At 59.8% G+C, this 57,671-nt stretch carries 46 protein-coding genes, 1 tRNA gene, 2 rRNA genes and 4 pseudogenes (2 of these 53 only partly in view); 29 read left to right on the plus strand and 24 right to left on the minus strand.

What is annotated here, in order from left to right; translation table 11 throughout:
* The 4 genes from CAF53_RS16615 to CAF53_RS16630 form a co-directional block, all read left to right on the plus strand.
* Window positions 1-1,688 (plus strand): 23S ribosomal RNA (locus tag CAF53_RS16615) (it extends 1,121 nt beyond the left edge of the window).
* Window positions 1,689-1,820: 132 nt separating this feature from the next.
* Window positions 1,821-1,935, plus strand: a 5S ribosomal RNA gene (gene rrf, locus CAF53_RS16620).
* Between the two features lie 152 nt (window positions 1,936-2,087).
* Window positions 2,088-2,164: transfer RNA gene (locus CAF53_RS16625), tRNA-Met, on the plus strand.
* A 197-nt stretch (window positions 2,165-2,361) separates the two neighbouring features.
* A complete protein-coding gene (locus tag CAF53_RS16630) occupies window positions 2,362-2,931 on the plus strand; it encodes an integrase arm-type DNA-binding domain-containing protein (RefSeq protein ID WP_100238906.1) in 570 nt (189 codons plus the stop codon).
* Here CAF53_RS16630 and istB read toward each other — a convergent pair.
* The gene (istB, locus tag CAF53_RS16635) at window positions 2,858-3,703 is read right to left on the minus strand and encodes an IS21-like element helper ATPase IstB (RefSeq protein WP_100238907.1); all 846 of its coding nucleotides are present in this window, start codon (window positions 3,701-3,703) and stop codon (window positions 2,858-2,860) included. The genes CAF53_RS16630 and istB overlap by 74 nt on opposite strands.
* Window positions 3,700-4,941, minus strand: coding sequence for an IS21 family transposase (gene istA, locus CAF53_RS16640; protein ID WP_100238908.1), 1,242 nt, complete (start codon window positions 4,939-4,941; stop codon window positions 3,700-3,702). Before istA ends, istB begins: the two co-directional genes overlap by 4 nt.
* 162 nt (window positions 4,942-5,103) lie before the next feature.
* On the opposite strand from istA, the gene CAF53_RS16645 reads away from it, so the two are divergent.
* Window positions 5,104-5,958, plus strand: coding sequence for a site-specific integrase (locus CAF53_RS16645; RefSeq protein ID WP_100238909.1), 855 nt, complete (start codon window positions 5,104-5,106; stop codon window positions 5,956-5,958).
* Here CAF53_RS16645 and CAF53_RS16650 read toward each other — a convergent pair.
* Window positions 5,943-6,140 carry an AlpA family phage regulatory protein gene (locus tag CAF53_RS16650; protein WP_066563399.1) on the minus strand — a complete coding sequence of 66 codons (198 nt, stop codon included), beginning with the start codon at window positions 6,138-6,140 and terminating at the stop codon, window positions 5,943-5,945. The genes CAF53_RS16645 and CAF53_RS16650 overlap by 16 nt on opposite strands.
* 234 nt (window positions 6,141-6,374) lie before the next feature.
* Here CAF53_RS16650 and CAF53_RS16655 point away from each other — a divergent pair, with 234 nt between their 5' ends.
* Window positions 6,375-7,142, plus strand: a complete 768-nt coding sequence (locus CAF53_RS16655; RefSeq protein ID WP_197707463.1) for a fructosamine kinase family protein — start codon at window positions 6,375-6,377, stop codon at window positions 7,140-7,142.
* 15 nt (window positions 7,143-7,157) lie between these two features.
* On the opposite strand, the gene CAF53_RS16660 is transcribed toward CAF53_RS16655, so the two are convergent.
* The 5 genes from CAF53_RS16660 to CAF53_RS16680 form a co-directional block, all read right to left on the minus strand.
* Window positions 7,158-7,379 (minus strand): hypothetical protein, encoded by a 222-nt coding sequence (locus CAF53_RS16660; RefSeq protein ID WP_100238911.1) that lies wholly within the window; start codon window positions 7,377-7,379, stop codon window positions 7,158-7,160.
* Window positions 7,380-7,733: 354 nt separating this feature from the next.
* Window positions 7,734-8,069 carry a DUF6481 family protein gene (locus tag CAF53_RS16665; RefSeq protein ID WP_100238912.1) on the minus strand — a complete coding sequence of 112 codons (336 nt, stop codon included), beginning with the start codon at window positions 8,067-8,069 and terminating at the stop codon, window positions 7,734-7,736.
* A gap of 59 nt (window positions 8,070-8,128) precedes the next feature.
* On the minus strand, window positions 8,129-8,335 hold the full coding sequence (locus CAF53_RS16670) for a cold-shock protein (protein WP_100238913.1): 207 nt from the start codon (window positions 8,333-8,335) through the stop codon (window positions 8,129-8,131).
* Window positions 8,336-8,616: 281 nt separating this feature from the next.
* Window positions 8,617-8,844: a hypothetical protein gene (locus CAF53_RS27115; protein WP_157801271.1), complete on the minus strand. Its 228-nt coding sequence runs from the start codon at window positions 8,842-8,844 to the stop codon at window positions 8,617-8,619.
* Window positions 8,845-9,087: 243 nt separating this feature from the next.
* On the minus strand, window positions 9,088-9,306 hold the full coding sequence (locus CAF53_RS16680; RefSeq protein WP_100238915.1) for a hypothetical protein: 219 nt from the start codon (window positions 9,304-9,306) through the stop codon (window positions 9,088-9,090).
* Between the two features lie 392 nt (window positions 9,307-9,698).
* Here CAF53_RS16680 and groL (CAF53_RS16685) point away from each other — a divergent pair, with 392 nt between their 5' ends.
* The 4 genes from groL (CAF53_RS16685) to CAF53_RS16710 all read left to right on the plus strand — a co-directional run bounded on the left by groL (CAF53_RS16685) (window position 9,699) and on the right by CAF53_RS16710 (window position 14,028).
* Window positions 9,699-11,324: a chaperonin GroEL gene (gene groL / locus CAF53_RS16685; protein ID WP_100238916.1), complete on the plus strand. Its 1,626-nt coding sequence runs from the start codon at window positions 9,699-9,701 to the stop codon at window positions 11,322-11,324.
* 587 nt (window positions 11,325-11,911) lie between these two features.
* A complete protein-coding gene (locus CAF53_RS16695; protein WP_157801272.1) occupies window positions 11,912-12,190 on the plus strand; it encodes a hypothetical protein in 279 nt (92 codons plus the stop codon).
* A 345-nt stretch (window positions 12,191-12,535) separates the two neighbouring features.
* On the plus strand, window positions 12,536-12,664 hold the full coding sequence (locus CAF53_RS29080; protein ID WP_255326542.1) for a hypothetical protein: 129 nt from the start codon (window positions 12,536-12,538) through the stop codon (window positions 12,662-12,664).
* 1,172 nt (window positions 12,665-13,836) lie between these two features.
* Entirely contained in the window at window positions 13,837-14,028 is a 192-nt protein-coding gene (locus tag CAF53_RS16710; RefSeq protein WP_100238919.1) for a hypothetical protein, read from the plus strand.
* A 63-nt stretch (window positions 14,029-14,091) separates the two neighbouring features.
* Here the strand turns inward: CAF53_RS16710 and CAF53_RS16715 are convergent.
* The 3 genes and pseudogenes from CAF53_RS16715 to CAF53_RS16725 form a co-directional block, all read right to left on the minus strand.
* Window positions 14,092-14,559: pseudogene (locus CAF53_RS16715) on the minus strand (tyrosine-type recombinase/integrase); the annotation flags it as partial.
* 323 nt (window positions 14,560-14,882) lie between these two features.
* A pseudogene (locus CAF53_RS16720) lies at window positions 14,883-16,053 on the minus strand (IS3 family transposase).
* A 225-nt stretch (window positions 16,054-16,278) separates the two neighbouring features.
* The gene (locus CAF53_RS16725; protein WP_100238921.1) at window positions 16,279-18,219 is read right to left on the minus strand and encodes a tetratricopeptide repeat protein; all 1,941 of its coding nucleotides are present in this window, start codon (window positions 18,217-18,219) and stop codon (window positions 16,279-16,281) included.
* Between the two features lie 445 nt (window positions 18,220-18,664).
* Between CAF53_RS16725 and CAF53_RS16730 the strand changes: the two genes are divergently transcribed.
* Window positions 18,665-22,630, plus strand: coding sequence for a hypothetical protein (locus tag CAF53_RS16730; protein ID WP_100238922.1), 3,966 nt, complete (start codon window positions 18,665-18,667; stop codon window positions 22,628-22,630).
* A gap of 212 nt (window positions 22,631-22,842) precedes the next feature.
* Here the strand turns inward: CAF53_RS16730 and CAF53_RS16735 are convergent, their stop codons facing one another.
* Complete coding sequence (locus CAF53_RS16735) at window positions 22,843-29,220, minus strand: IPT/TIG domain-containing protein (RefSeq protein WP_157801273.1); 6,378 nt, start codon at window positions 29,218-29,220, stop codon at window positions 22,843-22,845.
* Window positions 29,221-29,937: 717 nt separating this feature from the next.
* Here CAF53_RS16735 and CAF53_RS16740 point away from each other — a divergent pair.
* The 3 genes and pseudogenes from CAF53_RS16740 (at window position 29,938) to CAF53_RS16750 (ending at window position 33,849) form a co-directional block, all read left to right on the plus strand.
* On the plus strand, window positions 29,938-30,843 hold the full coding sequence (locus CAF53_RS16740) for a site-specific integrase (RefSeq protein WP_100238924.1): 906 nt from the start codon (window positions 29,938-29,940) through the stop codon (window positions 30,841-30,843).
* A 31-nt stretch (window positions 30,844-30,874) separates the two neighbouring features.
* Window positions 30,875-32,041: pseudogene (locus CAF53_RS16745) on the plus strand (IS91 family transposase).
* 701 nt (window positions 32,042-32,742) lie between these two features.
* The gene (locus tag CAF53_RS16750) at window positions 32,743-33,849 is read left to right on the plus strand and encodes a Fic family protein (protein WP_100238925.1); all 1,107 of its coding nucleotides are present in this window, start codon (window positions 32,743-32,745) and stop codon (window positions 33,847-33,849) included.
* A gap of 102 nt (window positions 33,850-33,951) precedes the next feature.
* On the opposite strand, the gene CAF53_RS28245 is transcribed toward CAF53_RS16750, so the two are convergent.
* From CAF53_RS28245 to CAF53_RS16780, 6 genes are all read right to left on the minus strand, one after another.
* The gene (locus tag CAF53_RS28245; RefSeq protein ID WP_242443491.1) at window positions 33,952-34,254 is read right to left on the minus strand and encodes a LysR substrate-binding domain-containing protein; all 303 of its coding nucleotides are present in this window, start codon (window positions 34,252-34,254) and stop codon (window positions 33,952-33,954) included.
* A complete protein-coding gene (locus tag CAF53_RS28250) occupies window positions 34,221-34,466 on the minus strand; it encodes a hypothetical protein (protein WP_242443492.1) in 246 nt (81 codons plus the stop codon). Before CAF53_RS28250 ends, CAF53_RS28245 begins: the two co-directional genes overlap by 34 nt.
* 300 nt (window positions 34,467-34,766) lie before the next feature.
* Window positions 34,767-37,193, minus strand: coding sequence for a TonB-dependent receptor (locus CAF53_RS16760; protein ID WP_100238926.1), 2,427 nt, complete (start codon window positions 37,191-37,193; stop codon window positions 34,767-34,769).
* A 407-nt stretch (window positions 37,194-37,600) separates the two neighbouring features.
* Complete coding sequence (locus CAF53_RS16770; RefSeq protein ID WP_100238928.1) at window positions 37,601-38,506, minus strand: LysR family transcriptional regulator; 906 nt, start codon at window positions 38,504-38,506, stop codon at window positions 37,601-37,603.
* 527 nt (window positions 38,507-39,033) lie between these two features.
* Window positions 39,034-39,495, minus strand: coding sequence for a hypothetical protein (locus CAF53_RS28255; RefSeq protein WP_347337865.1), 462 nt, complete (start codon window positions 39,493-39,495; stop codon window positions 39,034-39,036).
* Window positions 39,404-39,802, minus strand: coding sequence for a hypothetical protein (locus tag CAF53_RS16780; RefSeq protein WP_157801274.1), 399 nt, complete (start codon window positions 39,800-39,802; stop codon window positions 39,404-39,406). Before CAF53_RS16780 ends, CAF53_RS28255 begins: the two co-directional genes overlap by 92 nt.
* A 26-nt stretch (window positions 39,803-39,828) precedes the next feature.
* On the opposite strand from CAF53_RS16780, the gene CAF53_RS27120 reads away from it, so the two are divergent.
* Window positions 39,829-40,245: a hypothetical protein gene (locus tag CAF53_RS27120; RefSeq protein WP_157801275.1), complete on the plus strand. Its 417-nt coding sequence runs from the start codon at window positions 39,829-39,831 to the stop codon at window positions 40,243-40,245.
* Between the two features lie 332 nt (window positions 40,246-40,577).
* Window positions 40,578-40,808 (plus strand): hypothetical protein, encoded by a 231-nt coding sequence (locus tag CAF53_RS27580; RefSeq protein WP_197707525.1) that lies wholly within the window; start codon window positions 40,578-40,580, stop codon window positions 40,806-40,808.
* Here CAF53_RS27580 and CAF53_RS16790 read toward each other — a convergent pair.
* Both CAF53_RS16790 and CAF53_RS16795 read right to left on the minus strand, forming a co-directional pair.
* Complete coding sequence (locus tag CAF53_RS16790; protein ID WP_347337866.1) at window positions 40,763-41,605, minus strand: thermonuclease family protein; 843 nt, start codon at window positions 41,603-41,605, stop codon at window positions 40,763-40,765. The two genes, CAF53_RS27580 and CAF53_RS16790, sit on opposite strands and share 46 nt — an antisense overlap.
* A gap of 31 nt (window positions 41,606-41,636) precedes the next feature.
* Window positions 41,637-42,527, minus strand: coding sequence for a helix-turn-helix domain-containing GNAT family N-acetyltransferase (locus CAF53_RS16795; RefSeq protein WP_242443494.1), 891 nt, complete (start codon window positions 42,525-42,527; stop codon window positions 41,637-41,639).
* A gap of 277 nt (window positions 42,528-42,804) precedes the next feature.
* Here CAF53_RS16795 and CAF53_RS16800 point away from each other — a divergent pair, with 277 nt between their 5' ends.
* Together CAF53_RS16800 and CAF53_RS16805 are read left to right on the plus strand one after the other, a co-directional pair.
* The gene (locus CAF53_RS16800) at window positions 42,805-43,053 is read left to right on the plus strand and encodes a type II toxin-antitoxin system ParD family antitoxin (protein ID WP_100238934.1); all 249 of its coding nucleotides are present in this window, start codon (window positions 42,805-42,807) and stop codon (window positions 43,051-43,053) included.
* Complete coding sequence (locus CAF53_RS16805; protein ID WP_100238935.1) at window positions 43,050-43,355, plus strand: type II toxin-antitoxin system RelE/ParE family toxin; 306 nt, start codon at window positions 43,050-43,052, stop codon at window positions 43,353-43,355. Before CAF53_RS16800 ends, CAF53_RS16805 begins: the two co-directional genes overlap by 4 nt.
* Before the next feature lie 538 nt (window positions 43,356-43,893).
* On the opposite strand, the pseudogene CAF53_RS16810 reads toward CAF53_RS16805, so the two are convergent.
* Together CAF53_RS16810 and CAF53_RS27125 are read right to left on the minus strand one after the other, a co-directional pair.
* Window positions 43,894-44,664 (minus strand): annotated as a pseudogene (locus tag CAF53_RS16810) (IS5-like element ISSsp126 family transposase); the annotation flags it as partial.
* Between the two features lie 760 nt (window positions 44,665-45,424).
* Window positions 45,425-45,640 carry a hypothetical protein gene (locus CAF53_RS27125; RefSeq protein WP_157801276.1) on the minus strand — a complete coding sequence of 72 codons (216 nt, stop codon included), beginning with the start codon at window positions 45,638-45,640 and terminating at the stop codon, window positions 45,425-45,427.
* 339 nt (window positions 45,641-45,979) lie between these two features.
* Between CAF53_RS27125 and CAF53_RS16815 the strand changes: the two genes are divergently transcribed.
* From CAF53_RS16815 to CAF53_RS16840, 8 genes are all read left to right on the plus strand, one after another.
* A complete protein-coding gene (locus CAF53_RS16815) occupies window positions 45,980-46,801 on the plus strand; it encodes an IS5 family transposase (RefSeq protein ID WP_100237067.1) in 822 nt (273 codons plus the stop codon).
* 629 nt (window positions 46,802-47,430) lie between these two features.
* Window positions 47,431-49,038, plus strand: coding sequence for a chaperonin GroEL (gene groL / locus CAF53_RS16820; protein WP_100238936.1), 1,608 nt, complete (start codon window positions 47,431-47,433; stop codon window positions 49,036-49,038).
* Window positions 49,039-49,204: 166 nt separating this feature from the next.
* A complete protein-coding gene (locus CAF53_RS27585; RefSeq protein ID WP_197707526.1) occupies window positions 49,205-49,510 on the plus strand; it encodes a hypothetical protein in 306 nt (101 codons plus the stop codon).
* Between the two features lie 80 nt (window positions 49,511-49,590).
* On the plus strand, window positions 49,591-50,133 hold the full coding sequence (locus CAF53_RS16825; protein ID WP_242443495.1) for a transglutaminase-like domain-containing protein: 543 nt from the start codon (window positions 49,591-49,593) through the stop codon (window positions 50,131-50,133).
* A 19-nt stretch (window positions 50,134-50,152) separates the two neighbouring features.
* On the plus strand, window positions 50,153-51,427 hold the full coding sequence (locus tag CAF53_RS16830) for a cation:proton antiporter (protein WP_100238938.1): 1,275 nt from the start codon (window positions 50,153-50,155) through the stop codon (window positions 51,425-51,427).
* 171 nt (window positions 51,428-51,598) lie between these two features.
* Window positions 51,599-51,952, plus strand: a complete 354-nt coding sequence (locus tag CAF53_RS27590) for a hypothetical protein (RefSeq protein WP_197707464.1) — start codon at window positions 51,599-51,601, stop codon at window positions 51,950-51,952.
* A gap of 46 nt (window positions 51,953-51,998) precedes the next feature.
* Window positions 51,999-52,211 carry a hypothetical protein gene (locus CAF53_RS16835; RefSeq protein ID WP_100238939.1) on the plus strand — a complete coding sequence of 71 codons (213 nt, stop codon included), beginning with the start codon at window positions 51,999-52,001 and terminating at the stop codon, window positions 52,209-52,211.
* Window positions 52,212-52,448: 237 nt separating this feature from the next.
* A complete protein-coding gene (locus CAF53_RS16840) occupies window positions 52,449-52,778 on the plus strand; it encodes a hypothetical protein (protein ID WP_100238940.1) in 330 nt (109 codons plus the stop codon).
* A 522-nt stretch (window positions 52,779-53,300) separates the two neighbouring features.
* Here the strand turns inward: CAF53_RS16840 and CAF53_RS16850 are convergent.
* Window positions 53,301-53,543 carry a hypothetical protein gene (locus CAF53_RS16850; protein ID WP_100238941.1) on the minus strand — a complete coding sequence of 81 codons (243 nt, stop codon included), beginning with the start codon at window positions 53,541-53,543 and terminating at the stop codon, window positions 53,301-53,303.
* A gap of 1,054 nt (window positions 53,544-54,597) precedes the next feature.
* Between CAF53_RS16850 and CAF53_RS16855 the strand changes: the two genes are divergently transcribed.
* From CAF53_RS16855 to CAF53_RS27135, 3 genes are all read left to right on the plus strand, one after another.
* On the plus strand, window positions 54,598-55,353 hold the full coding sequence (locus CAF53_RS16855) for a cysteine peptidase family C39 domain-containing protein (RefSeq protein WP_100238942.1): 756 nt from the start codon (window positions 54,598-54,600) through the stop codon (window positions 55,351-55,353).
* Complete coding sequence (locus CAF53_RS16860; RefSeq protein ID WP_242443556.1) at window positions 55,266-55,736, plus strand: ABC transporter transmembrane domain-containing protein; 471 nt, start codon at window positions 55,266-55,268, stop codon at window positions 55,734-55,736. Before CAF53_RS16855 ends, CAF53_RS16860 begins: the two co-directional genes overlap by 88 nt.
* A gap of 72 nt (window positions 55,737-55,808) precedes the next feature.
* Window positions 55,809-57,032 carry a hypothetical protein gene (locus CAF53_RS27135; protein ID WP_157801279.1) on the plus strand — a complete coding sequence of 408 codons (1,224 nt, stop codon included), beginning with the start codon at window positions 55,809-55,811 and terminating at the stop codon, window positions 57,030-57,032.
* Between the two features lie 92 nt (window positions 57,033-57,124).
* Here the strand turns inward: CAF53_RS27135 and CAF53_RS16870 are convergent, their stop codons facing one another.
* Window positions 57,125-57,671, minus strand: the 3' portion of a protein-coding gene (locus tag CAF53_RS16870; protein WP_100238210.1) for an IS5-like element ISSsp126 family transposase. The gene runs 536 nt beyond the window's last position; only the last 547 of its 1,083 coding nucleotides appear in the window; its start codon lies beyond the right edge, outside the window; the stop codon is at window positions 57,125-57,127.

Below are 57,671 nucleotides of genomic sequence, written 5' to 3' on the forward strand. Positions count from 1 at the left end.
ATCCTTTAAAGAAAGCGTAACAGCTCACTGGTCTAAATAAGAGATCCTGCGGCGAAGATGTAACGGGGCTCAAGACGTGCACCGAAGCTTAGGGTTCAGCACTTGTGCTGAGCGGTAGCGGAGCGTTCCGTAGGCCGTTGAAGCGATCTGGTAATGGGTCGTGGAGGTATCGGAAGTGCGAATGCAGACATGAGTAGCGATTAACAGTGTGAGATGCACTGTCGCCGAAATTCCAAGGGTTCCTGCTTAAAGCTAATCTGAGCAGGGTAAGCCGGCCCCTAAGACGAGCCCGAAGGGGGTAGTCGATGGGAACCACGTTAATATTCGTGGGCCTGGAGGTGTGTGACGGATGGCGTAAATTGTTCGGCCTTATTGGATTGGTCCGGGCAGTGAAGTTGTCCCAGGAAATAGCCCCTCCGTATAGACCGTACCCTAAACCGACACAGGTGGAATGGTAGAGTATACCAAGGCGTTTGAGAGAAGTATCCTGAAGGAACTCGGCAAATTGCCTCCGTACCTTCGGAAGAAGGAGGCCCCACATTAAGGCAACTTTTTGTGGGGGGCACAGGCCAGGGGGTAGCGACTGTTTAGCAAAAACACAGGGCTCTGCTAAGTCGGCTTCAAGACGACGTATAGGGCCTGACGCCTGCCCGGTGCCTGAAGGTTAAGAGGAGGAGTGCAAGCTCTGAATTGAAGCCCAGGTAAACGGCGGCCGTAACTATAACGGTCCTAAGGTAGCGAAATTCCTTGTCGGGTAAGTTCCGACCTGCACGAATGGCGTAACGACTTCCCCACTGTCTCCAGGATATGCTCAGCGAAATTGAATTCTCCGTGAAGATGCGGAGTACCCGCGGTTAGACGGAAAGACCCCGTGCACCTTTACTGCAGCTTCAGAGTGGCATTAGGAAAGAACTGTGTAGCATAGGTGGGAGGCTTTGAAGCGATGACGCCAGTTGTCGTGGAGCCATAGGTGAAATACCACCCTGTTGTTTTCTGATGTCTAACCTCGCACCGTTATCCGGTGCAGGGACCCTCTGTGGCGGGTAGTTTGACTGGGGCGGTCGCCTCCTAAAGAGTAACGGAGGCGCGCGATGGTGGGCTCAGGACGGTTGGAAACCGTCTGTTAGAGTGCAATGGCATAAGCCCGCCTGACTGCGAGACTGACAAGTCGAGCAGAGACGAAAGTCGGTCATAGTGATCCGGTGGTCCCTCGTGGAAGGGCCATCGCTCAACGGATAAAAGGTACGCCGGGGATAACAGGCTGATGATTCCCAAGAGCTCATATCGACGGAATCGTTTGGCACCTCGATGTCGGCTCATCACATCCTGGGGCTGGAGCAGGTCCCAAGGGTTTGGCTGTTCGCCAATTAAAGTGGTACGTGAGCTGGGTTCAGAACGTCGCGAGACAGTTTGGTCCCTATCTGCCGTGGGCGTCGAAATTTGAGAGGAGTTGACCCTAGTACGAGAGGACCGGGTTGAACATACCTCTGGTGTACCTGTCGTCCTGCCAAGGGCGCAGCAGGGTAGCTATGTATGGACGGGATAACCGCTGAAAGCATCTAAGCGGGAAGCCTCCCTCAAGATAAGATTTCTTCGAGCGGTCGTAGACCACGACCTTGATAGGCCGGATGTAGAAGTGTGGTAACATATGGAGCTAACCGGTCCTAATTGCTCTGATCGCGCCTGAGAGTCCCACCATCAATGACAACACTGGACACAAACCAGCGTCAGCCATTGAATGTGGTGATCAACCTCATGCCAGATATATCTACCGTAAAATGCACGGCATTCGATTAAAACCCAAAGCGCAAGCTCTATTGCTTGGTGACCATAGCGTCTGTGACCCACCCGATCCCATCCCGAACTCGGCCGTGAAACCAGTCTGCGCCGATGGTACTGTGGCTCAAGCCCCGGAAGAGTAGGGCGTCGCCAGGCATTACAGCTCGCGCTTTGATAAACCCATTCACCCCCCTTCTGGCCCAGGACATCGGGCCAAAGGCCCCAAAGGCCAACCGGCCGCCCGAGCTTATGCGAGGATAGCCAAGGATGCCGATGCATCCGCCGGCCCGTGAGGCAAACATAAGTGTCGCGGGATGGAGCAGCCCGGTAGCTCGTCAGGCTCATAACCTGAAGGTCGCAGGTTCAAATCCTGCTCCCGCAACCAAACTTTGGTCCAAATGGACCAACAAAGTTTCAAGAGGTCGCCAAAAAAACTGCTGTTTTCAAGCAGTTATCCCATGTAACATGGTCTCCTATGGGATCATGACCGCTCAGGTGGTTTGCATGGGATTTGTTGGTCTTTTTGTTGGTCTTTGGAACAGGATTTCAAATCCCACGCACCGTTTTCAGGAGTCCTGACCGGTGCTGACCAACAGTCTCATTCAATCGATTTTACCCTCCGAGCGCCCCATCAAGAAAGCCGATGGCGGCGGCTTGCACATCTGCGTCCTGCCCAACGGCAAGGCGCAGTGGCGCCTCTCCTATCGCTTCGACTACAGGCAGAAGACGCTGAAGGGCGGCACCTATCCCGAGGTCAGCATCGACCGCGCGCGGGTATGGCGTGAGGAGATGAAAGCGCATCTCGCCGAGGGGAAGGACCCGGCCCATATCCGCCTGCTCCAGAAATATGAGATCAAGGCCGAGAATACGACCTTCCAGCAACTGGCCGAGGAATGGCTCGCCGTGAAACGGGAAGGGTGGTCTGCCCGTTATGCCGGCGTCATCGAGCGGCGGCTTCAGGCGGATATCTTCCCTGTCATCGGCAAGAAGAAGGTCCGCGCGGTCATCCCGTGTCAACGCCGACCGAAGATTCCCCAGAAGTGCCGATGTAAAATTCCCCAGTCCAGGCTTTCGGTGATCAACCGTATCGGTGATCGAGGGGGCGCTCCTTTGGTGGCCTTCCGCGCCGGCGTGGCGGGGGTGGCGGTGTGATGGTGGCGATGGTCCTGGTGTGTTCAGGGATGAGATCGGTGTGGGCGCGCAGCCGGTAACTGGCGCCCTCGATCTGGATGACGATGGCGTGGTGCAGCAGGCGATCCAGCAGGGCGGTGGCGACGACAGGATCGCCGAAGACCTCACCCCATTCGGCAAAGCCGCGGTTGGAGGTGAGGATCATGGCACCTTTTTCGTAGCGCGAGTTGACGAGCTGGAAGAAGAGGTTGGCCCCGCCCGGGGTGACTGGCAGGTATCCGATCTCATCAACGATCAGAAGGCTGTTGCGATTGAAGAAGCGTAGCCGCTCGGGGAGCCTGCCATCACGTTCGGCGCGTACCAGCATGTCGATCACTTCGGCCAGGCTGGCCCTGTAGACCCGCTTGCCGGCACGGACAGCTTCTACGCCGAGGGCCGTTGCCAGATGGGATTTGCCGGTTCCGGGCGGCCCCAGCAGGTGGACGACCTCGCCGCGTTCAATGAAGTCGAGCTGGGCGAGCGCGATGATCCGGCTGCGATCAAGCGATGGCTGGAACGAGAAGTCGAAGCCCTCGATGGTTTTCATGGGGACGAGGCGGGAGGTCTTGACGCCCATGGTGAAGCGCCGGCTCTCGCGGTTGCCATGCTCGTGGGAGAGCAGGATGTCGATGGCCTCGAGCGCGGTCATCTCGCCCCGCTCGAGGCAGCGCATGGTATGATCCAGGGCTTCGAGGGCGCGAGGCATCCTGAGGCCGACCAGGCTGGCGCGGATGCTGTCGATGATTTCGCTCACGGCCGCACCTCCACACCGGCTAGGCGCCTGCCGACGGCTTCGTAGATGCTGAGTGAGCGACGCCCGATCTCACGGCCCGTGGCAGGAGGCGGCGCTTCCTGCCGGATCTGGGCGAGCTTGCGGTGAACGGGATCGACACGGCGTTGATTGCGCCCATCGAGCACGGGATGCACCGCGATCAGCCTGCGGTCCTCGAAGATCCTGATCTCGCGCGGATGGTTCTGGACTTCGACAACACGCTTTCTCGTCGCATCGGGCACCGAGTAAAGGTTGCCGCCGACCGATACCATGCCTTCATGGCTGACCCGCCGTTCAACGGTAAGGACGGCATTGTAGGCCGCGGCAGGCAAGGCCGTCAGCGCGATCCCTTCCTCGGCGAAGTGCTCGGCAACGATGCGTCCCGTCGTTGCGTGACGACGCACGTTGGCAACCGTGTCGAGCCAGTTGCGGAACTGGCCATTGAGATCCTCGGCATTTTGGAAGGTGCGACCCAGGAAGAAGTCCTGGCGGATATAGCGGAAGGGACGCTCGACCTTGCCCTTCGTCTTGGCGCGATAGGGTCTGCAGGCGCGCGGCAAGGCACCGTAGTGGTCGAGCAGCGCCACCAGCGACCGGTTGTAAATCACGACGCCTTCGGCATCCTCGTCAATGACTGCGGTCTTCATCCGGTCGTAGAGGACTTCGCGCGGAGCGCCGCCTATCGCATCGAAGGCATCGATGTGACATCGCATGACCGTCTGCAGGTCTTGGGTCGGGCAGAACCTGCCCCATAGCCACCGGCTATGGCCAAGCACCATCGAGAACAGCCAGAACACCTTCACGGCTCCAGGCTCGTCGGTGAACTCGACGCGGAACTGGGCAAAATCGACCTGGGCCTGCCGGCCGGCAGTGGTCTCGAACCGGCGTTCGAATGGCTTGATGCGGGCAGGCCGTTTGGCGCGCAGGTAGTCGGTCACGGCACTGTAGCCGCCGCTATACCCCATTGCCCTGATCTCGCGCAGGAGCCGTTTTCCCGACAAGTCCGGGTAGAGCGTGATCCGCTCCAGAAGGTAGGGTTCGAAGGCGGCGAGTTGTCGCGGACGTTCGGGCCGCGGCTTGTATGTCGGCGGCTTGATACCCTCAGCCAAGTGCTTGCGCACCGTCTTGCGATCGAGACCGGTCTTGCGGGCGATCGCGGACACCGACAGGCCCTGCCGGTGCAGATCATGGATCATTACAACTTCCTCAAGTCTGACCACCCAGCCACTCCCGCCAAATCCGCGGGGGCATCGAGTAGCATGTGAAGATCGATGCCAATTCGCTCCGGGGTTAACCCCGGAGCGAATTGGCGCTGACCTCAAACTGGGGAATTTTCATTCGGCACTTTTGGGGAGAATACATCCGGCACCGACATCCCGCAAATGATGCTTGAAGCCTTGCAGCAGATTCAGGATCGCGGCGCGCTCGAAATGGCGCACCGGGTGCGGGGCTATTGCAGCGAAATCTTCCGGTACGGCATTCCGAGTGGTCGCGTTATGTCCGACCCGTGCAGCGATCTGGGTTCCGTGATGCGCAAGCGGGCGAGGGTGAAGCATCGCTCCAAGGTTCCGATCACCGAACTGCCGCGCTTCTTTGCCGCGCTCAATGCCGACACGGGCTCACGGCTCAGCCATCTTGCCCTGCGGTGGACGATCCTCACCATGGTGCGGACCCAGGAAACCCGTCATGCCCAATGGAGCGAATTCGAGGGCCTGGGCGGACCCAAGCCGTTGTGGCGCATTCCCGCGGCGCGGATGAAGATGCAATTGGAGCATCTGGTGCCGCTGCCGCCGCAGGCCGTCGAACTGCTCCGCGAGCTCAAGGAACTCAATGTCTACGGAAAGTTCGGCAACGAGCGGTTCGGGCAATATCTTTTCCCGGTCATCGGCAACAATGATGACACGATCAGTTCGAGCCGCATGCTGGTCCTGCTGCGGCGTCTGGGCGTCGGGGACAAGGCGACCGTCCATGGCTTCCGTTCGGTTGCCAGCACGATCTTGAATGAATCCGGTCGTTTCAACGCCGACTGGATCGAGATGCAGCTTGCCCATGTCCCGCAAGGGGTCCGAAGCGTTTACAATGCCGCGCTCTATCTCGATCCCCGCCGCAAGATGATGAAATGGTGGGCGGACTATCTCGACGATGCCGAGCGCGCCTCGAAGGCTATCGTCATCGAGGAGGTGGCCCCGAAGAAGAAGCCGGTCGAAGCGCTGGGCTGGTTTCAGTCGTCCTGGTAATTGGCCGGAGACCGCATCCAACGCATGATCCGCGACAGGCGCCAGGCCACCGCTCTGGCGCCGATCTTTTCGGGCGCGGGAAACGTGCCCAGATGGATGTCGCGATAGATGGAAGCCTTGGGCTTCCCGGTTTTCTGGATCACCGCCCTGAGGCGCAGAAATTGCTCACTCATATCGTCCATTGCAAACCAAGCTCCTGTCCCGGTCTGCCCGCGCCCATATTGTGCCGCTTTTACAATGGCCGATCAAGGGCATGTCGGCGCTTGGGAGAGGCGTCCTGGCACGGTTTGGGCCGTCCGTCGTCGCTATGCCTGGCAGCGGAAACCGCCTATCACTGACAGGAGATAATAAGGGATCGCTGTGTGAGGTCGATATTTGTGCGCGCGGGCCATTTGTTGGGGGCTCGCGTCGAAAGCGTGACGCAAATTTCCGGCGGCAGCCTTTCGTCGGTCAGCCGGCTTGGTTTGGTCGGTGGTGGGACTGCGATCGCGAAGACCGGTTCGCTGGTGGCCATGGAGGCCACGATGCTGGAGGCGGTCCGCGGCAGAGGCGTGCCGACGCCGACTATCTTGGCGATGGAAGCCGAATTGCTGATCCTGGAGGATCTGCCCGCTGCGGGGCAGCTTGCACGGGCATGGGCGCAGCTCGCGGATGTACTCGATCATCTGCACATGCCAACTGGCAACCCCTATGGTTGGGATGGTGATTATGCCTTCGGCAACGTGGCCATTCCGAACGGTCGGAAAAGCAGTTGGGTCGAATTTTGGGGCGACAATCGGCTGCGGTGTCATCTTCCCCATGTTGATCGCCATCTGGGCGATCGCCTTGAGGAACTGGTCCGGCGGTTGGGCGACTTCCTGCCGGATCATCCCCCGGCCGTCCTGCTTCATGGCGATCTGTGGGGTGGCAACATCCTGGTCAACGACGTCAGCATATCCGGCTTGATCGATCCGGCAGCCTATTACGGCCACCGGGAAGTCGATCTGGCGATGCTCAGCCTGTTCGACCATCCCCCGGTGGCATTCTTCGAAGCCTGTGGTCTCGAAGAGGGATGGCGTGAGCGGCAACCCATATATCGCTTAATCGTCTCCTCGACGCCACAGGAGCAATTCACCTCCGTCGGGAAGTTGTGCGGTGTCAACCAGCTCTACCGGGATTGCCGTCCGGTCATCCTGTGGCGCTAGCATGGTCATTCCGCGTTACGACCGCGACTTCGTCTGATCATATTGGCCAGGTTCGGCCTTGAACACGTCGCGAGCGAAGGTACGGACCGCGGCCGCGGATTTGAAGGTCTCCTCCTGCATATGCGATGTGACCAGCGGATAGCCCTGGGAATTGTAGCGGGTCTCGCGCACCGTGAGCCGGAAATTTCCATCATCATCCTTGGAGATTAGATAGGGGCGGATTGCTTCTCGGCTCATGGAGATTCCTCACTGTAACTCGGATGATCGCAGGGCGAATATTCTGCCGGGGATGAAGTCAGCCCACCATCGCTATGACAACGCGCTTCAATTCACTGCTCGACAGGGTCGTCGGGCGGCCGAGCGCAGGGAGGCCCGCCTCCGGCCTGCGCAAGGACGAGGAGCGGGATGCGCGTTTATCGGGTTTGGAAAATATATTCATAGATGGTCCTCGCGGCGTGAGCCGCATTTTCATATCAGTTCCTCGCTGCACGGCGCGGCCTTTGATCAGGCGCTTGCGACGATGGCGGCGACGGACATGGGGTTATATCTGCAAGGGTGCCGCACCGGCCAAAAGGCTTTGCAGCATCCCCCTCAAGACGATAGCCGGTTCTTGCGGGCGAGATATCGCGCATCGCGGGCTGACTTGCGTTCAGCCTCAGTGAGTTCGGGCTTTTGCTTGGCCGCCTTCGCCGCAGCCATTGCATCGGCCTGGGCACGTTTGGCAGCTTTTTGCTTTTTTGCCACGAGCAGGGCCTCCTGGCGCTTTTCCCGCGCCGCAGCTTCCTTTGCCAGACGGCGTTCTGCTTGGTCGGGGGTAACGGCCCGAACCACGGGCACTTTCGTCCACAGTCGCTCGAGAACCTCCGTCCGGGCGCTCGCCGCAGCGACTATGCGCTCCTGGAAATGGGGTTCCTTATATCTTTTCATTAAGAGGAAAGTCCTGTTTCAAATTCGCGTGGGGGCGGCCGAAGCCGCCCGCCCCTCCTTCAGGCAGGCTGAAGGTTGGTTGCCGATGCCTTGCCGCGCTGATCCGTTTCGAGCGTGTAAGAAACGCGCTGATCCTTCTCGAGCGTGCGCATGCCCGCGCGTTCAACCGCGGTTATGTGCACGAAGGCGTCGTCGCCGCCGCTTTCCGGCGCGATGAAGCCATAGCCTTTGTCGGCATTGAAGAATTTGACTGTTCCGATGATCATATTGGAGCTCCTTGTCCAAGTTTCATAGGCGCCCGCGACAATGCGGGCATCCCGGCTTTAAGAGGCAAATGTGGGACAAGGGAGAGCCGAAGCGGCCCGATATCCGTCGAAGCGCGACGTTCAGCGAAGCGTTGATAGCACAAAACGACGGAAATACAAAACGAGGACCCAAACCGATCGAGCAACCGCTTTTTCATCTGCCGGGAACTACGTCCTGAGTTCTCGTCAATTTCATTATTGTGATCGCACCCGCGGCATGATCCGATGCCGCAGCGCGCTGCTCACTTCGAGCGCGCCGCCTCATCGCGCCTGGCTTGAGCAAGCGCATCGTTCAAGGTCGAATATCGCCAGTCACGATAATGGTAGCGAAATGCAGGCACCTTGACGATGCCATAGCGAGCCATGAGTTCCGTTTCGTCTGCCGGGACAACTGTCATTTTCTGTCCAATCATGGTGAGCACGGGTTGACGAGCAAGATTACTGCCGCCGGCCGGCTGCGGGTCGGGCAAGCAGCTGGACCGCATTTTCCACCCTTGAATACCCCTCTGGATCGGCGATCGCCAAATCGAGGGGCCGGGCGCCCAACGAGGCATTGTGGATGTTTAGAAAGCGGATTGCCTCCTCCTGCCCCAGAAGGACGAATGCAAGATGGGTGATCAACCCCTGCCGCCTCGCCTGGTCAGCAGAAATCCGCGGATCGCGGCTAATGAACGCTCGCCTTCGCGGGCGAGCCGGTGTGATCGCGTCCACGGTCATGCCGACCCAACCAAGTGCGCGGCTAGGCGAGGCTGATCGATCCACGGCAGCCAACCCACCGACGCACCTGCGTTTTTCGAGGAAAGCAAGTCGAAGATCTGACCGCCGACAATGCCCGCTGCGGACAGATGCTTGCGGCGTGCCGGCTCACTGATCGCGTCGGCGGCGTTCATGAGCAAAATCTGATGCTCGAAATAAAGCTGATTGAGATCCATGTGTAACTCCCTTGGTAAGCGGGAGCGCGATGGTCTCTCAGTCAAGAGCGCCTACATTGCTATGCACTTGATGAATTCCATATAGGCTTAATCGACAATCATACAACATTGCCGTGCCCCCAAAAATTCGAGAGAAGAATATCCTCACCTGACATTCCACCTGCGACACGACATTTCTGCTCATGGCTTGTAATGGAGTCGCCCGTTTTAAGGGAGCGCTGATCGGCACCGACATATTGCGTCCAGCTTGTCTTTGTCTGCCGCAGGGCGCATATCAGGTTCATCGGCGGTCCGCATTTAGGTCTGCCAGTTCGCAATTTGGCAGCGCTGGCTTCCGCTTGTGAAAGCGACATTCCGTCGCGGACCAGCGCCAGGAAAGTCGGACCCAAATCATGACTGTCAAGGATCTGAAATTCGCGCACGCGGCCCGCGAAAGCATTGCGCGTGGTGTGGATATTCTCGCCAATGCCGTGCGCGTGACCTTGGGTCCCAAGGGGCGCAACGTCCTCATCGACAGGAGCTTCGGAGCGCCCCGGATCACCAAGGACGGCGTCACGGTCGCCAAGGAAATGGAATTCAAGGACAAGTTCGAGAATATGGGGGCGCAGATGATCCGCGCCGTCGCATTCAGGGCGCATGATCATGCCGGAGACGGCACCACGACGGCGACCGTCCTTGCGCAGGCGATCGTCCGGGAGGGGATGAAGTCGGTATCGGCCGGCATCGATCCAATGGACCTCAAACGCGGCATCGACCTGGCCGTCACCGCCGTCGTTGCCGAACTCAAGGCGCGGTCCAAGCCGGTATCGAACAATCAGGAAATAGCCCAGGTCGGCATCGTTTCGGCCAATGGCGACGAGGTGGTGGGCAACCGGATCGCCGAGGCGATGGAGAAGGTCGGCAAGGAAGGCGTCATCACCATCGAGGAGGGAGCGAGCGTCGAGTTCGAACTGGAGGTGGTCGAGGGCATGCAGTTCGATCGCGGCTATCTGTCGCCCTATTTCGTCACCGACAGCGAGAAGATGACCGTGGAGCTGGAGGACCCGGTCATCCTGATCCATGAGAAGAAAATGGGCAATGTGCAGGCCATGCTACCCTTATTGGAAGCGGTCGCCAAAGCGCACCGTTCGCTGCTCATCATCGCCGAAGATGTCGAAGGGGACGCGCTGTCGACGCTGGTCGTCAACAAGCTGCGCGGCGGGCTGAAGGTCGCCGCGGTCAAGGCGCCGGGCTTTGGCGACCGGCGCAAGGCGATGCTGGAGGATATCGCCATATTGACGGCAAGCGACTTCGTGACGGAGGATCTTGGCATCAAATTGGAGGATGTCACGCTGGACAGGCTGGGCACCGCCAAGCGCGTGACGATCACGAAGGATAGCAGCACGATTATCGACGGTGCCGGCTGCGCGGAAGCCATTCAGGCGCGCGTCGCCGCGCTCCGGGCGCAGATCGAGACCAGCAGCAGCGACTATGATCGCGAGAAGCTCCAGGAACGTCTTGCCAAGCTATCCGGCGGCGTCGCCGTCATCAAGGTCGGCGGATCTTCGGAGCTGGAGGTTAAGGAACGCAAGGATCGGGTGGAGGACGCTCTGCATGCGACCCGGGCGGCGGTGGAGGAAGGCATTCTGCCGGGCGGCGGCACCGCCCTTCTTTATGCTTCGAAGGCATTGGACGGCCTTGATCCCGTCAAGGACGACCAGCGGCGCGGCATCGACATCATCCGCCGAGCGCTTCAGGCGCCACTCCGCCAGATTGCGGAGAATGCGGGATATGATGGTGGCGTGGTTGCCGGTCGTTTGTTGGACGAGCGGGACGAAAATCTGGGATTTAACGCGCAGAGCGAGCAATATGAAAACCTCTTCCAGTCCGGCGTCATCGATCCTACCAAGGTTGTCCGCACCGCCTTGCAGGATGCGGCCTCCATCGCCGGGTTGCTGATTACGACCGAAGCGGCGGTTGCAGAGTGGGTCGCCGACAGCGACGGCCCGCAGATCAGAGCTCCCGGCAGGGGGTTTTGAGGAGCCTCTCAAGCCCATCGTGCACCGTTCACCATGCCTGACGAATTGATGCGTGTGCTCGGGCATTTCGTGTTACAATCCCTCATCACCCCGATCATGCCGCAGGCATGTTGTGACAGAGAGACCGTCGTGCTCCCGCCTGCAAACGGGAGCAGCTTATGCCTGACGATCTGACCCGAATCCGTCCCGCCGGGGCGAAGCCGTCATGACCATTCGCTCGACGCGGAGACCTGTGACATTTTCGGCCCCCTTTCGCCTGTCGGGTTTCGAGGAGCTTCTGTCTGCGGGCACCTATGTGGTCGAAACGGACGAAGAAGCTCTGGAAGGTCAAGCTCATACAGGCTTCCGTCGGATTGCGACGACCATTCGTCTCCGAACAGGCGCGACCATCGAGCATCACCAGATCGATCCTGGGGAACTTGAGGCCGCGTTGCAGCGAGATCGGGACGCGGCCCGAGACGAGCCCGGTCGAGTTGAACAGCCAGCTGAGCCGTCCGGACGCTCCGATTGTCCCCCGCCAACAGATTGGCGCTGGGTGCCTTTGTGGGTCCGTAACACGCCCTCCCACCGCCGTCGCTAGACCAGCCATGCTCAACAGCTCAGCTATGTGCAGGAAACAGGCAGCTTATCATCGGCAGGTGGCTGCCACCTCTGACCTTGAGAAGGTGCGGAGGGTTGCGCTCACGGCGGCCAAGGTATGGGACATTCAGGCCAGGGAGGCTGAGGCGCGCGAAGCGGGAAAGCAGGACATGCTCAGCGCTGAAGACGCAGCGATCGCTCTGGAATTTAGGCGGGAGGAGGAGGTGCAGATGATCATCAGCGACAAGTCGGGGGATGTTGATTTCGATCCCCGGCAAAAATTGTGATGGATCAGAGCATGAAGGTTCAGGTCGAGCAATTTGGTAGCTGGTTGATATGTCAGCACAGCCGGCCGGGATGGATTGGAGATCTCGCGCGGGCAGCGGCGACCGATCGGACATTTCCTCGCTCAGGAGACCCCGACACGGTACGCAGTCATCTCAATCGGATGCACGCGGAAGCAGATATGTTCGAGGCATTGGAGGACGCCGAATCTCTCTGGTTTGGATTTGGACGGAGCTGATCGCAGCCCCAGCGGCTTCGGCCAATCCGGATTGATGCACACGCCGTATAGCACACGATTCATGTAGGGTCACAAAATCACAGCGCATTCATCTGAAGGAATATTCAAAATGGCTAAAAGTCAGAAAAGATCTAACCGCGAAGTGCGCAAGCCCAAGGCAGAAAAGCCGAAAAAGCAAAATGTCTCCAATCCTTCACAAAAGCCTGGAGGAGTGAACCTGGTCACTTTGAAAAGCTGAAATCTTGAACAACCTCTGAAGCGAAAACCATCATGGTATTTCGACTTTTCCACCCTGCTCACAATGCGCCATCGCCCTAGCTGGTAACAGCCCTATAATGAGAGCCTGAGCACCCTTGCTCGCGGAGGGTCCCGCGTTGCCGACACGACGCGGGGCTTTTCTTATGTTCACCGAGGGGCCAACATTCAGCAAACAACACTGCTCTGCTAGACACCGGCTCGGTGCTCCATAAGTCCTACAATCCCGGACTTGTGATCTTCAATTATGGCGATCTCATCTAAAGCATAATATAGACAAGATCGTTGGAAATTATAATGTCATAAATGAAAATGACTTTCGACCCTCATAATCCATTCGATTCGGTCGAAAATTTATAGGCGACACCCAACCGGAAGTCAGCTATACGGTCCATATTGCGCGGAAACTGATGCAGGCATCCGCCGCGACTGAGAGACCATCGCGCTCCCGCTTGCCAAGTCGAGGAGCAGATCATGGAACACCTTAACGCTCGTTTGAAACGTAAGCAGGAAGAGCTGCTGCATTCGCAAGCCGCTGCGCGCGCTTCAACGCTATTCCCTTTCGGACCGTTGGGACATCGGGCATGAGCCGGGCTATACATATCGATCAAACCCCGACGGCCGTCGAGGATCTGTGCAGAAAACATTCATTCCGAGTTTCTACCGTGGAAGCCCTTTTATCGGGCGGATCAAGAGTCGTGCTGCTGGACCCCCGCGATGCCGAGTCATTGCGCATCCTCATGAAGCACAAGCTGATCCTTGGCGCGGTAAGACGATCGCCCTCCCATATTGCACGCCAGTTGCCGCCCTCCGGTTCCCGGAGATAAGGGATGGAAAGTTCCCGCTTGTTGGAACGGAGCAGAGTGATGGCGTTGAAAGAAGCGCTTTTAGCCAGTTGCCCCCGTCAAAGGAACCTGCATGAGGAGCAAGCCCGCGCCTACGCAAAGATCATAGACGTGCTGATCCGCGAAAGAAAGCAAGCGGTCGCAGGCGTTCGCCCCCGCTAATCACCCGGGCTATTCGGCCAATCTGCAACGTTGCGGTTTGTCGGAACAGTAGCCAGTTCCGGATGTTGTCTGGATGCCGGGGCGAAGGCTGTGCCAGCCAGATCAGGATATCGAAGGCGCCTTCAGGTAGAAGCAAGGATCGCCTATCATGCCGCACACGAACGATGTGCTTCTGACTGTAGAAGGCGCGCAGGCGGCGGAACAGCGATTGGTGAAGGACCCGCTCACCGTCAGCGGCTCCGAACCGTTGCGCACCGTTCCGGGCGATGACGGGATGGTCACAGAACCCATGCATGCGCACGGGGCGATTTATGGCGGAATACCGCGTTCGAATGGCTAGGTTTGGCGATAGCAGCCGCAATCCAGGTTCTGGCTCCCCGCAGCAGCGAGGAGCCAGGCAACCTCAGATTTCTGTACCCTCTGCCAATGTCAGTGCGTCCTCGACATCCACCCCGAGGTATCTGACCGTGCTTTCGATCTTCGTGTGTCCAAGCAGAATCTGGACAGCGCGGAGATTCCCGGTCGCTTTGTAGATGATCGATGCCTTGGTCCGCCGCAGAGAATGGGTACCATAATCTTCACTGGGCAGGCCAATTCCTGTGACTCATTCGTCAACAAGGCGGGCATATTGTCTCGTGCTTATGTGGGCAGCGTGATCAGTGCGGCTGGGGAAGGCGAAATCCTCCAGGGAGCCACCCCTCAGTTCGAGCCATTTGAGGAGGCTCGCTCGGGCATCGTCCATCAGTTCAAACTGAACTGGCCTCCCGGTCTTTTGCTGAACGACAGTGGCTCGAGTTCGAATTTTCCGATCGCAAACGATGTCGCTGATTCTGATCTTCACCAAGTCGCAGCCGCGCAACCTTGTTATTAGCGTAGCAGCTTTTGCAGGTTCGTTTTTCGCAGGTGCTATATCGTCAGATTATGCTACGACTTCTCCTCTCGTTCATCGGGTCGGACAATTTCTCGTTCGGTCGGAATTCGCAATAGCTGCGTTGGTCGCTGACCTCCCAGCTGATCTCCAATTTGCAATTACAGATTTCGTTAAGGAAATGAGCGAGCATCCGCGACTACCCGCGCTGCCGCCACCAAATGAGCCTTCGTTGCCCGGTCGTGCCCCAATTGATCGCTCCCACTGAGGTGGCCTCGCCTTCTTGGACAGGTTGGCGGCTAAATTAAGCTCATCCCGGTTGTCGTTCATGCCGCCATTTGAGTGATCAAATCCTGGGGGGCATGCCCCCAGGATTTGAAGCGCCGATTTGCCCATATGCCTCGGCAGGGGTTTTCCCTGCAAGGCGTGAATGAGGACGATGGCTGTCATAATAGGCGAACCATCGGCCAAGGCCGGCACGCAGTTCAGATCCGGTCTCGAAGGCGTGCAGATAGACGCATTCATACTTCACAGACCGCCAGAGCCGCTCGATGAAGACATTGTCCATCCAGCGCCCCCGGCCGTCCATACTGATCTTGATCTCGGCTGCGCGCAGCACACCGGTGAAGGCATTGCTGGTGAACTGGCTGCCCTGATCGGTATTAAAGATCTCGGGTTTGCCGAAACGGGCCAGCGCATCCTCCAGGGCCTCGACGCAAAAGCCCGCGTCCATGGTGTTCGATAGCCGCCAGGCCAGCACCTTGCGGCTCGCCCAGTCCATGATGGCGACCAGATAGAGGAAACCCCGGCGCATGGGCAGATAGGTCACGTCCGCGCACCAGACCTGGTTGGGGCGCGTGATTTCCAGATTGCGCAGCAGATAGGGATAAATCCGATGCTCGGGATGCGGATCGCTTGTGCGAGGACGCTGGTAAATTGCCGTCAGCCCCATCACCGCCATCAGCCGCCGGACCCGGCGGCGGCCGATCGCATGACCCAGACGCCGCAAATGCCGCGCCATCTGACGGCTGCCGTACCACGGACATTCCATGAACGTCTCGTCGATCACCGTCATCAGCGCCAGCGTCTCGTCGGTTTCCGGCACCGGCGTGTAGTAGTAGGACGACCGGCTGATCGACAGCAGCCGGCACTGCATCGCGATCGACAGGTGCTGGTGTGCCGGCTCGATCTTCGATCGCCTCCAGGCCACGCTCATCGACCGGAGGCTTTCGCCAAAAAATCGCGTTCCACCAGCAATTGCCCGATCTTGGCGTGCAACTTCTCGATTTCCGCCTCACTAGCAGCCTTCGAGCTCTGATCGCCATTATCGAATAGGCTGGCCATCCCATCCATCGCGTGGCGCTTCCATGCCCCGATCATCGTGTGGTGGATGCCATGCTTCGCTGCCAGTTCCGCCAGCGTCAGATCGCCACGGATCGCTTCCATCGCCACCTTCGCCTTGAACTCGGCTCTGTAGCGCTTTCTCGTCGTCTTCATTCCCGTCCATTCCTTCAGGTCGGGATGAGCTTAGCACCCTGTCCGAATTTCCGGCACCACCTCACACAATCGTCGCAAGCGATAAAGCTCAGGCTCGGGTCGCCACGTTTTTGGCAGCCGATCCTTGTCGCTTAGCGCGTTTACAAAGACGGCTTTGACGTATCGATGAACGTCTCGCTTCCCGGTAAATCGGGATCGGCGGCACGCTAAAGACAGCCGCTTCTGCTAGAACAGCAGCGGCATTCTCGCCCGGATGTCGGCTACCAGGGCATGATCGGGAAAACGTTCAATGGCCTGGCGCCAGACCCGAGTGGCGGCGACAAGATCGCCATTGTTCCAATGAATCCCGCCCAGATTGAACATGGCCAGGTCGTAGTCGGGATCAAGCGCGATCGCTTTCTCATAGGCTGCCACGGCTTCGGGCGTTCGGCCAGTGTTGCCATTCGCGACTCCCAACTGGAACCAGCTCATCGCATCGGGCTGCAGCCGTTCTGCCTGCTCGATCATAATTGGGCGGCATTCCTCGAAGCGGCCGAGGAAGTTGAGCGCGGTGCCCAGGCAATAACCGAAATGGCCGCCAGCCAAGTCGTAGGCCTTACGGTAGCAACGCTCAGCTTCGCCCCAATCGCTCTCGTCCTGCGCCCAATGGCCGAGCCGGTCCCAGGGCAGCGCCGCATCGTCGGGATCGATATGGACAATATGCCGGTCGAACACCTGTCGAAACGTGGCATAGTCGCCGACATCCTCGCCTACGGAGCGTAGGTAGAAGCTTGTCAGCAACCACTCGGCATGCGCACGGCTGAGATCTGGATGGGCTGTCAGGAAACGATCCCAGAACAGCAATGCCTGACGTGCATTCTTGACGGAAGTCCTCCCAAAGGCCGCGACCTGCCGCGCACACCACGGCCAGATCCAAAGCACATCGTCCGCCTCGCTCAACAGGGTATTAATCTCGCGGAAGGCGCCACGGCCATCGCCGAGCATGAACAAGATATTCGTACGCCATCCCGAGATGGCAGATGGCCGACCCAGTTGCCGCTCAGTGAAGACGACACGATCAAACGCCTCCAGCGCCTCTTCGTAGCGGCCATTGCGATGATGATAATGCGCGAGCGCATTATGAGCTTCCGGCAAGCCGGGGCTGAGACGCAGCGCCTCGCGATAATGCTCAGCCGCGATATCCTCCTGTCCGAGCCGCTCGAGGCTCGTGCCAAGGTTCTTGTAGCACTGCGCCGCCATGTGTGCCTCTTCCGTAAAATCGGGATCACCAAGCGCTGCAATGTACATGGTCTTGGCTTCCTCCTCCCGGTCGAGCGCCGAAAGCGCATTCCCGATCGTGTAGAGAAGGCTGCCGACCTGATATCGTCCGGTCTGGAGCTTCGAACGAAAATGCTCCAGCGCCGCCTCGATCCGCTGCGTGTTTGGCAGCTGAAACCCCAGGCCGAGATTGATCTCCGCCATGTAGCAGAAGCCCATGGCGTCACTGTTGGCGCCAAGCACCGCACGAAATTGCTCGAAGGCTCCGCTCAGAACCCTGTCGGCGCCACCATCGTAGAGCTGTTTCGCCAGTTGCGCCGCGATGACCGGATCTTCCGGCACATGTAGCTCCGGCATTGCGGTTCGCAGCATGCCGGGCATCGCTTCGAAAGGCGCGGTCGATTGCGCGATCCTACGGTCGCGTGAGATTCGCAAGCCCGATCGCGCAAGGTCCGCCAGCCGGCCCAGGCGCTCCAGAGTCAGCTCCTTGGTGAAAGGGACCGTGATGGTCTGCTGCTCGGTCCAGTTCTTGCTGTTATGCTCGTAGCGGCGCAGTACTGCTTCAACGAAGCTGACGCGAAGCGACTTCGTTGGGGCATGATAGGCTACGTAGAAGCTATAGGGCTGCGCGATCAGATAGTTGAGATTGGTCCGCTCGACCGAGATGCTGAGCGACCCGTCCGCGTTGAGGGTTCGCTCGGTTCCCTTGAGTTGGACGTGCAGTCTGACGTTGGTGGCCTGACCGTCCGCGACGACTTCGATCTGAAAGTCGGTGCCATAGTCCTTACGATCCGACCGCTGGGAAACGAAATTAGGGCTTTGTGAAATTAGCGCCTGAAATGCTGACTCCGCTTCATCTTCCAAGGTATGATTGTGATCGCGCTTGGGCAGGTCGTCGAACGAATTCATGTTGACTCTATCCAGGTAAGAGAGAGGTGTAAGGACGGTGATGGCAGAAATTGTGCGGCAGCATTCCGATAACGCCCTCTCGCATCGCACGTCCTACGGCGCGTGCCTGATTGATCCATGCTTTATAGGGCTTGATATGACTTGGTTGCCCGACCATTTGCAACGATATATCCACCGATCGCACCTACTTTCCAACTGGAATAACAGTCCCGTCAGCTATTCGCTGTAATAGCTGTCCACCCTATTTCCCAAAGCTTCAAATACCAGCATATGGACGCTCTCAAAAGGAAGTTCTAGGGATGTTCCGATTTGCGATCTAATGTATGCGACCTGGCGGTCACTAGGGAGAGGGATGCTCAACTTTAGGCAGCTACGTGGCGGTGTCGATGGTCAAAGGGGCTCTTTCGAGCGTCTCCTCCGACATCTGGCAGAGGTAATCCCACCGGTGGGCGCAACCGAGTTCCGGCCAATCGAGGGCGCAGGTGGTGACGGCGGCATTGAGGCCTATTGGGTGATCGAAGACGGCACCGAAGAAGGCTACCAGGCGAAGTTCCACGTGGCGGCGGGTGAAATAAACTGGACCGCCCTTAACGACTCAATCATGACTGCGATCTCCACGCACCCGGCGATCACGCGGATCACGGTCGGCATGCCGTGCGACCTGACGGATGTCAGGAATCAGCGTGGCACGTCCGCACGCGAGAAATGGAATAAGCGGCTCCAAGACTGGAAGGAAGCCGCCGGAGCAAGGCCGTTCACGGCCGACTTCCTGGGCGGCAGCCAGATCGAGCGAATGCTCACTGACCCCCGCGCAGCAGGTCTTCGCGAATACTGGTTCGGCGAACGCGAGCTGTCGGAAGCATGGTTTCGCGAGCGGTTCGAGCAGACTGTCGCGGCACTCGATGAGCGCTATCATCCGGAAGACCATGTCGACGTCGGCGCGAGCCGGCTATTCCAGGCACTACGCGGTAGCGCCGACTGGCGCGGCGGCTACCGGCAGCCGGTCTCGATACTGGCGGAGCTTTTGCCCGACGATCCCGGCGAGGGGACGCTGGACGCAGAATGGTACGCCGCCCTTTCGCTGGCGGTGCATCACCTCGAGACGATCGCCGGGCGGACACCTCGACGCGAAGAGGTCTTCCCGCTGCAGGACTGGCTGGATGCGTGCGGGGCCGCCGTCGATGCTATCGGGCGAGCTGGCCCCGTGATCTACGATGAAGACAGGCCAGATTGGGATAGCTTTGGTCTGCGCAGGCTGCGAGAGCGCCTTGACCAGATGGACGAGGCGCTGGTCGATTTGCGATATCGGCTCGAAGGAACGTTCCAGCACGCGGACCAATCTCGGTTCGCGATCGTCGAGGGCGAGGCGGGAAGTGGCAAGTCTCATCTCATGGCGAGGGAAGTGGGGGCGGCCCTCGATGCCGGCGAACCGGCGATTATGCTGCTCGGCACCGACTTCCGGCATGGCGACGAACCCGGCGTCGAGATTGCGAGGCGGCTGGAGCTGCCGGGGATGACGACCGAGAAGCTGCTCGGCGCCCTGGGTGCCGCGGCCGCAGCGCGCGGAACACGCGCGCTTATCTGCATCGACGCGCTTAACGAAGGCGGTGGGGCACAATATTGGCGCAATCGTCTCTCGGGCTTCGCGGCCAAGGTTCGGGCAAACCCTCGGCTGGCACTCTGCGTCTCCTGCCGGGACGTATATTCTGAACGTGTGTTCACGGCCTCGTCGAGAGAACACGCGGCCGAGATCGTTATTGCCGGCTTCGAAACGGAGGAGGAGCGCGAGCGGGCGGCCGTGGTCTATATGGACCGACGGGGCATCACGCGGCCGGCATCCCCTTGGCTTCCCCCGGAGTTTGTCAATCCACTATTCTTGCGCACAACCTGTGTTGCCCTCCAGCGACAGGGTAAAACCCAGTTCCCATTGGGGCTGCGCGGATCGCGCGAAATGCTTCGGTTCTATCTTGATGCCGCAGCCACAACGCTGGGGACGATATATGATGGCAGCGCGGACCTCGTTGCCCCACTGACCCGGGGGTTGCTCGACATCGCCGGCGCCATGGCGGACAGCCGGGTCGACTATATTGAGCGCCAGGCGGCTGCCCGCCTGCTGGACGCAGCCTTTGCGAGCTACCAGGCCGCGAATGACATGGGGTGGCTGGACCTTCTCCACCTGCGCGGACTGCTGCGGTTCGATCCCCCACCCTATATCGAGGAAACCGAGCACGACCCCCTCGACGTGCGGGAGGATGTCCTGCGCTTCGCGTTCCAGCGCATCCAAGACCAGCTCATCGCCAAAAGCCTGACTCAGGGAATGCGCGAGCCGGGGACACCTTTCGAAGAAGGCATGCCGTTCGCATTCATGCTCAGCTGCTGGGGTATCGAAGACGAGTGGCGCGGCGTCTTCGATGCTCTCGGCATCGTGTTCGCTGACGAGTGGCAAACCGAAGTTGTCGATCACCTTCCCGGCGGCCAGGAGCGATGGTGGAAGCACACATCAATCCAAGCGGCGTTCGTCGAGAGCGTGCGCTGGCGCCAGCACGGCTCCTTCAGCGACCGCACGGTCGAGTTGCTGAATCGGTTGAGCTGGCAAGCGACCCCGCTTGAACTCCTAATCGAACTTTCCACGGTCGAGGGGCATCCCTGGAACGCGGATATGCTGCACCGGAATCTGGTGCGGCGGTCGATGCCCGAGCGCGATGCCTTCTGGACCCAGCGGGTGAACGGTGAGATCGACCAGCGCGGCACCGCCTCGCGGCTCGCGAGTTGGGGTCTGGGCCAAGGACCGGGCACCGCGAACAGCGAGACTGTGCGGCTGGCGCTGTCGACATTGGGTTGGATTCTCACCTCGTCGAATAGGACGCTGCGGGATCGCGCTACAAAATCGGCCACCGAAATCCTGATGCGCCACCCGGACGCCACAGCCTCGTTCGTGGAGCGCTTCGCTGGGGTCGATGATCCTTATGTCGTGGAACGCGTGCTGGCCGCCGTGGCCGGCGCATGCCTGCGCGATCCCCAGTCGAACCGTGTGGCGACCGCCGCGGACGCTATCTGGCGGCATGTCTTTTCTGAAGCGTCCATTCCCCTGCACGTCCTCGCCCGCGATTATGGCCGGCTGGTGATGGAACTGGCGCTCGAAAGGAATGTGCTTCCTGAAGGGTGCGATATCGCCAGATGCCGCCCACCCTATGGCAGCAGAGCGCCGCGTTTCGGGCTGGACAAGGCGAAGGTGGATGCGGAGGCCAGCGCCGTTGGCGACCGCCATATCGCGGATTCGTGCTACGGCTTCACTGGCGATTTCGGCGAGAAGATCATTAAATCGCGGATTCGCGGGTTCACCAGCATTCCGCTGTCGCGGCCAAGGCCGATACGCCTGTCGGAAGCCTTCGAAGCGTTCAAGGCGAGATGGATCGCCGGGGACGAGATGAAGGAGATCTTCCTCGACCTCGTCGAGCTCACCGCGCCGCGCTCTGGACAGAATGGCAACAGCGATGAAGCTGAGACATTCGCGCACGCCGATCATCATCTACGCCAGTTGCTCGGCGTCAGGGCGACAAAGGCCTATGACGAAGATGTCATCCCGTACCTCAAGGGCGGGAAAGGCTGGTCCGGCATCGGCAAGGAGCTTCCGCTCATCGATCATCAGCAGGCGCGGCTCTGGATCGCCCGCCGGGCCATCAGGCTCGGCTGGTCGAGCAAACGGTTTCCACGCGACTATGGCGCAGGGAGTGATACTGCGCCCCATGCCCGGATCGAGCGGATCGGGAAGAAGTATCAGTGGATCGCGTTCCATGAGCTGCTTGCGCGCTTAGCGGACAACGTCTGGCTCGCACCGGAATGGGGGCCGGTCCCAGCCCGCGTGTACGACGTGCCGACGAACCTCCCCTTCCTGCGCGATATCGAGCCCACCGTGCGGCCGATCGAAGATGAAGATATAGGCTTCGCTGCAACATCGATCCCGGCCGTCCCCCGCATCACAATAGACAAGGTCGCGACGGAAGACATGCCCTCCTGGGTTTTCGACGACGCGATTCCGCGTGAACGGCTGTCGCTAGGACTGTGCGGGGATTTGTCGGACGGGGACTGGCTCACCCTTTACCGTTATACGGACAGCAAGACGCGCCATCCGGGCGTCGATCGCATGGGCGGCGCGCCGTTCAGACTGAACGACTTCCACTTCGTGATGATGGTCGGTATCGAAGCCGGGCACGAAGTACGGTTCGCCCGGCGAATGAGCCGCGCTTGGGCCGATTTCCACCACGACTGGATGATGTGGGGCGACCTGACCGATGGTCCCTATGTCTATGAAGCGGGCGTGCGCGGCACCTGGCCTGATACGGAATGGGTTGAGTCAGACGGGATTCAATCACCTGAAGTGTGGATCGGACCGAAGACGGGACCCGCTTAGATTTCAGCCAAGTCCCTGGAAGTGAATGAAAAATGCTACGACGCGGGGGTCCCGATCGGCGCCGATTAGAACCCCGGCAATATCTCTTCTCCATAAGGCATTTCAGAGGGTTGCGCTGCGTAAAGGCAGGGTTACGCTTCGGCGCCGATCCACACCACGAGTTCTTTGCAAACCTTGCGATCAGCATCCCATATGACCGCCGCCGCGCCGCCTCAGAAGCCCCGCGACGCTTCGAGCCTGGCGCCCACACTGCGCGCGTTGCCCGACAGATCGCCGGTGACATCGGCCCCCAGCCGCCAGCCGCCAGGCGGCGCAGCGCCGAGACCCAGCTCCATCGTCACCTGATGGCGCGACCAGCCGTCGGCGTTGACCAGGTAGGATGGGCCGGTCAGCCAATCGCTGAACCGCACGCGCTGGTCCTGCGCCGTTTCGAAATCGTAGCGGTATTCGAACCGGCCACGCGGGGTCAGGACGGTTTCTCCCGCCGAGAGGCTGTATTCGAACCTGCCGCCGAGCAAACCGGTGATCGAGGTCAACCGGCGCGCATCATAGGCCAGCGAATAGCTCTCCGGCCCTTTCTCGACATAGGCGCCCAATTTGGTGTGCGAGGTTTCGACCCCACTGAACAGCGACCAGCGCAACACGTCACCGCTGCGGTCGATGCCCGCCCGGACCGAGCCGAACTGCATGTCGGATTGGCGCTTGGCGGTGGCGAGCGTGCCGGTCGCGGTGACATAACGGGTCAGGTCGAAATCGCTTCCGCCAACGCCGGCCAGCAGGTCGACAAAGGCGCCGTCGACCGGGCGGAAGCTGCCATAGGCGCCTGCCACCCACGATCCGGCTCGCACCCGCGAACCATTGTCCCCGACGTCGGTGCGGTCGCGGCCGAAACCGCCACCAAGACCGATTGTCGCGCCGTCCGCCACGACCATGTCCGCACCGAAGCTGAGGCCCGAGGTGCTGAGTTCGAACCGCTGCGTGACTTTGGTCGCGTCGCGGCTGCCGACGGTGATCGTGCCGTTGGCCCAGAGTTCGACATTGCCTCGTGGACGCAGTGCCGATTCGGCAGCGGCTTCCTGATCTTCGCTGCCCTGCGGAATTTGAGCCGGGCTGGCCCGCGTTCCGGTCGGAGCCGCATTACCGGTCGACATGCCCATCCCGCCTGGACGGCGCACGCCTTCCGGCTGGGTGGGATCGCTATAGTCGAGATCGTCGGTCCTGTAGCGGATTTTGCCCAACAGGTCCGAGCTGAGGCCGACGCCGAAACCCTTTGTGCGGGCGCCGTCGTGGAGCTGCTCCATGCGGCGGCCGAAGTTGCGGATCTGGGTCGTGGCCGTGCGACGGACGGCGCCCGTGACCGCGCCTTCAATCCCCCGCACTTCGGGGTCCGCCGAGGGATCCGGACGCGCCTCGACCTGCACGGTCAGGCTGAGCGGCGCCGACGTGCCGCCCACATTGCTGAGCGTGTAGAGGATCGTCACTTCTCCCGTATCGTTCGTCCGAGAGGTGAACTGCAGGCTGTAGGTGCGCGCTTGCGGCATCCCGCCCTCGACCAGCCGCACATCGGCGGCGTCGGCCGGCGTCACCGAGACGATGGCGCCGCCGGTGAAGGGCTCGCCCACCGCGCCGGCGGTCAGGTCGACGGTCAGCATCTTGCCGGCCAGCGTGTTGACCGTGAGCGGCGCTGCAGTCGGTACCGCCGCGATTACCTGGATCGTCACGGTGCCGACATTCGACAGGCCGCCCGGCCCGATGGCCCGGAAGGTAAAGTTGTCAGGGCCTGAGTAGCCAGGCTCCGGCGTATAGATAGCGTGCGTTTCCAACATGGTTACGGCAGCCGCGAGGAATGCGAACCGGCTCGCGCTTCCGCCGCTCAACAGCAGAACGGTGCCGTGTTGCGGCTGCTGATCGATCACGATGCTGGTCACCTCGCCCGAGATCAGTTGGGAGAGGTCTATGGTGGCCGAAGCCCCGGAGCCTGCCTGGACTGATGCAACAGAGTCGTTCGAAATCGCGACCGGCGGCGGAGGCAGGGCTACACTGACGTCCTGCTGCGCCTGCAGCGCGGCCGCGAAAGCCGCATCGCCCGCCTGGTCAGCGAGGATCGTGCAGATGCCCGCACCGGTGAAGCTGACGGTGCCGCCCGTCAAGCTGCACTGTTCACTCGAACCCGCAGCGATGGCGAAAATCACCGGCAGGCCTGACGAGGCGGTCGCGGTGGGACTGTAGGTCGCGCCCATCATCGGAGATACCGGCGGCGTGGAGGTGAAGGTGATTGCCTGGGCCGTCTGGGTCACCGTCACGCTCTGCTGCACGCGCGGTGCGGCGGTGTGAACGGTGTCGCCTGCCTGATCGGCATCGATCGTGCAGCTGCCGGCGGCGGTGAAAGTCACTGTGCCGCCCGACAGGCCGCACACCTCGCTCGACGAGGGATCGATGGTGAAAGCCACTGGCAGACCCGAACTGGCTATGGCGGCCGGATTGTAGGTGGTGCCGACCGCAGCAGGCGACGGCGGGGTCGAGGTGAACGTGATGGTCTGCAGTGCCTGGGTTACCACCACGCTTTGCTGCACGCGAGGCGCGGCCGTGTGGTCGGCGCTGCCCGCCTGATCGGCATCAATCGTGCAGGTGCCAGCGGCGGTGAAGGTCACCGCGCTGCCCGACAGGCCGCACACCGTGCTCGACGAGGGATCGATGGTGAAAGCCACCGGCAAGCCTGAGCTGGCCGTGGCCGTCAGATTGTAGGCGCCGCCCACGATCGCCGAAGACGGCGGGGTCGAGGTAAAGGCGACGGTCTGCGTCGCCTGGCCCACGGTCACGCTCTGCTGCACGCGGGGCGCGGCGGTGGTGTTGGCGTCGCCCGCCTGGTCCGCGTTCACCGTGCAGGTGCCGACAGCGGTGAAGCTCACCGTGCCGCCCGACAGCCCGCACACTACGTTCGACGACGGATCGATGGTCAGGATCACCGGCAGGCCCGAGCTCGCCGTCGCGATGGGGGTGTAGCTGCCACCGACCGCGACAGAGGGCACCGGCGAGGTGAATGCGATCGTTTGCGTTGCTTGGCCCACCGTCACGCTCTGCTGCACGCGCGGCGCTGCGTTCCAGTTGGTGTCACCCGCCTGGTCCGCGTCGACCGTACACGTACCCGGAGCGGTGAAGGTCACCATGTTGCCCGAAAGGCTGCAGACAGCGCTCGACGACGGATCGATGGCGAACGTGACCGGCAGGCCGGAGGTCGCCGTCGCGGCCAGGGAATAGCTGCCGTTCACGGCCGCCGAAGGCGACATCGAAGTGAAGGACGCCGTCTGGTTGCCCTTGGCGATGGTGATTGTTGTCACCGATGTGTCGGCCGCGACTGGCGTGCCTTGGCTGTCGGTCACGCGAACGATGTAGCTGAACGATCCCGCGATCGTCGGCGTGCCAGAGACCGTGCCGGTGCTCGCATTGAGGTTTGTGCCCGGAACGAAGGCGCCGGCGGCCAACGAATAGCTATAGGGTGCAGCACCGCCGATGGCAGTATTCGCCTGGCTGTAGCTGCCGCCCACGACAAGGCCCGATGCGGTGCCGTTGCTGATCGTCAGGTTGGCCGGAGTGACCGTGAAGCTCTGACTCACAGTCGGCGCTGCGGTGTAGGTCGCGTCGCCCGCCTGATCGGCGTCGATCGTGCAGGTGCCGGTCTGGAGCAGGGCAACGATGTTGCCGGTAACGGTGCAGACGCCCGTGGTAGTCGAACTGAAGGCCACTGTCAGGCCTGAGCTCGCAGTAGCGGTGAGGGTCAGCGGCGAAGCTGAGAGCGAGGTGTTGGACAGCGTAGCGAAGCTGATCGTCTGGCCCGCCTGCACGATCGCGACCGAATAGGATTGGCTTGCGGTGAAAGCGCTACCAGTCAGGGTAGCGGAATCGTCCGAGACGTTGACCGTGAAGTTGTAGGTGCCTGGCGCCGTCGGCGTGCCCGAGAGAACACCGTCAGCCGACAGCGTCAGCCCTGGAGGGATCGCGCCCACCGAACTGAAGCTATAGGGCGCTGTGCCACCGCTGGCCGTAAAGGTTTGCGAATAGGCTGTCTGTGCTGCACTGCCCGGCAGCGCACCTGCCGCGGGTGAGAGACTGACCTGCGTGACATAGGTGAACTGGTCTGCCGCGCTTGTGGCGCTGGTGCCGCCCGGCGTGGTGACGCGGATGTCCACTATGCCGCTGCCCGCCGGCGACGTCGCCGTGATCGAAGTGTCGCTGTTGAAGGTGAAGCTCGATGCTGCGTTTCCGCCGAATGTCACGGCGGACACGCCGATGAAATTCGTGCCGGTGACCGTCACGGTCGTGCCGCCCGCCGTGCCGCCGGCCGCCGGCGAAACCGAGGTGATCGTAGGCACCGCGACATAGGTGTATTGGTCGGCCGCGTTCGTGGCGCTGGTACCGCCCGGCGTGGTAACCGTGATGTCATAGGTGCCCGCGCCGTTCGCTGGTGCTGTCGCGGTGATCTGCGTGTTGCTGTGGATCGTGTAGGTCGCGTTGGCCGCGCCGAACTTCACCGCGCCGGTCGCATTCGCGAACGAGAAACCGGTACCGGTTATCGTCACCATCGTGCCCCCACCGGTGGGACCGCTGGTCTGCGAGATCGACGTCACCGTCGGCGCCGCGACATAGGTATATTGATCGCCTGCGTTGGTCGTGCTGGTGCCGCCCACCGTGGTCACCGTGATGTCATACGTACCCGCGCTATTGGCGGGCGAAGTCGCGGTGATCTGCGTGTCGCTGTTGATCGTATAGGTCGCGTTGGCCGCGCCGAACTTCACCGCGCCGGTCGTGTTCGCCGCTGCGAACCCGCTACCGGTGATGGTTACGATCTGGCCGCCGCCGGTCGGGCCGGACACTGAGGAGATCGACGTCACCGTCGGTCCCGCGACGTAGGTGAAGGTCTGCCCGGTCACTGTGGTCTGGCCGCCGACCGTGACCGTCACGCTGACCGCGCCGCTGCTGGACGCCGGCGTGGTGACGGTAAGCGAGGTGGCGGTCGCCGCAGTGACCGTGCCGTTCCCTGCTGCGCCGAAGGCGACGGTGTTGTTCGCCGGCGTGGTACTGAAGCCGGTGCCGATGATGGCCACCGAGGTGCCGCCCGCCGTCCGGCCCGAGTTCGGCGAAATTCCGGTGATAGAAGGGACGACCGTGATCGTATTGCTGGTCGCACCCGCTGTCGCCACATAGCCGGCGGGCGTGAACCCGTCTGCCGTAAAGATCGCCGTGCCAACCGAGAGGCCGCGATAGGGCAGCGTGATCGTGCAGCCGCCGGCCGGAATCTCGAGGCTGTTGATATTCACTTGCGCGGTGTTCGGCACCGAGGTGCTAAAGCCCGAACTCACACATGTGCCGCCGAGGCCGGGATTGCGGCTCAGCACGACATCGTTCGAGTGAACCGACGTGTTGAAGCTCGGTGATGCCGTCGCGTTGGCGTTGGTGAAGCTCAGCGTCAGCGTGCCGGTCGCACCCGCACCCGTACCCACCGCCAGCGTCGCCGGCGAGAAGCTCACGGAAAACCCGAGCGCGGCTCCCGTCACGGTAAGGCCCGTGGCAGTCGTGGCGGTCGTGCCGTTCAGCGTGCTCGGCCCCGTCGCGGATACCGTGCCGCTCGTATAATTAGAGGTGCCGGGCGTGGTCGAGGTGACCGAGAGCGTCACCGTGCACGATGCGGAAGCCGCCAGCGTCGCCCCGGAGAGGCTGAGCGACCTCGTCCCCCCGTTGTAAGTTGCCGTGCCGCTGGTGCAGGTGGTGCCGGGGCTCGATCCGGTCATGCCGGTGGGCAGCGCCGCCGCTGCCACCGCGACGCCAGTCAGCGCGGTGCCGGAATTGGGGTTGGTAATCGTGAGTGTCAGCGTCGACGATCCGCCGGACGCGATGCTGGTCGGGCTGAATGCCGCGGAGATCGTCGGCGGCGATGCCGATGCCGCGAAGGTGAAGCTGCCACTGCCGGCGCTCTTGCTCAGCGTTGAATCGGTGACCGAGACGGTAACGGTGCCGCTGCCGCTCGAAGGCACGGTCACGCTCAGCTGTGTGTTGCTCGACGCGGTCACCGATACGGGCGTCAGCGAGCCGAACTGCACGCTGTACGTATTGCCGCTGACGAAGCTGCCGTTGATCGTGATCGTGTCGCCCGCCGCTCCCGAACCAGGGCTGATGCTGGTCACGCCGAGCAGGCGGACCTGCAGGTTGGTGAGCGTCGTCACGCCCACGCGGAAGTTCATCGTACCCTGGGAGCCTTCGACCGCGGTGCCCGAAGCGGTGCCGTTGTTGATGACGGTACCGTCACCGAGGCTTATCGTGAACAGGCCGGGGGTGCCCGTTACGGTGAAGGTCGAGGTTGCCGGGCGCGACACCGTCTGGCCGCTATTATAGGCGAATTCCCATCCGTTGACGACCGAGCCCGCGGCCGTGCCGGTGACGACCTGATTGACGCCGCCCGTGGGATTTCCGCAGACCGCCTTCACATCGTTATCGACGAAGCCGCCGCCAGACGCGACGACGACCGCTCCCGAGCAGGCGATCTGGGCGGTCGCTTGCTCGGGGAGCATGGCGCTCCACAAGATGAACAACGCCACCAGCAAGCTGCTTAGCGCGTTCGAACGTCCAGCGCGAAACCGGCTGCAAATCCTGTGGTGCACGTTTTGGTCCCCCACCAACAGGCTCCGCGCATCTGCGTCGGGTGATCCTCCTGTTGACCGCCCAGTGTTAACCACACATGCCCTAACGGCGGGTAAAGGCGCGCTCCAATTTGGATAGAGGATCGGTTCGTGCCATGAAGGCGTACCGCTTGATATTCCGCACGGAAAATCTTGCGACGCCGCTGCGGATCCGGTTTGATTTTGCGGTTTCCATCTCGCTCTTTCTTAACATGCCGAGACGCACGTTTCTGGCAGAGACGCCGAGTCCCGGGGGGCTCAGCACTGCAGAAATCAGTCGAACACGGCGTCGACATCAATGATGCCCTCGTTCTAGCCGGAAGGATCGAGATTTAGGCGCATTGGCGGCTCCCCGCACTCAACCGGAGCTGCTAAACGAACGGCCACTATCGAGCAGTGCTAATTCGTTCGAAAACGTCCGATTTGTTGGCGCCAACGGACGGCAGATTTGCTAATGCCTGGTGTCCGGAATTGACGCTGCGGTGTTCCGGAGCCGACTGTCGTGAATTAGTCCCTTGCACTAACCCGCTCCGCGGGAGGGTCGCTTGGGGCGCGGTAGTGCGGTAAATATGGGCCTTTAGCGGGGCGAGGTTGCTCTCTGAGGTTGGCAGTTCTTTCAGCGAAGAGGAACTTGCCATGACTGTCTCGATCAACACCGCCCCGATCAGCCCGCTGCGTCAGCGGATGCAGCACGACATGATGATGCGGGGTCTCGGTCCCCACACCCAGAAGGATTATGTCCGGCACGTGAAGCGTCTGGCCGCCTTCCTCGGCCGCCCTCCCGACACCGCGACGGAAGAAGACCTGCGCCGGTTCCAGCTCATGCAGCATGAAAGTGGCGTCAGGCCGAGCACCATCAACAGCGCGGTGTCGGCGCTCCGCTTCCTGTACACCGTCACGCTCAAGCGGCGGGATCTGTCGCGGTCACTGGTGATCACGCGCATCGTGCCCCGGCTGCCGGAAGTGCTGAGCGTCGAGGAGGCCGCGCGGTTACTCCAGGCCGCACCAGGCATGAAGTACAAGGCGGCGCTGGGCGTGGCCTATGGCGCGGGCCTGCGCGTGTCGGAGGTCGCCCACCTCAAGGTCGACGATATCGACAGCAAGCGCATGCTGATCCGGGTCGAACAGGGCAAGGGCGGCAAGGATCGCAATGCCATGCTCTCCCCGCAGTTGCTCGAGCTGCTGCGGATGTGGTGGCGCGAAGGCAGGAAGCGCGGGGTCCTGATCCCGCATGGCTGGCTGTTCCCGGGCCAGACTGTCACCGACCCGATCTCGACCCGGCAGTTGCACCGGGCGGTCCAGGAAGCGGCCGAGGTGGCCGGCATCCGCAAACGTGTCAGCCCCCATACCCTGCGACACTCGTTCGCCACGCACCTGCTCGAACAGGATGTCGATATCCGCGTCATCCAGGTCCTGTTGGGTCACAGCAAGCTGGAGACCACCGCGCTCTACACCAAGGTCTCCACCCGGACGATCCACGCCGTGTCGGGGCCGCTCGACCAACTCATGGCGCTGATGGAGGGCAAGACGCCCGCCGGCTGAGCCGGTGCGTCCCGACCTCGAGGTCGCGGACATCTTCCGGTCTGTCGGGCCGGCCTACCGGGCCGCGCATGCAGGGCACCTCAGTCTGCACCAGCTCAAGGTGATGTCCGCGATCGAGACCTGCCGCACCGCAGCCCTGGGCGGCCATGTCGAAGCCTGCGAGGAATGCGGCCACTGGCGGGTCGCCTATAACAGCTGCCGAAACCGGCACTGTCCGAAGTGCTAGGGCGCCGCCGCGCGCACCTGGCTGGCCGAGCGCGAAGCCGACCTGCTGCCGGTCGGTTACTTCCATGTCGTGTTCACGCTGCCGGCCGAGATCGCCGACATCGCCTGGCAGAACAAGGCGCTGCTCTATGACCTGCTGTTCAAAGCGGCTTCGGAGACGATGCTGACCATCGCCGCCGACCCCAGGCATCTGGGCGCCCGGATCGGCATCACCGCTGTGCTGCACACATGGGGATCGGCGATGACCCACCATCCCCATGTCCACATGATCGTGCCGGGTGGCGGCATCGCGCTCGATGGAAGCCGCTGGATCTCGTCGCGTCCGGCCTTCCTCCTGCCGGTGCGCGTGCTGGGCAAGTTGTTCCGCCGCCTCTTCCTCACCCGGCTCACCGCCCTCCACGACGCAGGGCGGCTTGCCTTCTACGGGTCCATGACCGGTCTGGCCGACCGTAGAACCTTCCTGCGGCACCTGGCGCCGGTACGGAAAAAACGCTGGGTCGTCTATGCCAAGCCGCCCTTTGCCGGACCCGAAGCAGTGCTCGCCTATCTGTCGCGCTACACCCATCGCGTCGCCCTCTCGAACCGGCGCCTGGTCGCGTTCGACGAAAACGGCGTCACCTTCCGCTGCAAGGATTATCGGCGGGACGATGCTGAACGCCACCGCATCATGACCCTCACCGCCGACGAGTTTATCCGTCGTTTCCTGCTCCACCTCCTGCCGCGCGGCTTCCACCGCATCCGGCATTACGGCCTGCTCGCCAGCGCAGCGCGCAGGGACAATCTCGCGCTCGCCCGCAAACTGCTGGCCGTCTCGTCAGAGCCAGAGATGCCGATGCCCGCAACCGCACTCGACACCTGCCCACCATGTCCGTGCTGTGGCGGGCGCATGATCGTCATCGAAACCTTCGCGCGCTGGGGTCAGCCAAGGGCGCCGCCCAAGCCAACCCTGCCGATCCGGGAGCCCGTCTCATGACCCGGCATGATCCGCCTGTCACCATGGCCCCGCATGTCGCGCGGTGGTCAACCAAACGACATGCGCCCGGCGATGGCTGGGCCGGTGTCGGCTCCTGGCATCATCACGGACAGAGCGGAGAACACGCCTCTGGCACATCCCAGAACCTGCCGTTCCGCCGCCCTCGCGCGTCCATCAACGCGCATCTCTGGTCCAGCCGAACCAGCCGAAAGCATAAATCCCCATAGGGTAACCTGCTGGAATCGCGGGTTCCTGCATGGGAGGCTTTCGTACGCAAGCGCCCGAAACCCTTCACCATAAAGGCCGGTCAATCGAGTGTCAGAATCACGCACCGTGCAGTGAGCCTGGCCTATAACGGCGCTCCCAAGTTTGAACACAAGAGTGCCTTCCGTGATGGAATCGGACGTCTTCGAATCTCAGGCAGGAGAGGACTCGAAAATCGCAATAGTGAATTGACAAATAGTCACTTTTTTATGCCCTTTTTAGCCGATACCCTCATCGGTACCCTGGGACTTTTCATCGGCCGGGTTCGAGTCCCAAAAGCTCCAGGCTGCTGACTTAGCGTCGCCGATTCGCCGCCATCGTGAGCGAGTGGCGTTTGTCCTTCCATCTGACCGGATGTTTGCCGTGAGCGATAGGCTGCACCTTTTATAAATCAAATATCCCTTATATACGATCGATAGAAAGAGGTGGTATCAATCATGCGTTGGAACTGGCAGCAGCCCGATTGGCCGAAATTTGCCTACGACGCGACGCGTCTGAGAGGCCGTGAGGACCAGTTTCTAAAGGGCGCGGGTATTCTGGTCGGCGTCATGACTCATCTCGATGCAGGCGATCGCCAGACCCTTTCCATCGAATTGATGGCACAGGAAGCCGTGGACAACTCTGCCATCGAGGGGGAGATCCTCGACCGCGCGAGCGTGCAGTCGTCCGTTGCCAAACATTTTGGGATCAAGGCCGACCACCGTCGTGCCAATGCCGCCGAGGCGGGCGCTGCAGAACTCATGGCGAACCTCTTCCGCAGCTATCACGAGCCCATAAGCGATACCATGCTGTTCCATTGGCATGCCTTGCTCCTGAACGGCCGACGGGACCTCAGCAACATAGGCCGATATCGAACGCATGCCGATCCCATGCAGATCGTGTCGGGTGCCCTGCACGCGCCCAAGGTGCATTTCGAGGCTCCCCCGTCGCAAATGGTGCCGGCCGATATGGATGCATTCATTGCTTGGTTCAACGACACGAGCCCTGCCGGTCCTTCACCGGTGAGCGCATTGACGCGCGCGGGTATTGCGCATTTATGGTTCGAGTCCATCCACCCCTTCGAAGATGGCAATGGCCGCCTCGGCCGCGCGATTGCGGAGAAGGCATTGGCCCAAGGACTTGATGCGCCCGCGATCACCGCGCTTGCAGAGATCGTCCAGCGCAATCGCAAGGACTATTACACCCAGCTTCACAGTGCGAGTTTGTCGAACCGTATCGACGACTGGCTCGAATGGTTCTTCAACATTACGCTAGCGGCTCAACAGCGCACGCTGGATCGGGTTTATTTCCTTCTGGCCAAAGCCAAGCTGTTAGTCCGCCTCCGCGGCCAGATCAACGCGCGGCAAGAAAAGGCCCTGCTCCGCATGTTCGCCGAAGGACCGGACGGCTTCAAGGGTGGCCTCAGTGCGGCAAACTACCGGACCATTACCGACGCCGCACCGGCAACTACCACCCGCGATCTCGCGGAACTGGTCGCATTGGGAGCTCTTCGCAAAAAGGGCGAGTTGAAGCACACAAGGTACTATTTGAACCTTGACGAATAACCAATCATCTCCGATGCCGAATATTCCCGGTGCCGCGCGCCTTCAGGCTCGTTCGAGAACATGCGAGAGCAAGCGTTCGAAAGCGTGATCAGCACAGCAACGCTAACGTCGAACTGACGCCGCGAGTTCGCCGATCAATTGCCCGACCAGTCCACGCAGCCAGCGGTGGGCGGGGTCGTGACGGTAGCGGACATGCCAGGCCATCTCGACCGGGAAGGTGCCGCGATCGACCGGCGCCGACAGGATGCGCAGGCGCGGATCATGCGCTAGCCGCCGGTAGATCAGCCGCGGCAGGGTAACGACACAATCGGTGACCGCGGTCATCTCCGCCACGGCGAAGAAATTGGTCGCCGACAGCGCGACCTCGCGTTTCAGATTCTGTTGCGCCAGCGCCTGAAACAGCACGGCGCGCATCCGGCCGGCGGCACGACATTGACGTGGCGCCTGCGCTCGAACTGCTCGCGCGTGATTTTCTCACCGATGTCCCGATGGCCGGCGCGTACGACGCATTCGAGGCCCTTTTCCATCAAATGCTGGACCACGAGATTGTCGGGCGGCTCGGTGACACGCCCGAGCACCATCGTGGTGGTTCCCGAGACCACGCCCGTCTCGGTCAAGTCTGTGGTCGGATCGAAGACTGGACCCGCTTAGATTTCGGCCAAGTATCTGGAAGTGAATGAAAAATTCTGCGACGTGGGGGTCCCGATCGGCGCCGATTTGAACCCCGGCAATATCTCTTCTCCACAAGGCATTTCAGAGGGTTGCGCTGCGCAAAGGCAGGGTTACGCTTCGGCGCTGATCCACAGCGGAAGGAGGGGCGGGCGAAAGCTGTCTAAAACGCGATTGGACAAGGATATCTCGTGACGAAAGACCGGATCATAGGGTGATGATCCGGTCCCAGGGAGCGTTCTTTTCAATCAGTTTTTGAAGCGCACAGTCGCGCCGAAAGTTCGCGGCATGTTGGAATAGCGCAGAACCGATTCCGCGTTGGCGTAGGCCAGGTTCCAATAATATTTATTGGTTATGTTCTTGCTCCACAGCATAAGCTCAAGTCCTGTCTTGAACGTCACGCCAAGGCGCACGTCCACGGTGGTCCATGGGTCGATCTTTGTCACCTCGCTGTGCGACAGGTCCGACCAGGTCACGCTGTTATATGTGACCGATCCTCCCAAAAATGCGTCTGCTTCGGTAGAAATCGGCAGACGAAGCTCCGCGTCGCTGACCGATGTCCATTCCGGCGAAAGATTGAACGAATTGCCTCGAACATTGATGGGATTGAGAAACACGTCATAGTCCGGGAAATCGCCCACCTTCGAATTTGCATAGGTGATGGCCGATTTCAGGGTCAGCGCATCGATGGGCCTGAAGGTGATGTCTGCGTCAAAGCCCTTGACCGATGATTTGGGAACATTGTTGTTCTGGGACACCAATCCTACCAGAGGATCAGTGGTGTAGGTGATCAGCTGCTTGTCCTTATAGTCGTAATAATAGCCGGCTGCATTGATGGAAAGCTTGTCATTGAACAGACGCGCCTTGATGCCAGCCTCATATGCGGTCAGTTCCTCCTGGGTGACAGGACGAAGCGTGAGGTAGGAAGCTGCAGCCTTCGACGGATAAGCCCCCGCCTTGAAGCCGCGGCTGATGGTGCCGTACACCGACAGGTCGCGGTTGAATTTATAGTTCGCGTTCAAGCGCCACGGCACGTTGTTTTCTTTGAATGAATTCGGATCGGCGTAGGGAAGGAAGCCGTTCGATTCCGGCCCGATGGTAAAGCAGCCGCCTTGCTGAATGCCCGCAAAGGGCGCTAGGCCAATGGTGGAGCGTGCGAAGTTTATGGCTCCGGTGAAGAATGCCGCGGAATCGCCGTCCACATCGTAGGTACAGCTGGTAGCTGTGTGCTTGGCGTGAGTGTAACGTATGCCTGCCGACAGGGTCAGTTGGCTGGTGATGTCCCAGTCGACGTTTGCAAAAGCAGAATATGTGTCGTTCCTCTGGTCGTTTATGGCGTCATAGACAAAGAATCCCGCTGCCTGCTGGGGCGAATTCAGATAGTCGTACCAGCGGTCGACCTGGTAGGAGGCATCATGCGCGTAGTTAGCGCCCAGGATGTAGCTGATGCCAGAGCCGGGGATTTTTCCCGAGGCGCGGATTTCCTGGCTGAATGCCTTGATGTTGCCGGACCAGTGATAATCCTGGATAGCTAGCGCATAGCCTGAACCATTCGTTTTGATGTCGATATCCATCCGCGAATAGGTGCTGAGTGAAGTCAGTTGCAAATCCGGGGTGACGTCATAATCAACGCGCAGTGCGCCTTGATAGAAGGTATTGTGGCGGTCACGGGGGAAGTTGGGATTCCATTCCGCCGCTCTTGCATTATAGGTGTTTACCAGCGGGTTCAGGCCGGTCGCGGGGGGTATGATGCGCGGATCTACGAAAGCAGGGACGCCGGGACGATATATGACAAGCTGCGGCTGTTGATTGTCAGAGTTGTCGACATAGCCATTGAGGTTCAGCGAAAACTTTAGTGCATCGGACGGCTCCCAGTCGAGCAGCAGTCGTCCCGAAAACTTGCGCTGACTGCCGTTTTTGTCATCCTGCTCATAGTTGGGCGAAGGAACCAGCGTGCCATCGTAGAGCGTCGGATCTGCGCCGGGGTGGCGGGACCAACTATACTGCCATGGACCGGAGTTGATGATACTGACAGCAGCGCGCGCCTTCAACGTGTCGGTGAGCGGACCGCTGACGAAACCCTGGACCTGCAGCGTGTCAAACCGCCCGTAGCCGATCTCTCCGCCATATTGCAGGCTGTCGGTAGGCTTGGCGGCGATCAGGTTGATTGCACCGCCTGTGGCATTCTGGCCATATAGGGTGCCCTGGGGACCCTTTAGAACCTCGACCCGCTCAAGGTCCAGGATCGCTCCCTGCGACATGATCGAGAAGGGGATCGGTGCTTCGTCTATGGAAATGCTGACCGTAGGCGAATTGGCCCAGTTCTGGGCATTGAAGTTGATGCCGCGCAAAGAATAGATCGGTGTGCCGTCACCATTTGTCTGAACACTGAAGCCTGGAACGATCTTCGCCAGATCGGCGACACTGGTTACACCCTGACGTTGCAGCGTTTCAGCGGAGGCGACGTTGATCGTTATACCGACATCATTGAGCGACTGCGCGCGCCGCTGGGCTGTTACGATGATGTCGTCCGCGCTGACCCGGGCCGCTTGTCTGGGCGTGGGGTCATCCACCCCTGCTACTGCCGCATTCAAATCTTGAGCCCAAGCCGGACTACTCAGCAGGGAGAACGCAAGAGCTGCGGACGAACAGAATGATATGTGGATTGTACGCATATCCTACCCCTTTATGAACTAGTCTTCCGATTTTTCGGATTGAAAATGAATATTTATATCTTCGAGACGTCGGGAACTTCAAAGCGTCCGTGTGCAAGTGTTGCAGATGATGAGAACGCCAGAAGTCTCTTGATGTGTGTCCCGACCATAAATCTTATTGTATCTGACGTATCTGTCAAGCATCTCGGCGATTATGTCATTTTTCTGGTGATTGCTGACGAAAATCAGGGCGGAGCGGGCCCTGCCGGCCAGTCCCGGGCGCTCCCCTCGCCTTTGGCGCCCCCCGCTTTGCGGAGGGTCGTCCAGCATTTTCTGCAAACGAACGACTCGTGAGTGATGGCCAGTTCCGTGTACGCGCCCGGCGGCGGCCTGAAGCGCGCCGGTCTGACTCGGCTTTTATTCCTGGATCACGCGCTGGCGAAAAGATGTCGCGCCATGAAGTCGACGAAGACCCGGATCTTCGGTGACTGATGTCTACTGGACGGCCATACCAGGCTGAACTGATCGATGACGTCGATAATGTCTGTAAGGAGCGGCACAAGCGTCCCGGAAGAGATTTGCTCTTTTGCGAGAAACTCCGGCAGGCAACCTATTCCAATTCCGCGGATAACAGCTTCGCGCACGGCTTCCAGGCTGTTGCAGGTCATGAAATGATTGTGCCGGACGGGCAGTTCGCTCCGGCTTCGGCGGAGGGTGTGTTCATAAAGCCTGCCGCTATCGGGAAAGCGAAACCCAATGCCCCTGTGCGCCATGAGATCGGAGACGGCCTTAGGCTCGCCAAATTGCTGCAAATAGCTGGGCGATGCGCACAAAAGATGGCGGTACGGCTTTAGCCGACGAACCATGAATCGGTTGTCGGGAATCGGCCCCATCAGGAGAGCCACATCCGCTCCGTCGTTGATCAGATCGACGCCCTGGTCTGAAAAGTCGAGATCGAACTCAATCTCCGGATAGCGCGCGAGGAAGGCGGGCAGGGCTGGCATCAGGACATGTTGTCCGATGACCGGACTCGACAGGCGAATAAGCCCACGCGGCATTTCGCGCATGCGCTGGAGGCTCTCCTGCGCATCATCCAGTTCTTCAAGAACACGCCGGCACCGCTCGTGAAACATCCGGCCTTCCTCGGTCAGGCTGAGCTTGCGCGTCGATCGCTGAATCAGCCGGACACCAAGCTGGTCTTCCAGCTTCGTGACAGCCTTTCCTACGGCGGAAGGAGTTAGGCCCAACGCCTTTCCCGCCGCCACGAAACTGCCCAGATCGGCGGTTCGGACGAATGCCGATAAACCGGAGAGGCGGTCAGGAACATTATTCAAGAGTTTTTTTCCCGACTCATTTGAAAGAACGGCACCTTATCGCAGATGCCGGCGTCGTTAAAGTGGGGGGGGCTCTGGTCGATGGGTTGTGATGATTGAGGAAGTCTGATGAAGGTGTTAATCGTAGTTGCTCATCCCGACCAAGCTTCCTTAACTCACTCGTTCACCAGTGTCGCCAAGCAGCAGCTTCAGCGGGGTGATCATGAAGTGCAGGTGACGGACCTTTATGCCATGAGATGGAAGAGTGAGGTCGACCGTGATGACTTACCAGGCCTGCCGAAGACGGAGCGATTGATTGTCAGCGCCGCGTCGGACAGGGGCTTCCATGCGGGATCGTTGACCGAAGATGTCAAGGCCGATCAGGTGGCACAATTTGGAATAACCCTTCCGCTGTCGGAACTGCCAGCACAGTTCAGGTTAGACCGGCTTGGCCGCATTCTCGCTGGAGGCATTTTCCGGGACAGGGTCAGCCATGATGAGGGGCCTTCGCCGTTTTCCGTCAACCATCACAATCACGAAATTCGTTTTCATCGTTTCAGCGGCCGAAACCGGACAGCAAAGCTGCGGGAGGGATGGCGCCATATCCTTTTCAACCCCACGCGCCGATGTAGCGCGATCATCATTTCGGCATGTGCCATAACGGTGGCGACCGCATCCAGTACCGGCACCTCGTCCACGAGGCGAATGCCTGCGGAGGCGAGCAACTCGTTCAATACGCCTTCGGCCGGTATGACAATGTCGGCACCGGCTGCGATCGCCCGGCGCGCTGTCGCCAGGAAAGCATCCACAACCGGACCGGTCCGCGCAAACGCGTTGGCCAGATCGAATTCGGTAACGGCGGGGGTAAGGGCGAACAGACCTGCGATGCGTCCGTCCAGCCGATGCTGCGCCACCTGATCACGAAGCCGCGCGACATTGCCTTCGCCCAGGGGCACAAGGGTCATGCGTCGGCCAAGAGTGCAGGCGGTAAGCAGGCAAGACTCCAGCATCGAAACCACCGGTACGCGCAAGGATCGACCGGGTCTGTTCTAACAGCGGTTCGCCGAAGGTGACAAGGGCGACCGCATCATAGCCTTCCGGCTCGGCGCGGCGCACCATCTCCAGCGTGAGCGCGTGGATGCGATGGCGTAGATAGGGATACCGCAATATTTCGGCCGGAGGTTTCCCTGCATAGGTCTGGGCGGGCAATCCGTGCAGCACGACCCGAGTGCCGGGGGCGACCAGGGCGGGCATGCGTTGGGCATAGGAGTCGAGCGTTTCGAGCGCCGTTACCGATTGATGCCAGACACGCGGCATGTCCTGCCCCATCGATCCGTTATAATATGCCGGCCAGAAGAAGTCCGGGAACAGGGGCAGAGCGATCCGGCCTGATCGCTCTGCCCCATCAGTCCAAACGGTCAGAACTGGACCCGGAATTTCGCACCCATCGTCCGTGGCGGCTGGATGCCCGTCGCGCTGTTGATGCCCGACACGAAAGCGAATGCGCGATCCGTCTGGTTGAACAGGTTCTTCGCCCAGAAGGCGATCTCGCCTCGCGCGCTGCCCCCGCATCAGGATTGAAAAGATCTTTTGCTACCGTGCAGGCTCTCGGGATCAACGAGCTCATTTCATCACTGATGTCGCCGAAACAGGACTTTGCCCATCCATGCAAAAGCGACGATCAAAACCCAGGCCACCACGAAATGCCCCAAGATGAATGGCCAGCCGAAACCTTCGTCCCCACCAATCACGGTGATTAGTGAAGCCAAAATAGTGATTATCGCATAGGAGGCTCGACTGAGCCGCGGCATTCTCCACACGTAACTGTCCCCCGTTCGCGCCTCTCGAGCATTACCAGTCATAGCAGCAATCGATATTGCCTGCCTGATGGATCACGCTTGATCCGCTATACCTCATCCCCACCCGAATGCCGGGAAAGCTGCAAACATGGAAACTGAAACGGATAAATTCCATATCGCCTTGCATATATCCTTTCATTATCGTGACGGTCCCGTCACAAGACATGGCGGCAAAGTGCTCCGGGGGGATCATGCGAATCAGTCGTCTAGCGTCAGCGGCCGGCGTGGCCAGTATGATGCCCATCGCTTATGCTCATGAGCCTTATAATATTACCACGCCTTCCACCGCGGCGGCTAGCCCAACGGATGCCGCGTTAACTGTCACCGGCGAGAAATCGAGCCGCTCCCTGCGCAACACGCCAACGAGCGTCACGATTTTGACGAGCCGCGCAATTGACCGGCAAGGCCTGATCTCGACCTATGATATCCTCGATCGCATCCCCAAGCCGAGCAGTCCGCGTTGATAGTCCTCGACAACATAGGCGATCGGCAGACCATCTGCCCGGCTCATGATCGCGCGCTGGGAAAATAGGATTTGGGGTGGGGTTTTCGCCGTTGGCACGCCTCCCTTGGGCAACCATGCTGACGATGACCCTGCCGATTTCCGGTCGAGATGCATGGGCGCAACCACCTTGCCGAACGGCGTGCCGGTCTGCTGAAGGCTTGCCTCCAAGGAGGCGGGCAGGCGGGAGGGGACATACCAGAGCCGCGCAATGGAGAGGATATGCCCGTTGCAGCGCAAGCGGACGTGCCGTAGTTGTCCGGCGCTCAATTGGCCACAGGACAGGTCCACGCCCTTCGATGTGCATCTGGCGACCGTTCGGCCATATCTGTCGGTGTCGGTCTTGCGGCACCGCACCGAGCCAGCCGCAACGAGGTTTTGGAGATTTTGCGTGGCCGCATAGGGATCGCCCGGCGTGCATTGGCGTCCTTGGCGGCAATGTCCGGGCAGTTCTGGCGCGTCGATCCCTGACAGGCGAATGCGCTTTGATCCGCAATCGAATGTGTCCCCGTCTATCACGCGGATGCTGCCACATTGGAAGGTCGCTTCTTCCGAAGCGAAACCGGTCTCGCCGATCAGCTTCAGCCCCAGGGACGCACCAAGCAACAGGCCGATGACGACGAGGATGCTTTGGCCGCGCGTCCATCGTCTGCGTTTCGGACCGCGCCGGTACGGCTGCCTGGATTGCGAAGAACGGCGGCGGCCATTCGGCGGCTTCCTGAATTTATGAACATCCCCCATGTGCCTTTTATTGAGCATCGAGGATCCCCATGCAATCAGGAAGCCGAGGTCACAGCGTCAGCGACCAGGTCTGTCCGATCAGGTCATGGCCAAAGCTATGGTGCGGCGCTTCGTCCGCCAGTTCAAACCCGGCTTTCTGGTATATGCTGCGGGCGGCCACCAGGACGCTGTTGGTCCAAAGATCGAGCCGTTCATATCCGAGGTCACGCGCCCGCGCGATGCAGGCCTCGACCAGCGTCTTGCCCACGCCGGCGCCACGCGCATCGGGCTCGACATAGAGCAGCCGCAACTTGGCGACCGTTGGCTTTTCTCCCCTAACCAGAAAGATCGAGCCGACCATTTGTTCGTCCATCTCCGCAACCCAGGCATCTTCGCGAGCGGGATCGAACGATTGGTGGAAATCAGCCACGATCCGCGCCGCCAGCGCCTCATAGTCCTGGTTCCAGCCATATTCCTGAGCATAAAGTATCGCCTGTCGCCCGACGATCCGCCCAAGGTCGCCTGGCTTGAGCCCACGCAAGCGAACGGTCGGCTTTTCCCCGGCCTCGAAGATCGCCGAAATCGTTTCTGCTGCTGCGATCAGGCTCCTCCGCCGGAAACCTGGCAGCCTGGCTAACAGCTCGCTCACTGCTTGCTGGGTTTTCCCCTCCAATGCGCCGAACGAGGCTTGGCCGGAAGCGGTAAGGGAGAGCAATTGCTGGCGCCCATGCGTGGGATCGTCGCGCATCTCGACCAGCCCCCGATCTGAAAAGCGCTTCAGCGTCCTGCTGATTTGCCCGCGATCAAGGTGAAGTGCTCTTCCGATTTCGGCCGCGGTCGGTGCGGAGCGATGGGCGAGTTCATAGAGTATCCGCGCTTCGCTCAGAGTGAAGGGGCTGCCATCGAGATGCGGGTTCAGCAGGCCAAGCCGATTCGTGTAAACCCGATTGAAGGCCCGCAAGGCCGCAACATCCTTTGATTGATCGTCTCGCGCCATCGTTGAAATCCATTGTTGATTGAATCAACATTAATCAATGTTGTTTCGGTCAACAAGGTTGTTTCTTTATCAGCTCGAACCGACCCATTACGGCTATCCAGCCGCCAATTTTCCGCTCTCGGGTGCTGCCGGTCCACTTTTCCATTCTGTGTGACCAAATCTGGCGCACTGCCGCTGACCAGCCACTAGCTTTTGTACCAAAGATACGATATGATAAAATCATATTGGAACGGAGGTAAGCATGGCTGCGAAGGCAATCACGGTAACGCTTGGCGAAATGTCATCGCACGCCGAGCGCCATCTGGCGTCTGGCCGATATGCCTCCATGAGTGAAGTGATGCGAGCGGGTTTGCGCGCGCTGGATCGCGAAGAGGCCGTATTGGATGAACTGGTGCGCGTCCGCGTTGCGGAAGCCCTAGCTGATCCCCGTCCCCCCATGCCACTCGACAAGGCATTTGCGCAGGTTAGGGCCTCGATCGCCAAGACATGACCTATGATGTTCAACTGTCGGCATTGGCGATCGAGGATTTGATTGCACTTCACCAATGGGTGAGCGTGGAAGCCGATATTCCCACGGCAGACGGCTATCTTTCCAGAATTGAAGAACGCATCGCGGCGTTGGCCGATTTCCCCCATCGTGGATCCCCCCGCGATGACTTGGTCGCAGGTCTGCGGACGCTGACATTTGAGCGCCGCTTATTGATCGCCTATAACGTGGACGGGAAGGTCGTCACCGTTCAGCGCGTCATCAACGCGCTTCGCGACTTGGCACCGATTCTTCAAAACTCCTGAAATGTGCAGCGGTTATCGCTTGGAGGACGTCCGCTCGTGGTCCGTAATGGTGAAGGGTTTCGGGCGCTTGCGTACGAAAGCCTCCCATGCAGGAACCCGCGATTCCAGCAGGTTACCCTATGGGGATTTATGCTTTCGGCTGGTTCGGCTGGACCAGAGATGCGCGTTGATGGACGCGCGAGGGCGGCGGAACGGCAGGTTCTGGGATGTGCCAGAGGCGTGTTCTCCGCTCTGTCCGTGATGATGCCAGGAGCCGACACCGGCCCAGCCATCGCCGGGCGCATGTCGTTTGGTTGACCACCGCGCGACATGCGGGGCCATGGTGACAGGCGGATCATGCCGGGTCATGAGACGGGCTCCCGGATCGGCAGGGTTGGCTTGGGCGGCGCCCTTGGCTGACCCCAGCGCGCGAAGGTTTCGATGACGATCATGCGCCCGCCACAGCACGGACATGGTGGGCAGGTGTCGAGTGCGGTTGCGGGCATCGGCATCTCTGGCTCTGACGAGACGGCCAGCAGTTTGCGGGCGAGCGCGAGATTGAGGCGGTGTTCTCCTTGCTGATCAGATCGGGCAGTCGCGCGCCATCATGGGCATTGGCGGCGCTCGCATCCCAGGTGCGGATCAGTCCGTGGACCCGATCGATGCCGATATGGTTTTTATAGCCGAACATCGGGATGGCCAGATCGACCGGCTTTGTCGCCTTAGGATCGTCGCCTTCCCTGACCTTGGCTTTGGTATATTTGATCGACCAGCGCGCATCGCGGTCTTTCTGTCGGGTCTTGGCGGGGTTCCAGTCCTGAGGGATCCGGCCTTCCTTGATCGCCGCCTTCTCCTCCTGAGTATTGCGTTGCTTGGGCGCGGGCACGACGGTAGCGTCGATGATCTGCCCGCCCATGGCCAGATAGCCCCGATCCTTGAGAGCGGTATCGAAGCGCACGAACAGCCGGTCGATTGCTTTGGCCTTCACAAGCCGTTCGCGGAACAGCCAGACCGTGGTGGCATCGGGCACGGTGCCTTCCAGGCCAACGCCCAGGAAGCGCTGAAACGAAAGCCGGTCCTTGATCTGGAACTCGGTCGCCTCGTCGGACAGCGAATACAATGCCTGTAGAACCAGGATTTTGAACATCAGCACCGGATCGAACGGCGGTCGTCCGCCCTTGTTACGAGGGCCGCGTCGCAGCGCGGCCACCAGCGGTCCCCGGAATAGCTCGAAGTCCACCACGGCGGACAACCGTTCCAGGGGATCGCCCGCCGCGCTCAGCGCCTCGTATCGGTCCGAAAGATCAAAGAAACCCGGCTGTACTGCCATCTCTGCCTCCGCTGTCGCGTACGCGCAGTGAATCACCTCAAGCCGTCAGACGCCACCGGTTTTTCGAGGTGTCCAGCTGGCCGTTTCCCGAATGTCGGCTCGGCGATAAGCGACTCAGGAAAGCTGGCAAAAGAAGTTTAAGAAAACCTAATGGTAAGGTATTAGGTGGAAGCAGTCATTTCACCAACTTGCGATATTCCTACGACCGATAACTTACATGAAAGCGTGACATGGAGCGATATCGTCCAGTAATCTCAAATTTTTCTCCTTTATACCTGTAGACTGTTGCTTGTCCCAGTCGCATAGTGCCAACCCGTTGCGAACCCGTACGGCGTGATATCTCCAGCAGCGTCCACGATTTGAAATCCATTGATGTGTACGCTTTTGGCTTTCCCGATGGCTCCATATGGGCCGGTGACAATTCGACTGACTTTTCTAATTCTGGTCATGGTAGCAACGTCCAATCGTTGAAGCTTTTTGTTCGGAAGGGTCGGTTGGCTCTGGATGTCCGAATGGACCGGTATGAATCATCAGTGCCATGGGATAGGCCGACGCAATACATAAGATGAAGACCGCTTCGTCGTTCCGCTGAGCAGCTTGTCCCTCATCAGTTCACGCACGGTATCGGCATCTGCTGGATCCGCCAGGACGACTCGTGTGCCTCCAGACAGAAGCGGCTCAATCGTCGAAATACGAATGGATTGCTGCTTACATAGCGATTTTATTGCGGTCTCGGATGTGTCGATATTCACTACGCGGGTCATGACTGGCTACCTCCCCCTCCAAAAGGATTGGGATCGAAAGAACGATGGCCGCTGATTGCCACAGAACGATAGGGGAGTCGGTGATTTTGAATCCGCTGGGCATAGCTATGGGCAAGTCCCTCGTGAACTTGACGGGTGACGCCACAGGCTGATGCTTTGGCGCGCATGATTTCTTCCTGCTCCCGCTTCAGCAAATGATTGAGATCTTCCATGAGACGTCTCCGGCCAGCAAGCGAGAGTATATGAATCTCTCAGTCGAAACGAGTGTCTGCAGGAACTTTCGTGCGACACGGCCTATATATCATAATTACATCAAGATAATTAATTAATTTCTGCTTTATAAGTAGGGCAATGTTATCAAAATATGAAAATTATTTACATAATAGAATCAGATATTTCCGGTTTGATAATTTCATATTTTGCCGATTGTTATTGATAATCACGAGTAAGAGCCTGATCCGAAACTAAGTTGAGTGGTATCAGCGGGTTAGCTTGACGCCAGCCCAAGTCGTTGATTCAGGTGGTTTTGCGAAGACTACCGGAGATCAACGATGTGGACCGACACCACTCGGGCGCAGTATGCCCGCGCGGACTTGGCTTTGCCAAGTGATTTGACCGACGCCGAATGGGCGCTGCTTGAGCCGTTTTTTCCGCCGCCGTCGCATGTGGGCCGTCCGCGCAAGTGGCCGCTCAGGCGGATTGTCGAGGCGATCCTGTATCTGTTGCGCGGCGGTCTGCCGTGGCGGATGCTGCCACCGTGCTTTCCGCCGGTCTCGACAGTGCGGCGCTGGTTCTACCTGTGGCGGGACAACCGGCTCTGGTTATCGCTCAATCATGCCCTATTGCTGATCGGGCGCGAGGCGACCGGGCGCGATGCCTCGCCCAGTGCCGGGGTCATCGACAGCCAGAGCGTCAAGACCACCGAATCCGGCGGTCCTCGCGGCTATGATGCGGGCAAAAAGATCAAGGGTCGCAAGCGCCACATTTTGACTGACACCGAGGGCAATCTGGTCCACGCCGTGATCCACACCGCTGACATCCAGGACCGAGACGGTGCACCGCTGGTGCTGGCCGAGATCATCAAGCGCTTCCCGTGGCTGCGCTATGTGTTTGCCGATGGCGGCTATGCTGGCGACAAACTCCGACAGGCGCTGCGCCGGATCGGCAAATGGACCCTCGAGATCGTCAAACGGTCCGATACCGCCAAGGGTTTCGTGGTCCTTCCACGCCGTTGGGTCGTAGAGCGGACGCTGGCATGGCTGAATCGAAACCGCCGACTGGCCAAGGACTTCGAGCAAACCATCGCGTCAGCAACCGCATGGCTGTTCATCGCCTCGATCCAGCTCTTTGCCCGCCGCATCGCAAGGCTATGAATTCGCAAAGGATAATTTTGAATCAGACTCTAAGATCGAGATCATTGTCATAATATTACACTGAGGTGAGAAGACTTCGTGGGCATGTACATGTTTCGTATCAGAAATGATAGGCGTAGCCGTGCGTATTCATTGACTGGGAAGCCTATTTTAGTCGGCTATCCCACCCATATATGATTTAGTTACCAACCACTCGATTTCGACCGCAAGCATCTTGTGACAGAGAGACTTGGCCACTCCCGCTTGCCTGGCGGGATTTACGTCCATGATCACTATGTACAACCCGTTTATCCCCTTGACGCATTTATCAATTTAGCGTGGGCAGGCTGGACAAGAGCCTGTCGATTTCTCCCAACCTGCGATCTTCCCACGCCCTATTTAGCGATTCGAATATTTGGGGATCGTATTCGAAGACGGAATTAGCGGGAAAATTCACGCCCCGTAAATTGCGCGTATCAGAGCGCAATAATGGAAGGAGTCGATCTTGTTATTAATTCCGGCAGGGCGCATATCATGGCCATTGGCAGTCGGATTTGAGACTGCCAGCTCGCAAATTGGCAGCGCTGGCTTCCGGTTGTGAAAGCGACATTTTGGTCGCGGCCCAGCGCCAGGAAAGTCGGACCCAAGCCATGACAGCCAAAGACGTGAAATTCGCGCACGAAGCCCGTGAAGGCATCGCACGCGGTGTGGACATCCTCGCCAATGCCGTGCGCGTGACCTTGGGCCCCAAGGGACGCAACGTCCTCATCGACAGGAGCTTTGGAGCGCCCCGGATCACCAAGGACGGCGTCACCGTCGCGAAGGAAATGGAATTCAAGGACAAGTTCGAGAATATGGGCGCGCAGATGATCCGCGCCGTCGCGTCCAGAGCGCATGACCATGCCGGAGACGGTACCACGACGGCGACCGTCCTTGCGCAGGCGATCGTTCGGGAAGGGATGAAGTCGGTAGCGGCGGGCATCGATCCGATGGACCTCAAACGCGGCATCGACCTGGCCGTTACCGCCGTCGTCGCCGAACTCAAGGTGCGGTCCAAGCCGGTATCGAACAATCAGGAAATAGCCCAGATCGGCATCGTTTCGGCCAATGGTGACGAGGTGGTGGGCAACCGGATCGCCGAGGCGATGGAGAAGGTCGGCAAGGAGGGCGTCATCACCATCGAGGAGGGAGCGAGCGTCGAATTCGAGCTGGAGGTGGTCGAGGGCATGCAGTTCGATCGCGGCTATCTGTCGCCCTATTTCATGACTGACAGCGAGAAAATGACGGTGGAATTGGAAGACCCGGTCATCCTGATCCACGAGAAGAAGATGGGCAATGTGCAGGCCATGCTACCCTTATTGGAAGCGGTCGCCAAAGCGCACCGTTCGCTGCTCATCATCGCCGAGGATGTCGAAGGGGATGCGCTATCGACGCTGGTCGTCAACAAGCTGCGCGGCGGGCTGAAGGTCGCAGCGGTCAAGGCGCCGGGCTTTGGCGACCGGCGCAAGGCTATGCTGGAGGATATCGCCATATTGACGGCAAGCGACGTCGTGACGGAGGATCTTGGCATCAAATTGGAGGATGTCACGCTGGACAAGCTGGGCATGGCCAAGCGCGTGACGATCACGAAGGATAACAGCACGATCGTCGACGGAGCAGGCAGCCCGGCGGTGATCAAGGCGCGGGTCGCGGCGCTTCAGGCGCAGATCGAAACCAGTAGCAGCGACTATGACCGGGAAAAGCTCCAGGAGCGCCTCGCCAAATTGTCCGGTGGCGTGGCCGTCCTCAAGGTCGGCGGATCATCCGAATTGGAGGTCAAAGAGCGCAAGGATCGGGTGGAGGATGCCCTGCACGCGACCCGCGCAGCGGTAGAGGAAGGCATATTGCCCGGCGGCGGCATCGCCCTTCTCTATGCCTCGAAGGCGCTGGATGGTCTTGATCCCGTCAACGACGACCAGCGGCGCGGCATCGCCATAATCCGCAGGGCGCTCCAGGCGCCGCTTCGTCAGATTGCGGAAAATGCCGGATATGATGGTGGCGTGGTCGCCGGGCGATTGCTGGACGGGAAGGACGAGAATCTCGGCTTCAATGCGCAGAGCGAGCAATATGAGAATCTCTTCCAGTCGGGTGTTATCGATCCGACCAAGGTTATCCGCACGGCCTTGCAGGATGCGGCCTCCATTGCCGGGCTGCTGATCACCACCGAAGCGGCGGTTGCCGAATTGGGCATCGGCATCGCTTCGGTCGGGGTGCCCTGACGAATAGATGCGGGTTGCCGGGACGTTCCATGTTACAACCCGCCATCACCTGATCGTGCCGCAGGCATGTTGTGACAGAGAGACCATAGTGCTCCCGCCTGCAAACAAGAGATAGCGCAATGTCTGACGATCTGGGCTACATCCGCGCTGTCGCTGCGATGCTGTCATGACCACCCGTACCACGCGCAAATCGATGACATTTTCGGCGCCCTTCCACCTGCTAGGGTTCGAAGCGCCTTTGCCCGCCGGAACCTATGTGGTGGAAACGGACGAAGAAGCGTTTGAAGGTTATGTCCATACCGCCTTCCGCCGGACAGCGGCGAGCTTGCGCATACGAACGGGCCCCACCATCGAGCATCACCAGGTCGATCCCCTGCATCTGGAGGCGGCATGGCAGCGAGATCAGGATGCCGCGCGAAGCGGGTTGGTTCCGGCTGGTTCGACGACAACGAGAGCAGACCCGGCCCGCTGATGCCCCTCCGCCCACGAACTGGCGCTGGGTTCCTCTGTGGCTCCGAAACACACCCACCAATGGCAGATGGTAGACCAGCCATGTTCAACAGTTCAGTGATGTGCAGGCAGCTCCAGCCCCAGCATGCCGACGATGAAGGCCGATTGGGCAACTGGACTCGCGGCTTCGTCGCGGGTGCGCCAACAGACACGCTGTCGCTGCTCAAGGATATCAACGCCGGCATCTGCGATGCGATAAGCTATCGCCTGCGGGACGAGGAGGGGACGCAGTTGCCGTTGGAGACGCTGGCGATGGCAAGCGGGTCATGCCGTGACATCGCTGCGCCGTTCATCGAAGGGGTTCGCCATCTGGGCTTTGGAGCCAGAGCGGTTTCGGGATATCTATTCGATCCTGACGCTGGTGTGCACGATCCGGGATCGACACATGCCTGGGCCGAAGTCTATCTTCCGACGGCAGGTTGGATCGCTTTTGATCTCACACACCGCCGCGTTGGATCGTCTAACCTGATTGCCGTGGCCGTTGGCCGGTGCAACAGTCAGATCATGCCCATCCGCGGCGGCTTTACTGGCGCTTCGGACGATTTCCTCGACATAGACGTTCGCGTGAGCGTTGGGCCGCTCTGACGGGGCGCAGGAAGGAGCCATGCCCAACGCCGCTCTTTACATCCAGATACTGGCGGGCCTCGGTGCGATCATATTGATGACGGCCTGGATTCCGATGATCATGCGGAAAATGCCGCTTTCGCTGCCGATCTTCTGCGTCTTGGCCGGCGCAGCCTTGTTTACCCTGCCAGCGTTGCACCCCTTGGCCGTTCATCCGCTGCAACACCCAATCGCCGTCGAACGCCTGAGCGAACTGGTCGTAGTGGTTTCACTGACGGGCGCCGGCCTGAAGATCGACAGGCTAATCGGGCTTCATCGCTGGGCGCTCACCTGGCGTCTTCTTGCGATTGCGATGCCGATCACGATCCTGCTGGTCGCAGCGCTCGCCTCGTCCCTTCTGGGGCTGGGAGTTGCCGCGGCAGTGTTGATAGGATCAAGTCTCGCGCCGACCGACCCCGTGCTGGCCAGCGACGTTCAGGTCGGCGCCCCCGGCGAGGGCGAGGAAGGCGAAGCCCGCGTCGCGCTCACATCCGAAGCGGGACTGAATGACGGGTTGGCCTTCCCCTTCGTCAATCTGGCGATCGCCCTGACAAGCCTGTCGTTTGGGACCGAGGCGTTCGGACGCTGGCTGCTGATCGACCTGATCTGGAAACTTCTGGTCGGGCTCTGCATGGGCTATGGCATTGGCAGGGTGCTCGGCTATCTGACCTTCCACCTTCCCAATGTGGCCAAGTTGTCGCGAACCGGCGACGGTTTCGTAGCCCTGGGCGCCGCGCTGTTTGCTTACGGACTGACGCAATTGGCTGGGGGCTACGGATTTCTTGCTGTGTTCGTGGCGGCGCTCGGCCTTCGTCATGCCAGCCGTGACCACAGCTACCAGCATCGGCTGCATGAGTTCGCGGAGGAAACCGAACGCCTGCTCATGATGATGATGCTCGTCCTGTTCGGCGGCATGGTCATGCATGCCGGCTTGCTGGCAAGGCTGGATGCCCGGATCATTCTTTTCACCTCCCTCACCGTCCTTGTCGCGCGTCCGCTCGCTGGCTTCATCAGCCTCAGCGGATCGCAGATACCCAGATGGGAAAAGGTCGTGATCTCTTTCTTTGGAATTAGAGGAATGGGCACGATCTATTATCTCGCCTTCGCCCTCAATCAGGCAGATTTCCCTGACCCGGCGAAGCTTTGGAGCATCGCCGCCCTGACGGTGCTTGTTTCGATCCTGCTGCATGGCATCACCGTCACTCCGGCTTTGCAATTCCTCGATAAATGGCAGGCGCGGCCAAATACCGATGCTGGAAGGCCACCGTCAATGTGAGGAAGCAAGCTTCTCCAAGGACATTCCGGCATTGCTGGAATGGAGGCTTCTTCCAAACAAGTCGTTAGGTGGCCTGACCGTTACATGCTATCATGGCGTATTACGGCTCAAATCATCCAGACAGGCCGTGGCTGAGAGACAAGAGCGCTCCCGTTTGGCGAGGAGAGCGACATGTCTACATCGCAAGATTCACATTCATCATTGTCGCTGCGACAGCACGCAAGACAGGCCGACGTAGAGCGACAGGGGCTTGCCCTCGGGGCAGAGCGAGAACGCGCACGTTGCGCTGCTTCGATTTCGCAAGACCGCGAACGCCAACTGGAGGGCGCAATAGACGACTGGGAAAATGAGGGAGGCACGGCATTCGGTATGCCTCCGTCAAGGCCCCATCTCCTGCGCAAACTTACCACTCTCCAACTGTCCGCCGACCTGTTTCGCGACGACACGTTGATGCGGGCCGTCACTCTGAACGGCCTGCTGGTCCTGATCGCGGGAGCAGCGGTGATTTTGTGGCTGAACAATTGACGCCAGCGCCCTCAAGCGCCGCATTTGGATCATGGAAAGAGGCATCATGAATATATCCCAGAACAACGTTGGCCTGGCGGTTTCACTGATACAGGCACAATCTCGCCTGCCGTCTGTGCCGGCAAGCGAACTGATAAAACTACAGCGGCTGGAATGTCTGCTCACGACTGCTCGCGACAAGCTTGCGCGCGGGGGTGCGCTGTCCCGGGCCGATATGCAACGCCTCAACGGCGCCCTCGACGACCTGCAAGCCACATGAGCGTCGCTGGCGGGTCGTGTGGTGAAGAAGGGCCAGCGGCGGCGTTCCTTTCCGCTCTTTCCCGTCCACCTCGATTAGGTGCAGCCCTGAGCCATATCTGTGCTACAATGCGCGATCACCCGGATTTTTGCCCCAGGCATGTCGTGACAGAGAGACCATCGTGCTCCCGCCTGCAAATGGGAGATAATCGATGTCAGACGCTTTGCTGCCTACCTGCCCTTCTAACGAGTAGCCGTCATGATCAGTCAGACCACCCACAAATCGGTGATATTTTCCGAGCCATTCCAACTGCCGGAATTCGAAACGCCTCTTCCCGCCGGCACCTATGATGTGGAAACGGAAGAGGAGGTGCTTGAGGGCAATGTCCATACGGCCTTACGCCGGATAGCTACAACGCTGCGCATCAGAAATGGCGCGGCCATCGAGCGTCACCCGGTTGATCCCGAACATCTGTATGCGGCCTGGAAACGCGATCAAAAGGCTGCGCGAGCGGGCGGGGTCCCGCCCGCGAATTGGCCCGGGACTCCTGTCTGGGTCCAAAACATACCATCCGACGGCAGCCGGTAGGTCAGCCATGCTCAACAGTTCAGCCATGTGCCGGCGGCAGGCAGCACATCATCGGCAGGTCGCGGCGGCCTCCCCCCTTGAGAAGGTGCGCAGGACCGCACTTGCGGCCGCCAGCGCCTGGGAGGTCCAGGCCATGGAGGCGGAGTTTCAGGAAAGCGGAGAGCGGGGTAGGTTAAGCGCGCAAGACGCAGCAATCGCTCTGCAATTGCACGGGGAGGACGAGGAAAAGGGACACGCCCACATGAAGCTCGCAGCGGACAAGACCGACTTCGGCCCTCTGCAACGGCCAATAGACGATTGAAAGACGCACCCGCTCAGCACCGATAACGTAATCAGCTTTTCAGCGTCACAATGCTCAATATACCCGGCTTTTGCGAAGGGCTGGAGGCATTGTGTTTCGGGGGCTTTGCGGCCTTGGGTTTACGAACCTCGCGGTTCGATCTTTTTTGACTTTTGGCCATCGGGAACGCTCCTTCAAGATAAGAATGGACGAATCGCTGAGTAGTAACGGCGCAACCGGGATCAGCCTTCCCGCTTAACCAGGCGGCCACCCTCATTCTCCCATTCGTCGAGGGCATCTTCGAGTTCAACCTTTCGTCCCGCAGCCCACGCATCGTCTCCGGCTCTTCGAATATGGCCTTTCAGCCAGATCCTGGCGGCGACGATTTTTTCATAGCCGTGGATCGATCCTGCATAGGCCATGCGGGCGACCGCCCCGACAAAATCATCATTCCATTGGGGATTCTTCGTCTCGTATTTACGCATTGTAATCATGGGAGGAACTCCCGTCAGGCAAGCGGGAGCGGATGTCTCTCTGTCACAGGATGCTTGCGATCAAAATCGAGTGATGATGAACTATACCATATATCCGGTTGGATGACGGCATCGTTTCCATCTTCATGCCAATATTTCTGTAGCCCGGAGCAAAACTGCGCGATAACCGCATTCAGCTCGCCAAAACTGACGGGTTGGTTGCCGAGATTCTTTGCGAACAGTGAGCCCGACATTGTCGGCGAAGCGCGCTTGGGAGAGCGGCGGGTTGCAGCAGTACGGGGCGAGTGAAATGGGGGCCCCGGGCAATTGCCCTGACAAACATGGGTCTGCACCGAAAGGAAACGCGTTTGGCTTCCGACGTCCTGGCAGATGCATCCCATGCCATATCAATCGCCAGACTGCGGCCGCATACCGCGCAGCTTGTCGAGTTGAACCTACAGAGACACAGCAGTTGCAATTCCAGCTTTCGACAACGTCCGCTTTGTCCTTTTGAACTCCGGAACCGGACAGTCGCGAAAGTCCCAAAAGCCGACACGAGGGTGACCTTCATCTCATGTGGGACTGTGAGCGCCCGCATGAACATGTCAGGGCTTTCGCGGCCTTCCTGCAAGTCGATGTCTATGCCTGTTCGAGCGGCTCTATGTAACTGACCGCCGGCCGGGATTGACAATGACTGTAGCCTGCTGGGCGCATGCTAATTTCTTGCTCTGACCCTTTTCGGATCGAGGCAATTTGCACGGGGATTCATTTGCTCTCCATCCATAAGAAGTGGCGATATTTCCTTTGCGCATGGCATGATATTACGAAGGCGAAACGTTAATTATTATATACGCTCCGTTATGGATGATTATTCCCTCGTCGCTGCCAATAGTAGGTTGCGAGGCAAAACTCGGTTTGTTAACAGTCTGAAACACGGGGGATAATGATGGGGTCGCGCCCTCCGTAATTGGGGTGATTTTTACGGGGGTGAGCGCGTGATTGGGTCTCTGGACTCGGCGGCTGTCTGTGCGCTGGGTAAATCGTCTTTTACGCCGAATCGGTCTGAATGACGTCCACGTCATCAATAGCGGGTAGCGATGCTCAGCGCGGTCCCGAATCTAATCTCGCTCTGTCCGCGTTCGTCCTCCTGGCGAAATTCCTGGGCGTGCCCGCTGATCCGGGGCAGATCGCGCACGATCACGGCGAGCCTGCGAACGGCTATGGCTTGGAGGATCTGGCGCGGATATCCAAGCGGCTGAAAATTGTCGCAAAGATCAGATCCGCTTCGCTCGCCGATTTAGCGAAGTTGCCTTTGCCTGCGCTCGCCGAACTGCGCGACGGACAGATCGTCATTCTGCTGAAGGTCGATCAGCAGGAGGAGGCTCTCCGTTTCCTGATCCAACGCGGTGATGGTGAAAGGCCGGAGGTGTGGACCAGCGCTGAGATGGATGGACGCTTTGCCGGTCGCCTTTTGCTCATGACCACGCGCGAGCAGATGGCGGGCGTTTCGCGCCCCTTCGACATCAGCTGGTTCATTCCCGCCCTGGTCAAATATCGCGGCGCCTTGGGTGATGTGTTGATCGGCTCCTTCTTCCTGCAATTGATGGGACTGGTTTCTCCTATCTTCTTCCAACTCGTCATCGACAAGGTACTGGTGCATCAGTCGCTGACCACGCTATTGTGGCTCTGTCGATTCCGATCTATGCGGCGATCTCGATCGTCATCACGCCGCCCCTGCGCGCGAAGCTGGACGAAAAATTCAAGCGCGGGGCGGAAAACCAGGCATTCCTGGTCGAAAGCGTCACGGGCATCGGCACCTTGAAGGCGATGGCGGTCGAGCCGCAGATGCGCGCCAAATGGGAAAAGCAATTTGCCGGCTACACCAATACCGGCTTTGCTGTCGCTACGCTCGCCAATTGGGGCAGCCATCTCATCCAGGTCGTTTCCAAGCTGACGACGGTAGCCATCCTCTATTTCGGGGCAAAGGCAGTGATTGCGGGCGACTTGAGCGTTGGCTCGCTGGTTGCCTTCAACATGCTCTCCGGGCGCGTCGCGCAGCCGATCCTGCGCCTCTCGCAACTCTGGCAGGATTTCCAGCAGGTCCGCATCTCAGTGGACCGCTTACGCCACACGCATCGACGCGTGGGGCGAGGTGGCTCTCGATTACTGGATCCCGCGCCCGATGATGGCGGTTGCGTTGTATGACGGTCCAGGAGCGAGCTGGACGGAAGTGCTGGCTGAATGGCGGCGTCTCAATAAATTAAAGGAGAATGAGCAGTGAGCGGCGTTGGAGCGATCGGGCAGGCTTTATTCAATCCCATCGGTGCGGACAAATTGTTCGCGCAACTGCGTCATACTGCACGCTCGCGGCTTGGCGCAAAGATCGATGCACGCGCCAGCGAGTTAGGAGACATCAATAAATATCCCGACTTGAGTCGCCTCGCAGCAGCAGAAACTGTTGCTGAAGCTAATGATACAGTTAGCTTTTTTGTAGCCCTCGGAGAGCTGATAGAACGCGCTCGGCGTTCAGGCTATCAGGTCACTTATGATCTCGTGTTTGGGGCAGGCGCCAGCGTATCCCTGACTAAGCTTTTTTCCGCCGCGATCTCGTTTGAGGTTGGCCAGAATGGTGCTGGGGTTTCAGTTTCTGGCGCATTGTTGGGGGCTGAACTAGCGCTCGGGGCTGGCACATCAGGAGTTAGCTATGAGCCTGGTAACTTGGGAGGTGCGATCTATGATCCCCCTTTCTTGATCACATCCAAACGTAAATCGGGCGTTTCCAATCCTTCGGGCGGTAATTATGAAGACAGTTATGAACTAACCATCGAAGGCGGAGCTGTCGCGGGAACAGGTGCTCTTGGTGGAGGTGCAACGGGAGGGTTAAAGGCTAAGATCACGATTCAGAGCCGTGATCAGTTTATAGACAGCACCATTAAGGATGCACTGTTCGCTACGGGCGGATATTTTTCGGATGCGACCGTCAAGCAACGTTTCATTGACGCTGGACTCAATCCTGATGATTTGGCTACCCAGAGGCACATTCTGGATGAGATCAAGAACGTATCAATCGATCGCAACGATGCTTCGGAATATGTCTCAATTGGTGTGGCGCTTTATCGACTCACGAATGGTGAAGTCCAGGATTTTAGTGGGTTGCCAGGGCAAGATGGAATCCGGTCGACGTCAGGACAAGCCAATGGTCTTGCAGGTGGATTAATTGAGACAGACGTTCAAGATGATAATTTACGTCCAATCTTCATAATTACTGATGGAGGGAATGGTCGGCTTGATATCGATCTGCGCTATACTCAACGACATCTGGGTACCGATGGTTCGGGAAGTGCAGAGTATTTCAGGACCGAATCGCGCTTCCTTCTTGAGGAGGATGGCTCTGCATATCGCGGTAGCCACGGTATGGCGATTGATAGTACTTTTGGTTATTTCTTCGTTCCGCAATCTGGACACCTCGAAAAACCGGGTGATTTTGGTCTGATGGCGTAGGAAGGGGCACGCGGCGCTGATGAAAGGCACCGCTTCGGCGGCATTGGCGGGGTGATCGCCGTGTCGGCGGAGTTCTGGGCGCCAATTCCATGTCATGCAGGCGCAGCTCTGCCCTCGATCCAGGCGAGACGCTGGAAATTATAGACCAGGTTGGCCATGCCGATCTTGATCCTGGCGCGAGCGATGCCGATGGTGCGGACGACGAGGCCCATGCGGTGTTTCTGCCCGGCAAAGACATGCTCCACGGCGGCGCGGACCTTTGAGCGCCTTGCATTGGCCCTGGCTATCCGTTCGGGCAGCGGCCGCTTGGGCAGGCGCTTCTGGTGGATATTGCTGGTGAACATGCCCCTGGCGAGAAACGCCTCGTTCTTCTTGGATCGATAGGCGGTATCGGCCCAAACGCCTGAGGCGGTGTTCTCCTTGCTGATCAGATCGGGCAGTCGCGCGCCATCATGGGCATTGGCGGCGCTCGCATCCCAGGTGCGGATCAGTCCGTGGACCCGATCGATGCCGATATGGTTTTTATAGCCGAACATCGGGATGGCCAGATCGACCGGCTTTGTCGCCTTAGGATCGTCGCCTTCCCTGACCTTGGCTTTGGTATATTTGATCGACCAGCGCGCATCGCGGTCTTTCTGT

It is taken from the genome of Sphingobium sp. LB126 (assembly GCF_002795205.1).
Classification (GTDB): Bacteria; Pseudomonadota; Alphaproteobacteria; order Sphingomonadales; family Sphingomonadaceae; genus Sphingobium; species Sphingobium chungbukense.

Coding starts and splice junctions, on each gene's coding strand:
- CAF53_RS16835 (WP_100238939.1), top strand. CDS start 51,999: ATGAATATATCCCAGAACAACGTTGGCCTGGCGGTTTCACTGATACAG.
- CAF53_RS27585 (WP_197707526.1), top strand. CDS start 49,205: ATGACCACCCGTACCACGCGCAAATCGATGACATTTTCGGCGCCCTTC.
- CAF53_RS16815 (WP_100237067.1), top strand. CDS start 45,980: ATGTGGACCGACACCACTCGGGCGCAGTATGCCCGCGCGGACTTGGCT.
- CAF53_RS27125 (WP_157801276.1), bottom strand. CDS start 45,640: ATGGAAGATCTCAATCATTTGCTGAAGCGGGAGCAGGAAGAAATCATG.
- CAF53_RS27120 (WP_157801275.1), top strand. CDS start 39,829: ATGCCGGCCAGAAGAAGTCCGGGAACAGGGGCAGAGCGATCCGGCCTG.
- CAF53_RS16840 (WP_100238940.1), top strand. CDS start 52,449: ATGATCAGTCAGACCACCCACAAATCGGTGATATTTTCCGAGCCATTC.
- CAF53_RS16665 (WP_100238912.1), bottom strand. CDS start 8,069: ATGAAAAGATATAAGGAACCCCATTTCCAGGAGCGCATAGTCGCTGCG.
- CAF53_RS16710 (WP_100238919.1), top strand. CDS start 13,837: ATGCCGCACACGAACGATGTGCTTCTGACTGTAGAAGGCGCGCAGGCG.
- CAF53_RS16855 (WP_100238942.1), top strand. CDS start 54,598: ATGACGTCCACGTCATCAATAGCGGGTAGCGATGCTCAGCGCGGTCCC.
- CAF53_RS16780 (WP_157801274.1), bottom strand. CDS start 39,802: ATGCCGCGTGTCTGGCATCAATCGGTAACGGCGCTCGAAACGCTCGAC.
- CAF53_RS16750 (WP_100238925.1), top strand. CDS start 32,743: ATGCGTTGGAACTGGCAGCAGCCCGATTGGCCGAAATTTGCCTACGAC.
- CAF53_RS16680 (WP_100238915.1), bottom strand. CDS start 9,306: ATGGATCTCAATCAGCTTTATTTCGAGCATCAGATTTTGCTCATGAAC.
- CAF53_RS16660 (WP_100238911.1), bottom strand. CDS start 7,379: ATGAGCCGAGAAGCAATCCGCCCCTATCTAATCTCCAAGGATGATGAT.
- CAF53_RS29080 (WP_255326542.1), top strand. CDS start 12,536: ATGGCTAAAAGTCAGAAAAGATCTAACCGCGAAGTGCGCAAGCCCAAG.
- CAF53_RS16825 (WP_242443495.1), top strand. CDS start 49,591: ATGTTCAACAGTTCAGTGATGTGCAGGCAGCTCCAGCCCCAGCATGCC.
- CAF53_RS27590 (WP_197707464.1), top strand. CDS start 51,599: ATGTCTACATCGCAAGATTCACATTCATCATTGTCGCTGCGACAGCAC.
- CAF53_RS16695 (WP_157801272.1), top strand. CDS start 11,912: ATGCTCAACAGCTCAGCTATGTGCAGGAAACAGGCAGCTTATCATCGG.
- CAF53_RS16650 (WP_066563399.1), bottom strand. CDS start 6,140: ATGGACGATATGAGTGAGCAATTTCTGCGCCTCAGGGCGGTGATCCAG.
- CAF53_RS16760 (WP_100238926.1), bottom strand. CDS start 37,193: ATGCGTACAATCCACATATCATTCTGTTCGTCCGCAGCTCTTGCGTTC.
- CAF53_RS28255 (WP_347337865.1), bottom strand. CDS start 39,495: ATGCTGGAGTCTTGCCTGCTTACCGCCTGCACTCTTGGCCGACGCATG.
- CAF53_RS16850 (WP_100238941.1), bottom strand. CDS start 53,543: ATGCGTAAATACGAGACGAAGAATCCCCAATGGAATGATGATTTTGTC.
- CAF53_RS16645 (WP_100238909.1), top strand. CDS start 5,104: ATGATGCTTGAAGCCTTGCAGCAGATTCAGGATCGCGGCGCGCTCGAA.
- groL (WP_100238916.1), top strand. CDS start 9,699: ATGACTGTCAAGGATCTGAAATTCGCGCACGCGGCCCGCGAAAGCATT.
- CAF53_RS16740 (WP_100238924.1), top strand. CDS start 29,938: ATGACTGTCTCGATCAACACCGCCCCGATCAGCCCGCTGCGTCAGCGG.
- CAF53_RS16805 (WP_100238935.1), top strand. CDS start 43,050: ATGACCTATGATGTTCAACTGTCGGCATTGGCGATCGAGGATTTGATT.
- CAF53_RS27580 (WP_197707525.1), top strand. CDS start 40,578: ATGATGCCCATCGCTTATGCTCATGAGCCTTATAATATTACCACGCCT.
- CAF53_RS16670 (WP_100238913.1), bottom strand. CDS start 8,335: ATGATCATCGGAACAGTCAAATTCTTCAATGCCGACAAAGGCTATGGC.
- CAF53_RS16830 (WP_100238938.1), top strand. CDS start 50,153: ATGCCCAACGCCGCTCTTTACATCCAGATACTGGCGGGCCTCGGTGCG.
- CAF53_RS16725 (WP_100238921.1), bottom strand. CDS start 18,219: ATGAATTCGTTCGACGACCTGCCCAAGCGCGATCACAATCATACCTTG.
- groL (WP_100238936.1), top strand. CDS start 47,431: ATGACAGCCAAAGACGTGAAATTCGCGCACGAAGCCCGTGAAGGCATC.
- CAF53_RS16790 (WP_347337866.1), bottom strand. CDS start 41,605: ATGCTCAATAAAAGGCACATGGGGGATGTTCATAAATTCAGGAAGCCG.
- CAF53_RS16800 (WP_100238934.1), top strand. CDS start 42,805: ATGGCTGCGAAGGCAATCACGGTAACGCTTGGCGAAATGTCATCGCAC.